40 protein-coding genes and 4 pseudogenes (1 of these 44 running past the window's edge) are annotated in these 57,671 nt (G+C 51.6%); 15 read left to right on the top strand and 29 right to left on the bottom strand.

Annotation, left to right across the window (positions count from 1 at the left end):
- Positions 1-1,005: the 3' portion of an extracellular solute-binding protein gene (locus FE784_RS26300; protein WP_139605235.1), read on the top strand. The gene continues 168 nt to the left of window position 1, outside the view; the window shows 1,005 of its 1,173 coding nt (coding positions 169-1,173); its start codon lies beyond the left edge, outside the window; its stop codon occupies positions 1,003-1,005.
- 162 nt (positions 1,006-1,167) lie between these two features.
- Here FE784_RS26300 and FE784_RS26295 read toward each other — a convergent pair whose 3' ends face one another.
- Together FE784_RS26295 and FE784_RS42955 are read right to left on the bottom strand one after the other, a co-directional pair.
- A complete protein-coding gene (locus FE784_RS26295; RefSeq protein ID WP_176706532.1) occupies positions 1,168-3,483 on the bottom strand; it encodes a glycoside hydrolase family 31 protein in 2,316 nt (771 codons plus the stop codon).
- A 372-nt stretch (positions 3,484-3,855) separates the two neighbouring features.
- Positions 3,856-4,039, bottom strand: a pseudogene (locus FE784_RS42955) (IS66 family transposase); the annotation flags it as partial.
- 276 nt (positions 4,040-4,315) lie between these two features.
- Here FE784_RS42955 and FE784_RS26285 point away from each other — a divergent pair.
- From FE784_RS26285 to FE784_RS26270, 4 genes are all read left to right on the top strand, one after another.
- A complete protein-coding gene (locus FE784_RS26285) occupies positions 4,316-5,308 on the top strand; it encodes a LacI family DNA-binding transcriptional regulator (protein WP_139605233.1) in 993 nt (330 codons plus the stop codon).
- Between the two features lie 301 nt (positions 5,309-5,609).
- Positions 5,610-7,343, top strand: coding sequence for a right-handed parallel beta-helix repeat-containing protein (locus tag FE784_RS26280; protein WP_176706531.1), 1,734 nt, complete (start codon positions 5,610-5,612; stop codon positions 7,341-7,343).
- A gap of 317 nt (positions 7,344-7,660) precedes the next feature.
- Entirely contained in the window at positions 7,661-8,839 is a 1,179-nt protein-coding gene (locus tag FE784_RS26275) for an ABC transporter substrate-binding protein (protein WP_176706530.1), read from the top strand.
- Between the two features lie 28 nt (positions 8,840-8,867).
- Positions 8,868-10,109 (top strand): Gfo/Idh/MocA family protein, encoded by a 1,242-nt coding sequence (locus FE784_RS26270; RefSeq protein WP_139605230.1) that lies wholly within the window; start codon positions 8,868-8,870, stop codon positions 10,107-10,109.
- A gap of 375 nt (positions 10,110-10,484) precedes the next feature.
- Here FE784_RS26270 and FE784_RS26265 read toward each other — a convergent pair whose 3' ends face one another.
- Positions 10,485-12,776 (bottom strand): alpha-L-rhamnosidase-related protein, encoded by a 2,292-nt coding sequence (locus tag FE784_RS26265; protein WP_139605229.1) that lies wholly within the window; start codon positions 12,774-12,776, stop codon positions 10,485-10,487.
- Positions 12,777-12,949: 173 nt separating this feature from the next.
- Here FE784_RS26265 and FE784_RS26260 point away from each other — a divergent pair, with 173 nt between their 5' ends.
- Positions 12,950-14,077 (top strand): substrate-binding domain-containing protein, encoded by a 1,128-nt coding sequence (locus FE784_RS26260; protein WP_139605228.1) that lies wholly within the window; start codon positions 12,950-12,952, stop codon positions 14,075-14,077.
- 84 nt (positions 14,078-14,161) lie between these two features.
- Here FE784_RS26260 and FE784_RS26255 read toward each other — a convergent pair whose 3' ends face one another.
- From FE784_RS26255 to FE784_RS26245, 3 genes are all read right to left on the bottom strand, one after another.
- Positions 14,162-15,958 (bottom strand): right-handed parallel beta-helix repeat-containing protein, encoded by a 1,797-nt coding sequence (locus FE784_RS26255; RefSeq protein ID WP_139605227.1) that lies wholly within the window; start codon positions 15,956-15,958, stop codon positions 14,162-14,164.
- Positions 15,959-16,102: 144 nt separating this feature from the next.
- The gene (locus tag FE784_RS26250) at positions 16,103-16,828 is read right to left on the bottom strand and encodes a ThuA domain-containing protein (RefSeq protein WP_139605226.1); all 726 of its coding nucleotides are present in this window, start codon (positions 16,826-16,828) and stop codon (positions 16,103-16,105) included.
- A gap of 200 nt (positions 16,829-17,028) precedes the next feature.
- Entirely contained in the window at positions 17,029-18,294 is a 1,266-nt protein-coding gene (locus FE784_RS26245; RefSeq protein ID WP_139605225.1) for an ABC transporter substrate-binding protein, read from the bottom strand.
- A 505-nt stretch (positions 18,295-18,799) separates the two neighbouring features.
- Here FE784_RS26245 and FE784_RS26240 point away from each other — a divergent pair.
- Entirely contained in the window at positions 18,800-20,125 is a 1,326-nt protein-coding gene (locus tag FE784_RS26240; RefSeq protein WP_139605224.1) for an SGNH/GDSL hydrolase family protein, read from the top strand.
- Positions 20,126-20,589: 464 nt separating this feature from the next.
- Here the strand turns inward: FE784_RS26240 and FE784_RS26235 are convergent, their stop codons facing one another.
- From FE784_RS26235 to FE784_RS26215, 5 genes are all read right to left on the bottom strand, one after another.
- Positions 20,590-21,921, bottom strand: a complete 1,332-nt coding sequence (locus FE784_RS26235) for an ABC transporter substrate-binding protein (RefSeq protein WP_176706529.1) — start codon at positions 21,919-21,921, stop codon at positions 20,590-20,592.
- Positions 21,922-22,499: 578 nt separating this feature from the next.
- Complete coding sequence (locus FE784_RS26230) at positions 22,500-23,879, bottom strand: ABC transporter substrate-binding protein (RefSeq protein ID WP_176706528.1); 1,380 nt, start codon at positions 23,877-23,879, stop codon at positions 22,500-22,502.
- Between the two features lie 13 nt (positions 23,880-23,892).
- On the bottom strand, positions 23,893-25,035 hold the full coding sequence (locus tag FE784_RS26225) for an efflux RND transporter periplasmic adaptor subunit (RefSeq protein ID WP_139605221.1): 1,143 nt from the start codon (positions 25,033-25,035) through the stop codon (positions 23,893-23,895).
- 19 nt (positions 25,036-25,054) lie between these two features.
- Positions 25,055-25,912, bottom strand: a complete 858-nt coding sequence (locus FE784_RS26220; protein ID WP_139605220.1) for a carbohydrate ABC transporter permease — start codon at positions 25,910-25,912, stop codon at positions 25,055-25,057.
- 22 nt (positions 25,913-25,934) lie between these two features.
- Complete coding sequence (locus tag FE784_RS26215) at positions 25,935-26,801, bottom strand: carbohydrate ABC transporter permease (protein WP_139605219.1); 867 nt, start codon at positions 26,799-26,801, stop codon at positions 25,935-25,937.
- A 178-nt stretch (positions 26,802-26,979) separates the two neighbouring features.
- Here FE784_RS26215 and FE784_RS26210 point away from each other — a divergent pair, with 178 nt between their 5' ends.
- Both FE784_RS26210 and FE784_RS26205 read left to right on the top strand, forming a co-directional pair.
- Positions 26,980-27,693, top strand: a complete 714-nt coding sequence (locus FE784_RS26210; RefSeq protein ID WP_139605218.1) for a response regulator transcription factor — start codon at positions 26,980-26,982, stop codon at positions 27,691-27,693.
- 1 nt (position 27,694) lies between these two features.
- Complete coding sequence (locus FE784_RS26205; protein WP_139605217.1) at positions 27,695-29,155, top strand: sensor histidine kinase; 1,461 nt, start codon at positions 27,695-27,697, stop codon at positions 29,153-29,155.
- Between the two features lie 446 nt (positions 29,156-29,601).
- Here FE784_RS26205 and FE784_RS26195 read toward each other — a convergent pair whose 3' ends face one another.
- Positions 29,602-32,733 (bottom strand): hybrid sensor histidine kinase/response regulator, encoded by a 3,132-nt coding sequence (locus FE784_RS26195; protein WP_139605216.1) that lies wholly within the window; start codon positions 32,731-32,733, stop codon positions 29,602-29,604.
- A gap of 137 nt (positions 32,734-32,870) precedes the next feature.
- Here FE784_RS26195 and FE784_RS26190 point away from each other — a divergent pair.
- Positions 32,871-33,086, top strand: a pseudogene (locus FE784_RS26190) (ATP-binding cassette domain-containing protein); the annotation flags it as partial.
- A 259-nt stretch (positions 33,087-33,345) separates the two neighbouring features.
- On the top strand, positions 33,346-33,885 hold the full coding sequence (locus FE784_RS26185; RefSeq protein WP_176706527.1) for a DinB family protein: 540 nt from the start codon (positions 33,346-33,348) through the stop codon (positions 33,883-33,885).
- Between the two features lie 123 nt (positions 33,886-34,008).
- Here FE784_RS26185 and FE784_RS26180 read toward each other — a convergent pair whose 3' ends face one another.
- The gene (locus FE784_RS26180) at positions 34,009-36,093 is read right to left on the bottom strand and encodes an FIMAH domain-containing protein (protein ID WP_139605214.1); all 2,085 of its coding nucleotides are present in this window, start codon (positions 36,091-36,093) and stop codon (positions 34,009-34,011) included.
- 178 nt (positions 36,094-36,271) lie between these two features.
- Positions 36,272-37,603 (bottom strand): ABC transporter substrate-binding protein, encoded by a 1,332-nt coding sequence (locus FE784_RS26175; RefSeq protein WP_139605213.1) that lies wholly within the window; start codon positions 37,601-37,603, stop codon positions 36,272-36,274.
- A 203-nt stretch (positions 37,604-37,806) separates the two neighbouring features.
- Here FE784_RS26175 and FE784_RS26170 point away from each other — a divergent pair, with 203 nt between their 5' ends.
- Positions 37,807-38,736: a helix-turn-helix domain-containing protein gene (locus FE784_RS26170; protein ID WP_139605212.1), complete on the top strand. Its 930-nt coding sequence runs from the start codon at positions 37,807-37,809 to the stop codon at positions 38,734-38,736.
- Between the two features lie 627 nt (positions 38,737-39,363).
- Here the strand turns inward: FE784_RS26170 and FE784_RS26165 are convergent.
- From FE784_RS26165 to FE784_RS26140, 6 genes and pseudogenes are all read right to left on the bottom strand, one after another.
- Positions 39,364-39,561, bottom strand: a complete 198-nt coding sequence (locus FE784_RS26165) for a hypothetical protein (RefSeq protein WP_176706524.1) — start codon at positions 39,559-39,561, stop codon at positions 39,364-39,366.
- Positions 39,562-39,617: 56 nt separating this feature from the next.
- On the bottom strand, positions 39,618-40,721 hold the full coding sequence (locus FE784_RS26160) for a Gfo/Idh/MocA family protein (protein ID WP_139605210.1): 1,104 nt from the start codon (positions 40,719-40,721) through the stop codon (positions 39,618-39,620).
- A gap of 63 nt (positions 40,722-40,784) precedes the next feature.
- Positions 40,785-41,795, bottom strand: coding sequence for a cupin domain-containing protein (locus FE784_RS26155; RefSeq protein WP_218103815.1), 1,011 nt, complete (start codon positions 41,793-41,795; stop codon positions 40,785-40,787).
- A 242-nt stretch (positions 41,796-42,037) separates the two neighbouring features.
- Positions 42,038-42,961 (bottom strand): sugar phosphate isomerase/epimerase family protein, encoded by a 924-nt coding sequence (locus FE784_RS26150; RefSeq protein WP_218103814.1) that lies wholly within the window; start codon positions 42,959-42,961, stop codon positions 42,038-42,040.
- A gap of 48 nt (positions 42,962-43,009) precedes the next feature.
- A pseudogene (locus FE784_RS26145) lies at positions 43,010-44,125 on the bottom strand (Gfo/Idh/MocA family protein).
- Between the two features lie 139 nt (positions 44,126-44,264).
- Complete coding sequence (locus tag FE784_RS26140; RefSeq protein ID WP_139605208.1) at positions 44,265-44,519, bottom strand: hypothetical protein; 255 nt, start codon at positions 44,517-44,519, stop codon at positions 44,265-44,267.
- 273 nt (positions 44,520-44,792) lie between these two features.
- Here FE784_RS26140 and FE784_RS26135 point away from each other — a divergent pair, with 273 nt between their 5' ends.
- Both FE784_RS26135 and FE784_RS26130 read left to right on the top strand, forming a co-directional pair.
- Entirely contained in the window at positions 44,793-45,362 is a 570-nt protein-coding gene (locus FE784_RS26135) for an extracellular solute-binding protein (protein WP_176706525.1), read from the top strand.
- 289 nt (positions 45,363-45,651) lie between these two features.
- The gene (locus FE784_RS26130) at positions 45,652-46,272 is read left to right on the top strand and encodes a DUF4304 domain-containing protein (RefSeq protein ID WP_139605206.1); all 621 of its coding nucleotides are present in this window, start codon (positions 45,652-45,654) and stop codon (positions 46,270-46,272) included.
- 112 nt (positions 46,273-46,384) lie between these two features.
- On the opposite strand, the gene FE784_RS26125 is transcribed toward FE784_RS26130, so the two are convergent.
- The 9 genes and pseudogenes from FE784_RS26125 to FE784_RS26090 form a co-directional block, all read right to left on the bottom strand.
- The gene (locus FE784_RS26125) at positions 46,385-47,158 is read right to left on the bottom strand and encodes an IucA/IucC family C-terminal-domain containing protein (RefSeq protein WP_139605205.1); all 774 of its coding nucleotides are present in this window, start codon (positions 47,156-47,158) and stop codon (positions 46,385-46,387) included.
- Between the two features lies 1 nt (position 47,159).
- Positions 47,160-49,127, bottom strand: a complete 1,968-nt coding sequence (locus tag FE784_RS26120) for an AraC family transcriptional regulator (protein ID WP_246132180.1) — start codon at positions 49,125-49,127, stop codon at positions 47,160-47,162.
- 328 nt (positions 49,128-49,455) lie between these two features.
- A complete protein-coding gene (locus tag FE784_RS26115) occupies positions 49,456-50,091 on the bottom strand; it encodes a GyrI-like domain-containing protein (protein WP_218103813.1) in 636 nt (211 codons plus the stop codon).
- 115 nt (positions 50,092-50,206) lie between these two features.
- Positions 50,207-52,801, bottom strand: a complete 2,595-nt coding sequence (gene ppsA / locus FE784_RS26110) for a phosphoenolpyruvate synthase (protein WP_139605203.1) — start codon at positions 52,799-52,801, stop codon at positions 50,207-50,209.
- Positions 52,802-53,663: 862 nt separating this feature from the next.
- Positions 53,664-54,047: a VOC family protein gene (locus tag FE784_RS26105; RefSeq protein ID WP_139605202.1), complete on the bottom strand. Its 384-nt coding sequence runs from the start codon at positions 54,045-54,047 to the stop codon at positions 53,664-53,666.
- A 102-nt stretch (positions 54,048-54,149) separates the two neighbouring features.
- Complete coding sequence (locus FE784_RS42070) at positions 54,150-54,428, bottom strand: ArsR/SmtB family transcription factor (protein ID WP_246132186.1); 279 nt, start codon at positions 54,426-54,428, stop codon at positions 54,150-54,152.
- Between the two features lie 282 nt (positions 54,429-54,710).
- Positions 54,711-54,956, bottom strand: a pseudogene (locus FE784_RS42065) (carbohydrate-binding protein); the annotation flags it as partial.
- Complete coding sequence (locus FE784_RS26095) at positions 54,890-55,726, bottom strand: hypothetical protein (protein WP_139605200.1); 837 nt, start codon at positions 55,724-55,726, stop codon at positions 54,890-54,892. The gene FE784_RS26095 and the pseudogene FE784_RS42065, both read right to left, overlap by 67 nt.
- 3 nt (positions 55,727-55,729) lie before the next feature.
- Complete coding sequence (locus FE784_RS26090) at positions 55,730-57,043, bottom strand: ABC transporter substrate-binding protein (RefSeq protein WP_139605199.1); 1,314 nt, start codon at positions 57,041-57,043, stop codon at positions 55,730-55,732.
- Between the two features lie 457 nt (positions 57,044-57,500).
- Between FE784_RS26090 and FE784_RS26085 the strand changes: the two genes are divergently transcribed.
- Positions 57,501-57,671, top strand: a 171-nt coding sequence (locus FE784_RS26085) for an ArsR family transcriptional regulator (protein WP_139605198.1), incomplete at its 3' end; no start/stop codon positions are given.

Raw genomic sequence — 57,671 nt, 5'->3', positions numbered from 1 at the left:
CTGTCGATTCAGGAATTCGGCCTGGATCAGGATTTGACCGAGCTGATCAATACGAGCAAATTCGATCTCACCCGCATCGCGCCTGCATACTTGGAAGCGATGAAATATTACACGAACGGCAAAGTGATCGGGTTACCGATAAACGGCCCGGCGTTCGCCCTGCATTACAACAAAACGCTGTTCGATAAATTCGGCGTCGCTTACCCGAAGGACGGCATGACGTGGGACGACGCTTACGAAATCGCCAAAAAGCTGACGAGAAACGAAGGCGGGATCCAATACCGCGGCTACAGCGAGCGCTGGCATCAAATCTTTATGGAATTCAACCAGTTCGGGCTGCCGTACCTGGATGCGAAGGAAGACAAAGCGGCGGTCAATACCCCGGAATGGAAAACGCTGGTCGAAGGGTTCGTCCGTTTCTACAAGCTGCCCGGCTTGAGGTTCGACAGCAAATCGGGCTATACGGAAGAGGATCGCAAATTGTTCGCCACCGGCACCTCCGGCATGCAGATTTTCGCCCAGCCGGAAACGTACACGTCGTTCGAGTGGGATATCGTTTCCGTGCCTACGTTCAAGGAAAGGCCGAACGGCGCGTTGTGGGGCAGCCCGCGCTACTTGTTCATTACGAATGCGAGCAAGCAGAAAGAAGCGGCGATGAACGTGGCGGCGTACCTTACATCGGATGAAGCGCAATTGAAGCTGAGCAAAAAAGGATTGGCGCCGGCGCTTGCCAAAATAAGCGACGAGATGAAAAAGTCGTTCAACCAAGACAGCCAGTACTATAAAGGAAAAAATGTCGGCGCGTTCCTGTACAACAAACCGGCTGCGGAGCCGCCGGCAAGAGCGACGGGACTGGTCAACTTCTCGAAAGCCCAAGGCATCATGATTGCCGAGGTTCAAAAAATGTTTACAGAAGGCATGGAGGTAGATGTCAACACGGCGCTGCGCAATGCCGAGGAATTGATCAACAAAGGCATCGCCGAGCAAAAGGCGTCGAAAAAGTAACCGTTTCAAGCCGATTGGCCAGGATGAAAGGTAGGGCTGTCCCGAAGGTCATAACCGTGACCCGGGACAGCCTCTTTTTTAACGATTCAGAATTTTCAAGTTCGATAAAGTGATAAATGCCGGGTCAGGCGTCGTGGAAAAGGCTTCGTTTAATAGCTTTTCTTATATCAGCTCGATCGTCGCGCTCGTTGCTCCGGAATCGTCCTCCGACACCGCCAAACGGACGGTCGCGCCCGCGGGATCAAACGACCACGTCTCCTCTGCCGCCGTCGCGGCGTCTCCGTGTCCGGCTTCCGTCCACCGTTTGCCGTTGACGGTCACTTGCTCCGGTTTTTCGGACACGTGCACATTCAGCTCGAACCGGCGACCCTCCGGCATGCCTTCATAGCGCCCGGCTCTCGGGGCGATTTCGATCGTGGTCTTGCCTGGATCGGCCTTGCTGCGAATACGCGTAACGGCGACGGCATGCTCCAAATATTGATAAGTATTGCCGTCGTCTTCATATAGGACGAACTCGCTTTCCCCGTCAGGATATACGTCCAGGCCGATCTCGTCCAACGGCTTGTCGCCGACAAAGTCCATCTCCGGCCAAGTCGGAATGATCGCGCCGCCACGAACGAACAGCGGGCCGCCCGCATACGAGGGTGGCGTATACTGCAACTGCTGAGGACCGCAGTACCGTTTCCCCGTCCAATAGTCGGTCCATTCGCCCTCCGGCAAATAGATCGTATCGGTAAAAGCGCCGACCAACAGCGAATCGCCGAACATATATTGCTGCACCAAATGGTCCGTGCCGGTGTCGTTCGGAAAAGCGAGCGGCATCGATCGCACGATCGGCAAGCCGGTACGGGCGGCCGTATGGGCGGCCGAATAAATGTACGGAAGCAGACGATAGCGCAGCTTCGCGTACAGCTTGAACAGGTTCAGCAGTTTTTTGTCGAGCAGCCATGGATGGCGCCAATACGCCCAACTGTTGACTTGCGACCAAGGCTGAAAAAATCCGAAATGAATACCGGGGGCGCTGAACACTTCCATATCGCAGCTCGTATTCACATGCCCGGTCATACCGTGGTTCAATATCGACACGAGCGGTTTCGGTCCGCCTCCCGTATCGCCCGCCCATGTGGCGGCATACTGTTGAATGCCGACGTAGCCGCCCGCCGAATAGATCATCGAGCGCTGGCCGGTTTGCTCCTTGAAGCCGGTATGCATCTGCTTGCCGAGCAGCAGCGGGTACAGGTTGTGCATTTCGTTGTCGGACAAGCCGTTGCCCCACAACCGGTCCGGATGCTCCAGCGTTTGGTTGGCCGCATCCATTTTGAACGCGGAAACGCCTTGATCGACAAACTTTTGCAAATGCATAAACCATGCCTCATTCGGCTTCGTCACTTTGTCAAGGTACGTAGGCTCTTGCAGTCTCGAATCCTGCTCGTAGTCGTCTTCATGGATGACGGGATCGCGATCCGCTACTTCCGCGACGTTGGCGGACTGGTCTGCGGCAAGCCGCTCCTCGTGATGGCTCAAGTCGTAGTCGCAGCACAGCCATAAGCTTAATTTGAAACCTTGTCTTTGCAGCGCCGCTATAAAGGTGCCCGGGCTTTTATCCGCCCAATCCGGCATATAAAACCGTCCTGGATGCCATTTTTTGTTCGTGGAGTAGTCGTACCGATGTTCCATCCAGCCCGGCTCCAGCCCGATCAAGTCGCACGGAATCCCTTCGCGGCGGAATTGCATGGCGTCGTCGAGCATCTCCCGGGCGTTCGCCTGCTGGTTGCATACGAACGTCAGCCCGTAAGCCCAAATCGGCAGCAGCTGCGGCTTGCCGGTCACATCCGTATACAGATCAAGCAGTCCCTCATAACTGTCGTCCGCGAATAAGTAGTAGTCCAGCTCGCTGCCCCGCCCCCAATACCGCAAACGATCGGAGACCGTCTTGCCGATATCGACCGAGTGGCGCGAGGTCGTATTCATGAACAGGCCCCAGCCTTTGCTGCTCATCAGGAACGGAATCGGCGCGTACGATTTGACGTTGAGCACCCACATATCGAAGCGATGTCCTCTTTTTTCGATCCGGTCCCGAGTCACGTCACCGAGTCCGTATAGTTTCTCGTCATCGGACAATGAAAATTCCGCTCCGAATCCTTTCGTTCGGTTAGACCATGGCGGAATCGGATTGCTTGTCAGCAGCTCGCCGTTTGGCTTGCGCAAGGCGACACTTCCGTCACGTTTATGGACGGTCAGCATGACCCGGGCGGTGGCGATCGACACAAACTCCCCGTCTTCGGATATGGCGAACTCGACAGCGTCCTCTCCCCCTTTCACGATTCCATACCGGACGAGCGGCGTTTCCGCGAATTGGCGCGATTCGCTCAGTCGAACGCGGAACGTACGCGAGGTGATCGGCACGATACGCATATAGGTGCCGTTGCTTAATTGAAGCTCGATGTGTCGAATTTGCGGTTCGGTAGCTGATGACATTCGGTTTCCCCTTTTCACTGTAGTTAGGCCCATTATAGAGCTAACGGAATAGAGAAAATAGGGAATTCGGTTGCAACATATAGTAATATGATGCATGTTTGTTGATAGGACAGTTCTACTCAAAACTCAATCTCATGGTAATGAAATTGGCCTCATCCGATCCTAAATGCGATGCCGAATTGGTCAGCTCCTTCTCACGACATTTACACTAGCTAACCTACGGATTAAGCACTCCGCGACAGATCAGCAAAATTTGAAATGGCTGAGCGATGCGCTTGGAGGCGCGCCGAAACAAAGGAAGCGTATGTGAGCAATGGAAAGGAACGACCAACAAGCAATGATCGAGTAGGCTTATGGGTGTGCGCATAGGCCTTTCGCGTTCCGCGGCGTGTTGGCAACAACCAATTCATTCACCCGATCACAAATGGCTTGATCGACCGACCGTTCGCTTCGGTTGTTGTCGATCTCCAGCCGTCCATCCTTCAGGAACAATGTCAGCTTTCCCATGGTTTAAGCTGTTGGCGATCACTTGTCCAAGCAAGCTCTTCGGCAAAAGTCCGAGACCTCTCTGCTCCCTCCTACTCGATTGCACACTTCAAGTAACGAGTGTTATACTAGCCGTAACCCTGCATTCTAGTCGGTAACATCATAGCGCCAAATATACCGACTAGTATAGCGCTGTTCGCCAAAATTGCGTTACATAACGGCGCATCACCGATCTGACGCCTCCCGCCCGCCCTACACGTTCGATGCGACGACAAAGCAAGAAAGCTAACAAAGAATACCTGCTACCGATCGAATTTCAAATTATGAAGCAAAGGATGCATCCCGCATGAGTGTAACAAAAAAACAAATCGCCGATCATCTCGGCATTTCCCGCACCGCCGTTTCGCTTGTTCTGAACAATTCTCCATCCAGCAGCATCTCGCATGAGACTCGAGACCGCATCCTGCAAGCCGCCAAAGAACTAGGCTACAAAGATACAACACCACGCCATCGTCTCTGCCTCTTGCTCATCAATATGGAGGTCGACGACCCGCGTTTCATGTCACGGCTCGATGTCATTACACGGGCTGCGGATCGGATGCAGTGCGATCTGATATTCAAATACATTCCGCAGACGAACGATTCCATAACACAACTAACGCACTTTTTGCATACGACCGATCTTGCAGGCATCATTGTACGGGGGCTTTACACCGCAGAGACGATTCAAGCTTTGGAGCAGGCGGCCGTACCGTACTTGCTGCAATCGTTCGAAGAACATGTGCCAGCCCCCTCCAGCAACATGCGGCAAATTATTTACGATCAATCCCAAGTGGCTTATACGGCGACGAAGAGATTGATCGACCTCGGTCATCGACAAATCGCACTTTTTCTCGGGAGTATTGACCTTCAAGTCCACGTAGTCACGTTGCGTGGCTACCGCCAGGCTCTGATTGATCACGGAATTACACCCAATATGGGTCTGGTGCAATCTTGCAAAGAAGAAGATGGCTATGAATTGTGCCGTCGGCTGCGTATTTATGAAGTGCCGTATACAGCGATTTTGTGCTGCAATACGATCGCCCAGTTCGCCGCACTGCAATGGCACAAAGATCATTCCGTAGCGGTACCCGAACAAGTCAGCTTGCTTGGATTCGGTGCCACGAGTTTAATTAATGCGAGTACACCGGTCTTGTCCAGCGTGCGGGTTGACTCTGATGAGATGATGCAAGCCATGATGAAACAGATCGAAGGGCTGCTCACGGAGGACCAGGCAACTACGCTGTACGTCGACAAAGTCGAATTTCTTGGAAAAGCCACCTTATATCAAACACGGTAATAAGGTTGATATAACTACAGTTATTTTTAAGTAACGTGCGACATTTTTTCATTGACAGCCCCCCTCTTCGTATTGTAATGTTACTCTTGAAAGCGATTACCAATCCTTGATGTCTACAGTAATCGATTTCACTTCATCCAATATGGAGGCGATCAAGATGCACAAGAGGAACATCAGTCCTGAGGGGGATTTGAGACACGATCGAAGCCGACCGGAGCAACACGAATTCCCTCAGTCCGCCACAACGGACGACTTCACTGCGAGCGAAGGACAGACTAAGACAGGAGTAAGCAGACGCAAAATGCTTACAATGCTTGGTGCGGCAGGAATGTCGCTCACCGCTGCCGGGCTGCTGCAGACCGGAGCACTAGGAGCGTCGACTGTATACGCCGATGTATATGCCGACAAAGGAGGTATTCCAAATCACGGTGCCGGCAACGGCAATGGAAACGGGAATACGACTGGCAGCGGCCCCAAGTGTGTTATCCTTATGACCCTAGCACAACTGCGCAGCTACACCTCCCCTCAAACCGACGAGCAATACTATCTCACCGATCCCGGTCACGAAGGACATTTCCATTACGATCCGACGGATTCGTCTTCTCTCGACAACACGGGTACGATTCTCGTCTCTTCAAGTGGCGCTCGCTTTAAACGTAACATCGACAAGAACACGTACAACGTCACCTGGTTTGGCGCCAAAGGTAACGGCGTTACCAACGATACACCAGCTTTGCAAGCAGCAATCGATGCTATCCCTCCGAACGGCGGGACATTGTACATTCCGCCGGCAACGGCCTTCTATGCTTTGGAAACTGGCGGTTTATGGCTAAGCGATCGAACTAACATCCACATCTTCTCTTCACATGCGATGTTGAAGATCAAAGACGGCGTACCCGATATTCCGAAGCAGCAAGACAGTATCTACACCACTTCCGTGGACAACTATACGCTGCTATACTTGCAAAATTGCACGAACATGACGATAGAAGGGCTGCAGCTTAACGGAAACATCTCGAATCGGACCGCTTTGGCAGGAGGTGAAAGCTTCCAGACCTGCCTAAAAATCAAAGGCTGCACGAATGTGATTGTACGAAACTGCATCATTACGGAAGCAATGACGGATGGCATCACCGTCACCGGTATCTATCAGTTCACTCCGACACGTCAAGTACAGGTGAGCAAGCATATCGTGATCGATTCCTGCACGGTAACCAAATGCAGGCGCAACAACGTATCGCTCATCGCGCAAGACGGTGTTACGATGACGAATTGTCTGGTTGATCAAGCCGGGACCATCCAAGGAACACAGCCGATGGTAGGTGTTGATGTGGAACCGAATCCGTCCTGGCCGCGCAGCAGCCAAAATGTCATTCTGCGAAATAACATAGTGACCGGAAGTGCGGGCAAATACGAAATTAGTTGCGGCGGAGCGGATCAGCATAATATTTTGATTGACGGCAACATCATTCACGATAGTATCGGAACGGGTCTGAACATCGAGACTGGGAAAAATCAGCCGCTCTACTCCAATGTCATCGTAGTCAATAATACGTTTACCAAAACCAAGTATGGCTTGCGAGTCGTAGGCCGAAACGTCGACTTGATCAGCAACAACTTATTCGTCGACAATGAACAGATCGGGTTATTCCTCTATAGCAGCGACGGTATGATGGTGACGGGAAACAAATTTATTCGCAACGGCGTAGCCGGCATATTCAACAGTACGTCCGACGCCAGCTTGAAAATCCGCTCCCTCTGCATCACGAACAATTGGTTTGAAGATAACGCTTCCGCCGCATTCGCTAGCCACAGCTGCTCGGTCAAACTGTCGATGTTCGACGCTTCGTCACTTGTTGTCTTCGATAACAACAAGCAAATCAACACACCAACCGCATCGCCGAAAATGAAGGGCGTCCTAATCGACATCGATTGCATCGCCATAGCAAATGGCAATGTTTCGCGTTACTTGCTGAACTCGGATCATCCGCACGATCGGTTTGACGGAGTAGGAAACATTTCACTCAGCGTATAATCGTATCAAACGGTCGTTCATACCTCCCCATCCTCATACTACCGATAAACGGTTGATTATCAAGTTTTGACATCCAGTGCATATGCAGATGCAATCGCGCGTGTAGATAGAAATCGATTAACATATACGAAATAAGGGGATGTTTAGTTATGGTCTGGAAACAAACATGTAGCACTATTGCAACACTGGGCATGTTAGGAGCCGTCTTGTCCGCTTGCGGCAACACCGCGACACCGGAAACAGGAGCAAATCATAACTCGTCCACTCCCCCTGTCTCCCAAAAACCGAGCGAACCGCCGGCACCGGTGAAACTGATTATGATGCAGGATGGCGCTACCATTACGAAGGATGAATTCGAAAATCTGATCGCTGCCCCTGTGAAAGCCAAATACCCGCACATCTCCATGGAATTGGTCATCAATAGCAAGGCAGATGCAGGCGTTCAAGATTTCATTGCCTCCGGCGAGTTTCCGGACCTAATCTTCAGCACGTATCCGCGCATTACGAACCACCGGGATTTGAAGACGGTCGAGGATTTGAATCCGTTAGTCGCCAAGAACAAGGTGGATCTGACGAAATACGATCCCGCCGCACTTCAAACCGCGCAAGTATACTCAGGTGACGGCAAGCTGTACGGACTTCCGTTTTCACTTAACTTTACTGCTACGTTTTACAACAAAGACATCTTTGATCGATTTGGTGTTCCTTATCCGAAAGACGGCATGACATGGGACGACGCACTGGATACGGCAAAAAAGATATCGCGTGTTATGGACGGCGTTGAGTATAAGGGCGCTTTCATACAAGGGATCGGCGATGTATCTACACAACTGAGTCTGCCTCTCGTCGATCCGAAAACAGGCAAAGCGAATTTGGTCGTCCAAGAGGGCTGGAAAAAGCTATTCGATCTGTACAAAGCGTTTACTGACATCCCAAATAACAAAGACGCCCTTGCGGGAGCGACGTTGAACAACGGGTTTCTAAAAGATCAGACGGTGGCAATGGCGATCAGTTACGACGCCCGTATTGCTGCGTTGGAGAAATTGTATGGAACGCCGCAAGACTTTAACTGGGACCTCACCCAATTCCCGAGCTTCAAGGAAAAACCGAATACAACGGTCGCCTCGTCGGGTCATTTCCTGCTGCTGTCTTCTCTCGGCAAACATAAAGAAGAAGCATTCAAGGTCATAGAATTGCTCGGTTCATCCGACGTACAGAAATTGATTACCGACCATGGCCGCTTCACCGCACTCCGCGACCAATCGATCAAAGAAATGTACGGAAACAATATGAAATCGCTGAAAGGCAAAAATATTAAAGCCGTATTTAAAAGCCAGTTTGCTGCACCGGTAGCTCCGCATACGAATACGGCCTATGTGTTCAAACATATCAACACTTCGCTTACTCGGGTAGTCAACGGTGAAATCGACGTCAACACGGCAATTCGCGAAGCTGAGGATGCAGCGAACAAAGAAATTGCGGAAAAATCGAGATGATTATAGCCTTGAAAGGAAAGAATTGTTCATGCAAACAGAATCAAAGGTTAAATTGGGAGTCATTGGACTTGGCGCTAGAGGAAAAGGCTTGCTCCATAATCTGCTGGTCATGGACGACGTGGAAATACCGGCCGTATGCGATCCTTACGAGGACCGTCTGCAGAAAGCGCTGGATATCGTAACGGAAGCGGGAAGGCCAAAGGCGGAAGGGTATTCGGACTACAAACAGCTGCTTGCTCGCGGCGACATACAAGGCGTTATTATCGCCACGACCTGGATTACACACGCCGAGATCGCTATTGCTGCTATGAAAGCCGGCAAGTACGCGGGAATCGAGGTGGGCGGAGCCGCTGCCCTCGAAGAGTGCTGGGAGCTGGTCCGGACTTCGGAGCAAACCGGTGTGCCATGTATGCTGCTGGAAAACTGCTGCTACGGACGGGAAGAACTTGCCGTCCTCCATATGGTCAAGCAAGGGCTGTTCGGCGAGCTGATTCATTGCCAGTGCGGCTACGAGCATGACCTGCGCAGCGAGGTGGCGCTCGGCGAACAGAACCGCCATAACCGCTTCAGCAACTATTTGCACCGCAACGGCGAGCTGTATCCGATCCACGGACTCGGCCCGGTGTCCAAAATGTTGAATATGAACCGCGGCAACCGGCTCGTGACATTAACCTCGATGTCTTCGAAAGCGCGCGGCATTCGCCAGTGGGCGACGGACAAGTTCGGGGAAAACGACCCGCTGGCCAAAAAGGAGTTCGCCCAAGGCGACATCGTCACGACGATGATCAAATGCGCCGGCGGCGAAACGATATCGATCGTTCACGATACGACGCTTCCGCGCCCTTATTCCCGGGCGGGCCGGGTGCAAGGAACGAAAGGGCTGTGGATGGAGGACAACAACTCGATTCATATCGAGGGAAGAAGCCCGCTTCACAAGTGGGAATCGTTCGACGGCTACCGCGAGGAATACGAGCATCCGATCTGGAAGCAATTTTTGCGCGACGGGGTCCAAGGCGGTCACGGCGGCATGGACCATCTGGTGCTCCGCGCCTTCGCCGAAAGCGTAAAAAACGGGACGGACACGCCGATCGACGTCTACGACACGGCGGTGTGGATGGCGATTACCGTGCTTTCCGAAGATTCGATTGCACTCGGCAGCGCCCCGGTCAGCATCCCCGACTTTACGAAGGGCCAATGGATTAACCGGGCTCCGGGTCCGGCGGGCCGATATATGCTGGACCGTGTAGACGAGTCTTTGATTAACGGTTAACCGCACTTTTCCCCATCTATATCGAAAGGCTGTACCCGAAGCCGCCGACGGCTTAAGGCACAGCCTTTTCTTTCCACTAATCAATCAAAATCTCCCGACCTGGCTTAAAGAAGCAAGGAATCGATGACGCGCTGATTCAACCATATTCAGGTGTTTAATTTTTTTGACTTAGCTTGGCGGTATGTTGCCATGTCTTCTGTAAGTTCGTAGGCTTCATTTATTTATTGATCGCTAATAGTCTTCCCGATTTTCCTCGATAAAAAGGACCTCAGCCTCCATTGTAGTCCCGAGCATCTTTCGGATGCCTTTTCCGGAAATTCTCTACGTATTCCCAAAATAATCGTTCATCCGAGAGCGGATACCGGCTTTCCCGCTTCACATCAACCGGACAACGCAGCCCGCCGGCACTACACCGTCCCACCTCAAGCCTTCCGGCAGCCAGAGGCGGTAATCGATGCGGCCTTCCGCGTTCCTGGTCCATTCCGCCTTCAGCATACCGAGCGCCGTCGGGACCTCCCCTTCGGCCCATTGCAGCGAACCCGGCGCAAGCGTCAAGCGAACCGTGTTCTCCCCAAGCTCGTCGATGCTCACGCCGAGAGCGTGCTTCGTCAGCAAATAAGTCGGTGACGCTCCCCAGCCGTGGCAAAGACTGACCGGCACGTGATCCATCAAATATGTCGGCGTGTTGCCCTGATAAGGGCTCGGCAACGTGCAGCCCGGCGAATGCGGATCGAATACTTCCCACCAGGTCGTAGCTCCGCGCTCCAGCATGCCTCCCCAATAGGCGGCGATTTCCTCGTAGGCCATTTCCTCCTGCCCCATGTCGAACAGCGTCTCCAGCACGATGTGGTAAAAAAAAGCACCCTTGATGTTCGGCAGCCTGCCCGTTCTCCAATTGTCGTCCAGAAACCGACCGGCCTCCGTTTCCGTCATGATGCCCGACCAGATCGCCGCAAAATTCGATTGCAGCGTTATGCTTGCGGATAGCCCATTCTCCGTCAAGCAATCCGCAAACGCCTTGGCATCGTCTAGCCATAACTGTGTGCGTACGGCTTCCCGCAACGCCCGGGCCCGTTCCTCCCAGAGCCGGGCCTGCTCCGGCTGACCCATCGCTTCGCCCAGCTCCACGGCATACCGCAGCGCTTTGTAATAAAAACAGGAGACGGCCGTCACCCGGTCGCGCCGGTCAATGTCGTCGGACCAATCGATGAAGCACCACCAGCCCGCACGGTCCGCTTTTGCAAACAAGCCCGTCTCGTCAAGCTGGGCATGAAACCATTCGAGCACAAGCCCGACCGCTTCCCATACGTCCGACAGGAATCGCTCGTCCTTCGTATACCGCCAGTAGTCGTATACCCCGAACAACCAATGGGCGCAAAAATCCGGAAGCAGGAACGTGTTTCGTTCCGGTCCCGTTCCGGGAATGGAACCGTCGGCATTTTGGATTCGCGCCGCCTGCAGCAAGCATTTGCGCACCAGTGCCCGATCTCCGAACGTGTAGGCAATGACTCTGCCCATCACGACGCCGTCGGCGATCCACAGCGCTTTCTCGCGCAGCGGGCAGTCTTCGAGATGATCCTGGCTGTTTATCATCGTCGTGTACCGGCCGATTTCCCAGATGCGGTTCAGCAGCGGATTGCTCGTTTCCAGACGGCCTTGCCGCTCAAACGGATAGCGGACTTGCCGCAGCATGCACCGGCGAAGCCGCACCGGCTCCGGCGCCGCCTGCAGCACGAACTTGACGTACCGGAACGCCCTTCTTCCGAAAGGGGACAGCACGTTTCGCCCCTTCTTCAGCACAAAAGTATCGAACAACGCCATGTCCAGCGTTTCCCCATACAGCAGTTGCAGCACGCCTCCTTCAGGCGCATCCGCGACGATCTCCACATAGCCGACCGCCTCGCGGGCGAAGTCGAACACGACGCCGGGCATCGCTCCCGGTCGCTCAGCCTCCAGTGTCATAGCTCTGTCGTGCTCGCCGGGGCCTAGTATGGACTCGCTTCCCGAAACCGCTCCATAGTTGGCATCGATCGTAACGACATCCTCGGGCCATCTGGGCTCTTGCAGCAAAAACGGGATTTCCCTCTCCAGCAGACGCGGCCACGGACTGTCCGCCTGAAGCGCGAGGGCGACGACGTCGGCCGGCCGCCAGCCGGAATCGTCGTACCCCGCCCGCTCCCAGCCGTCTTCCTTGTCGGCCAGGTACAATTCTTTGTAGCCGTTCCAGTGGTGCTGTCGGGAAACCTTCTGTACCCAGCGCGGAGAGCGGCGAAGCTTCCACGTCTCATCCGTAAAGATGCAGAGGCCCGCTTCCCCGATCCGGATGTCGAGTTGGGCAAACAGTCCGCCGGGGCCTTGAAACTGCTGGGTAGCGATTTCCTTCGTACCGAAATTGTAGGCCAGAATGGCGAGCGCATTTTCCCCCTCTACCAAAAAATCTCCAACCTCGTACGTGTCGTAGTACTGCCAACCGTTGTCCGCCGGAGACGGTCCTCGGCCGACCGTTTTGCCGTTCAGCATCGCGACGTATTCCTGATTGGCCGTAATGCGCAGGCTGGCCTTATCGGGAAGCGCAGATAGCGTAAAGCGGGTTCTTGCTTCGATATATACGTTCGGCTTCCCCTTCGCAGACTCGTCCCAAATCCAGCTCGCTTTCCAATGTTCCATTTCGTCGATCTCCTTTTCGTTCATCCATGATCATTATAACGTCAAAGCATAATTAAAGGTTATGAACATTTTGAAAAACATACTTTTCTCAGTGATTTTCTCGAACTTTGCTCCCGATTGCTTGTAATCGTCTCACTTTTAAGTATACTTTATATTCAAGGAGTGATTCGGGCATGTCAAAAGAAGAAAAATTTGTTCCTTTATACAAAACAATCTATACCGACCTGAGGCAACAAATATTGCGCGGTGAGCTAACGTCTCACACTCCTTTGCCGCTTCAAGGAGAGATTGCGAAACAGTACAATACGAGTGAGATCACCTCACGCCGCGCACTTACGGAGCTGGCCAAAGATCGATTGATCTATCGGGTGAAGGGCAAAGGCTCCTTCGTCATGGAGCAGGCCGGGAAAATCCGGGAGCACGCGGATGCCACGCCTATGGACAAAGTTTACTTTATCCATCCCCGAGCCAATTCCCATATCTTCAATCACCGATTCTTCAGCGACATGCTTGAGGGCATACATGACTGCTGCGAAAGGAACGACATCGCCTTCAGCATCAGCGAGGCGGATGACCACTTACGGCTGCCCGACGACAGAAACGCCGGCTTCATCGTGCTAACGCATGTCCCGAACGCCCGGGAATTCGGTCTCGAAACGTTGAGCCGCTGGATCGAGGAGCGCCACAAGCTGGTCACGGTCCACTTCTACTATCCTCACCTGCGTCTTCCTTACGTCATTTCGGACAATTTGACCGGGGGTTACTTGTCGACGCAGCATTTGCTTGCTTTGGGCCATGAACGAATCGGCATTATATTGACCGGCAAAACGCAGCTAGAGCTGAACCAGGAGTTTTCGCTGCGTCTTCAGGGGTACAAGCTGGCCCTCAACCAGCACCGCATCCCGCTCGATCCGGAACTGGTCGTTACGATGGACGGCCAGCAGGAAACGGAGGAGATGGGCCATGCCGGGTTTTCCCGCCTCATGGCACTGGAGCAGCCCCCCACCGCCGTTTTCGCCACCAGCGATATGAAAGCGATCGGCGTTCTCCGCGCCGCGCAGGATATGGGGATCGACGTGCCGGGGCAAATGAGCGTCGTCGGCTACGATAATTTGACCGTGTCGCCTTATTTGTCGCCCCCCTTGACGACCATCGATCAGAACGCCCGGCAGCTCGGCATTCGTGCGGTGGAACTATTGCTGCTCGAGCAGGCGGACGATCAAGGCAGCTTGGTCAAAGACGAGATTGTGCCCCGGCTCATCGTACGCGGAAGCACGGCGGCGCCGCAAACCAGGCGCTAAGCGGGCAAGCCGGACGATCAGCCAAAAGCAGAAAGGACCTTCCAAGGCGGAGGTCCTTCCTTCTTGCCTTCCTCACGAAACGGCTCAGGCGGGAGAGAGCGTGTCGGTTTTGTACCATACACCGCCGCAATTGATGTACAGCAGCTTGTTCGCTTCATCGACGACCAGTTCCGCCCCGGTTGTGCCTGACGGCAAACCGCTGCTCGAACGGAGAAAGATCGGGGCGTTGCCGCTCTTCAAATCGAGTGCGCCGATATAGGAGGAGCCGCTCGTTGTCCGGTCTTGGCCGTTGTTAGTGAAATATTGCTCTTGGGAAACAAACTGCATGTTTAAGGCATTGCTTAGCGCATAGTTGGAGACGACGATATTGTTTTTCGAATTGGCATCGAGCGCGGCGATGCCCGCCTTATGATTCGGACCGGTTACGATATTGCCGTCGATAATATTTCCCGTGCTGCCGTTTGCAAGCGCGATGCCGTAAAACGTATCGGCCGTCTGCAAACCGTTGTTGTTGACGCGGTTGCCGCGTATATTGACGTTTAACGCCTGTTCCATATAGATGCCGTGCTGCGTATTGTTGTGGATAATATTGCCCTCGACGATCGACTGGTCGATCCCCACCGATGTTGATCCGACGACAACCGGATTGCAGTACAGCGCCGTTCCCGTGCACGAGGCGATCGTGTTGCCTTTTACCGAATAATAGCGGGACGCCTGGATGAGGATGCCTCCCGAATTGCGGCTGCCGACGATCGTGTTGTCATGGACTTTGCAGTAGTAGGTGTTCTGCGCGACTTTTATGCCCCGTCCCCAGTTGTTGAAGCACTCGTTGTCGTAAATGCTGACATGGCTGACGCGGAAGTTCACCGAGCCGTAGACCGTAATCGCGCTCGCAAACACTCCCGGCTGACCGGTCAGGCCGCATTCCTCCAGCGTATTCCCCTGCACGAGCACATGCCCCGTTTTGTTGATGTCGATGCCGCCGTATGCGCACCGTTTCGCCGTGTTATTGACGATTTTCAGCCCTCTGGCCGCCGTGGTGCAGTCCGTTACGAGTCCGAACCGGCAATCTTCTACGACATTGTTGTCGAACGTATTGTCGTACGGCTCCAGCCCGTAATAGTTGTCCTCGTTGATCGCATTGCGGCAATGGGTCACCGTACACCGGACAACGCGGCAGTTTTTGCATCCGTAGGTCAGCCAGACGCCGGCTACCCCGTTGCGATCGGGCGTATTGCCGTCGCCGCCGCATCTCGTAATTTTGACATTCTCGATCAGACCGTCCGTTACTTTGGCAAAGACGATGCCGCTGCCCGAACCGGCAATGTTCGGAGTGCCGATCGTATTCGGCGGTTGCGTTCCGTAACCGCTTCCAGTAAGCCGGATATTCGAAATCGTCACATTCACCGTATCGATGCTTTCGATCAGGTTCAAATTCGGAACGTCCGTGTACAGCTCGCCGGTTCCGTCAATCTTCATATGGGACGGAACCGAAAGCGCGGTGCCGATCCGGAACCGCCCTTCGGGAATCCAAACCTTCTTTCCTTCGGCCTGTGCGGCATCAATCGCCGCCTGGATCGCGGCCGCATCGTCCGCCCCGTCGCCTTTGGCCCCATGACAAACAATATTGACGCAACAGCAGGCGCACCCGTCAGCGGGAGACGTTCCTTCCGATCCGCCGTATGCCGACTTCGTCACCGAATGGGCGCCTGCATGGACGGGCGGACCGAAAGCCGCCCCTCCCGCCGCCAAACCGATCCCGGCCGCCGCCAAAGCGGTCAACACCGTCCTGCGGCTAATCCGCGCCTCCCGATCCCGCTCCTCCAGCTGTGCCGCCTCTTCCCCCTGTCCGTACTTTTCTTCCGAAGGCACTCCTGTCATTGCACTCCATCCTCCCCGTATCGTTTTCGTTTGCCGGAGCCTCGACGGAATTACCGCCCCTGTTCGAAGAACGGAGCCGGCCTTGTTCGGCAAGCCCCGATCGTCAGAGGACGGGTCCGCATTTCCGTTGAAGCTCCTTGCCGGCTATCGGACGCTATTGAGCGCCTCGAGCGGCTTGACGTTGCCGTAGGTTTGCCGTACGCCGTGACGCGGCGCAGCCCAGCGGACCGCGTTGGAGATAACGCGCAAGACGTCTTTGTTGTGGTACGTCGGAAACGTTTCATGGCCCGGGCGGAAATAAAACACTTTGCCGTTGCCGCGATGGTACGTGCAGCCGCTTCGAAACACCTCGCCGCCCTCGAACCAGCTGATGAACACCAGCTCGTCCGGCGCGGGAATATCGAAATGCTCGCCGTACATTTCCTCGTGCCCGATCTCGAAATATTGACCGAGCCCTTCGGCGATCGGATGCGCGGGATCGACGACCCAAATCCGTTCCTTGTCGCCTTGCTCGCGCCATTTCAGGTCGCAAGTCGTACCCATCAGCTTTTTGAAAATTTTCGAAAAATGGCCGGAATGCAGGACGATGAGCCCCATTCCTTTCAGCACGCGCTCGTGCACGCGAGCGACAATCTCGTCGGATACTTCGCCGTGCGCCTTGTGTCCCCACCAGATCAGCACGTCCGTTTCGTTCAGCACGTCCCCGCCCAGCCCGTGCTCGGGCTCGTCGAGCGTGGCGGTGCTAATCCGCACCTCTTCCCCGGCGATACCCGCGGCAATGGCGCCGTGAATCCCTTGCGGGTAAATGGCGGCAATCTTTTCGTTCGTCTGTTCGTGGCGATACTCATTCCAGACCGTTACGCGAATCACAATCCGTCATCTCCTTCATTGTTGCATCCCTTTTGCCGCCTATAAGGCCTTGGTGTCCGCAAAGCGGATCGAAGGTCTACCCCGCTCCCGCCGCAAGGTCCGGCCGCCGACCGTCAAACGGCCAGCGTTGTCGGACTTTTTTCCGGCTATTACGCACCGGACCGCAGTAAAGCGTTTTCCCCCGCATCCTTTTGTTCGGACTATTTCCGCTTCTCCTGCTCGACCAGCTTCTCCGTTTCTTCCTTCCAGCCACGGAGCGTGGTGTTGATGTCCGTCCCTTTCTTCACCATATCGTTCAGCTTCTTGGACAGCTCCGTATTCCCGATCGTGTCGTAAGGGCTTGCTATGTACTTCAACGGCTTCATGGCTTGAATCGCTTTGTAGTTTTTGCTGCTCAAGAACACCGGGTTTTTCCACATCTTCCACGTTTCCTGCTGTACCTCGTCAGACAAGAAGGCCGTGATAACGCGAAGCGCTTCTTCTTTGTGCTTGCTCGTCTGGGTAATGCTGTACGCACCGGGATTGGACGGCCACACCAGCTCGCGGTTGGCGAATTTCGGAAATGTAACCAGATCCCAGTTGACTTGCCCCTCGTATTTGTCGGCATCGACGACCAAAATTTCCGCGTTGCCGGCATACATCGCCACGTTTTTCGTTTTCAGGAAGCTTTCCGTCAAATAGCCGCTGCCCGGCGACAAATACCCGTCCTGCTCGTCATACGCCCGCTTGTAAACCCGCAGCACCTCGGCCCAGCCCGGATTGGCAATATCGACCTTTCCTTCCTGATTGGTAAAGAAAATGCCGTAAGCAAACGGAAGATACCGGGGCGCGTTATGTATATCCAGCCCCTTGTATGCGATGCCCCCGTCCGTACGCGTCATTTTCCGGGCCAAGTCGATGACCTGGTCCCACGTCATGTTATCTTTCGGATAAGGGGTGGCGAACTTATCGAAAATGTCTTTGTTGTATACGAGAGCAAAGGGCGTAACGACCGCCTTCGGGTCCTCGGGAATCGCATTCGGCACGCCGTACAGCTCGCCCTTCGGGCCGTACTCGCGTATGGCGTTCAGCTCCTCCGCCACAAACCGGTTCATATTGACATTTTGCTGCTTCAGCAGCGCGTTCATGTCATACGTCAATCCCATTTCGCCGTACTTCCGCAACTGGGAAGCGTTTGTCTGGATAATATCGGGCGCGCTCCCCGCGACAATGCTTTGCTCCACCTCGGTAAAACCTGCCCCCATAAATTCAAAAGTGACATGCGCGAGGTTTTGCTTTACATACGGATGCTCCAGTATTTTATTGTATTGCTCCTTCGGCACTGACCAGGCAATTTTGATCGTTACCGGCTTCGGCGGCTCCTCCTTCGGCGGCTCCCCCGCGCTTCCCTCCTTTCCTGCACAAGCTGCGAGCAAGCCTGCAACATAAATCAGTGTCAGTCCGGTCAATCCTCTGCGTAGTCTCACAACCTTCAGCCCCCTTCTCAGATTCCATACCTTTCCTCTTTCAAGGCGAGTATAGCATGTAATTTAATAGAGTGTAAAGTATATTTTAATTTAAAATGTATATTTTTATTGATTGTTGATCGGCACGGCGGAGCTAGCGGCGAGCCCTTCCAGTCGGGAGCTCGCGCAGCTCGCCAACGGCGTCGGCCGCCAGAAACGACACTGCAACTATACACAACACAACGAGGTGATGAAGCGCCTGTTCATCGTTAATCGGATACCATTCTCGGCTTAAAGCGCAATACTTTATTTTCTTTGAACACCTGCCGCTTTTTTTCAAAATTTGTATGGCGCAAATCGATTTATTCCATGTTCAAAGCAACATCGGCTTATTATAATGAACTTACGTTGCACGGACATCCCGCCGGCCCTCAAATTGGCGAAGGACGGCATAAGACACGACGATCGGGAGCTGGGCGATCAACGGAAAAGACCCGTTTTACGGTGAAATCAGGAGGTGGAGGAGATGGCTTCAGACCAATCGGGCGGGCTTGATTACACGAAGGGCATCGACAGTTCGTCCGTGGGAGACGGCATCCGGGATTATGGCCTGATGCTGCCGGACTACGACAACGCCAAGGAACGAAAAGTGAGAGATGGCATTCCCAACGTTCTGGACAAGCTGGAACGCGGAGAACGGGTAACGGTCGGATATATCGGCGGAAGCATCACGAAGCAGAGAGGATGGCGTCCGCGTACGACGTTGTGGCTGAAATCCCGTTTTCCCGACGCGGCGATTACGGAGGTAGACGCCGCGATCAGCGGCACGGGCGCGGACCTGGGAGCGGCGCGGATCGACGGCGACTTGCTGGTCCATCGGCCGGACCTCGTTTTCGTCGAATTCGTCGTCAACGGGGCCGGGCTGCGGGATGTCGAAGGGCTGGTCCGGAAAGTGCGGAAAGCAGATCCGTTTACGGACATCTGTTTCGTCTATACGCTGAAAAGCGATTTGGTGGCCTCCTATGCGCCAGGCTCGACACCATCCTACCCTTCGAGCCTCGTCGCGTTTGAAACGGTTGCCGAGCACTACGGAATTCCAAGCATCTTTTTCGGCTATGTGCTGGGCGAGCTTTATACCCGCGGGCGGCTTGCGCCGAAGGCGGACGAGCCGGTCGATTCCTCGGGAAAAGTCGCTTTCACGAAAGACGGCGTCCATCCCCTCGGTACGGGCGACCAGTTGTACGCCGGCGCGGTGGCCCGAAGCATCCTCAGCATGCAGCGGTTGGGCGGCCATCCTGCCGCCCGCGACCTGAAAGCTCCGCTGGACCCGCATAACTGGGAGAAGGCGACAACGAGGGATGCCGCGGATTTTGCCGTCGGCCTAGAGCAATTGGACACGGATGCCGATGATTTCGGCCAGGCTTTGCCCTATGCCGGTCTTAAGGAGACGATCAGACAAATGTACCCGCGGCTTGTGAAAATGGCGACGCCCGGCGACAGTATGACCGTATCCTTCGAAGGGACCGCATTCGGAATCGCCGATGTCGGAGGTCCGTTCTCGGGAAGGCTCGGCGTCGTTGCGGACGGGCGGGCGCCGGTATCGGTCGAACGGTTCGTGAAATACAATTCTTATCTGAGGCATCAATATTTCTTTTTGCCCGAAATGGAAGACGGCCGGCATACCGTGACATTGACGCTGCTGCCGGGAATAGCGGATAAACGAGAAATCGTACAAAACAAAGCCGATTACGACCGGAATCCGGACGCCTACAAGCGCGGCGAAGTGTATATCGGCAAAGTGATCGTGGTGGGCACGTTCGTGGATGCCGACGAAAAGCCGGTGAACGAATAGGCTTTGAACCTCACAGACAGATGGGAGAAACAGGGATGCAAAACTACAGCTATCATTGCAGCACGAGCATCGAGATGGGTTCGGAAAATCGGCGCAGCTAGCCGGGAGCTGGACGAGCTGCGGGTCGGCTCGTCCGTCTTTCTGGTTAGCGACCCGGGGGGCGTGTCTTCATTTAGTTTTCGTTCTCGTTCCCGTTAGTTAGACGATTAAGGCTGCCATATTTCCAACAGATTCCCATCTATATAGTGATTCATCGAAAAGAAAAGTCACCACGGAGGACGGCGTCCCCATGCTTTGGACTGGCGGGATGCTAGACGCCGGCCTTCAGTAACTCCGGACGCGATCCCCGCTCTCCTTTATCAATCGCGCAAAAAAGGGCCCCTGTCTTCATAAAAGAAGACGAGAACCCATCCGTCGCCTTGCTGTTGCCGCAATATAACGCCATACCCAGCCGGCTTCGACGTCTACTGGACGCTCACGATTTCTTTATTGGCTTTCTCCTCGCCTTTCCGAAGGGCGGAGACGATATCCGTTCCATTCACCATAACATCCTTAACGACTTCATCGTTCAGCAATGAATTGATTTTGGCGTCGTACTTGGATGCCTCTGGCAGCGGGGCCGGGCTTACTTTAAAGATCGCCTTCAAGTTTTTGCCCTCGAACAAGCCGCTTTCCGCTCCGAAGGTGTTAAGTATCGCCTCGTTTTTCAACACGCTCATCCGCCCGGCTTTGCTTATATTCGTCTGCACTTCGTCCGAAATAATGCTGAGCAGTACTTGATAGGCAGCTTCCCGGTTTTTGCTCGACTTGTTGACGACCGCCATATGGAAGTCTATGGATCTCCCGTAGTTCGGTTTATCGCCAAAGGTCGGATGAGAGACGACATCCCACTTGAAGGAGTCTTTCGTTCCCGCTGTCGTGAACATGGAAATAAGCGAAGCGACCCAGCCCGGATACATCGCTACCCGCTGTTCTTTAAAAAACAAGTTCGGCGAATGGGCATACGTCGTTTTATCCATATAACCTGGTGTCGCAAAAAACTGCTTGAGCAGAGTCAATACTTTGACATGCTGGTCGGAAGTGAGTGTGGCGGACTTTTTCGTTTTGTCGAATACCGGAACGCCGTACTGCCAATACATCGAAGACAAGGCGCCTGGCAATATGCCGATATACTTGACATCGCCTTCTGTACGGGTCAAGCGGTTGGCTTTCTCGTAAAGCTCCTCCCAAGTGTTCACATCCTTCGGGTAAGGAACCCCGAATTTGTCGAAAATGTCTTTGTTATAAGTCAAAACGCCATAATTCATCGCAAACGGAATTCCATAAAAAGCCTTGTTGTCGCCCAGTTGATTCAGTTGGTCCACGATGGCGGGCTCAAACCGCTGTAAATTGACGCCGTACGTTTTGATCATTTGCGTCAAATCTTCGGGAACGTTGGCTTCCTGGACCGTGCCCAAAGAAGGATTGCTGACGAGTACGATGTCGGGCGGCGTTCCCGCGGTCAACAGCTTATCTAGCGAATCCCGGGTTTGCACCAGATTGATTTGCGGGTATTTGGCCTTGATCGGGTCCGCAAAAAACTTTTTGAATTGTTCGTCCGTTGTCCCCGTATTAATGTCCTGAACGAGCAGGTCCGCAGGTCCGCCTTTATATTCGGTAGTGTTCTTCGGCGCTTCCGCTTTGGATGCAGGTTCGTTTTGTCCCCCCGTCGGTTCGTTCTTGGCGCAAGCGGCCGTCAAAGAGGCTCCAATAAGCAAAATGGCGAGACTCTTTGCGGCAATCGGATACTTGTTCATGTTCGTTTCCTCCAACTGGCTGATTTCCATGGAACTTTCCCGTTCGATCCGTTTTCCTTTCTTCCCATGAAAGCGTTGACAAGGAAGTCCATTGCCAAAAACAATACCAAAATCATACCAACAGTGTAAACATGTTTCCCTACAATAGTCATTAAATTAAAATAAAATGTCATATTTTTCATACTGATCTCCTCCAAATCCGACTTGCTCGAGACAGGAGGATGCGAATATAGGCAGCAAAAAGACTCTCGTCTTGCAAGACGAAAGCCATGGTTTTTGAACATTTGCCCCTATTAATTTGAAAGAGAATTTTCATTATACCACTTCTTAGCAGGTTAATATGAGCCTGATCCGGTTCGAGTAAGCGACGGCTCGCCGATCCGCGAGCCTCTGTATCCACCATAGATTACCGTGAGGGTCGCGTACGCGCCCAATCGTTCGACGAAGGCAAGATTCGTCATTTGAGTGACTGCAGTCGCCCCAGCTTGTAAATCTTGCTCGAACACGGCATCGCCATCTTCCATATAAAGTCGAAGGAAGCCCGATGTATCCGGCTACTCTTCTGCTGCTCGCGTTCGTTACTCATTCAAGTATATCTTCACCCGATTCTGGATCAGATTGCTTACTTCTTCCGCGGACTTCTGCCCGCTCATGAAGCTTTTGAACTCCTCCATCGCGATCATCAACACTTTCATATCGCTGGATCTCCGGACATCCGCCTCCGTGATCATCTTCTTGATGTCCTCGATCCGTTTTTTGGCCGTTTCGCCGTCCGGCAGCATGTTTGGCGGTGTAGCCGCACTCACTCCTCCGTTTCTCGGCGTTTGCTCATTCAGCGTTCCGTTCTTGAATTTCTGCAAAACTTCATTGAATTTCTGATCGACAGCGCCTTTATTCATCGGAAATCCCATAAGATTCGGCGAAGCTTGCATGTCGGAGGAGAGCAAAAACTTGATAAATGCCCATGCTTCCTGTTGCACGTCGGATTTGCTGTTTATCCCCAAACTGTAATTGAACTTGAACGGTACGCCGCTCTTTTTCCCGCTTGCGCTCGGCTTCGGGAAATAATCCATGTTCGAGGGCATCTTAAGCGCCTCTTCGGGGCTGTAAATGCCCGCCAACAGAAATGCCGACTTGCCCGTACCGGACGTGGACGAAAACCCCGAAAGCCCTTCATTGAGCATGCCCTCGTCATACATCAGCTTGATTTCCTTCATCATGTTGCGGAACAAGTCCGAGTCGAAGCCCGGCTTGCCCTGCCCGACGAGCTGGCTGTAATTATCCTCTATATAATCCCAGAGCAGCTCCGTGGGAGACAGGTTGCCGAATCCGTCATACCCTTGCTGCTTCAATTTCTTGGCGATTTCCTTAAACTCCATCCAGCTCCATGATTTATTTTTGTCTACGGGAACATTCGCCTTTTTCAGAAGCTCGGTATCTCCCCGAACAAGATCGAGCGAATAAGAAAGCGGCATGACGTACAGACCGTCCCCGTCTTGGGACGCTTTCAAAATATTGGCGTATAACGCGTTTCGGTCGAACGAGTTGTCTTTGGCCATAAGGTCGTACATGTTCACCAGCAGTTTTTTGGCGACGAATTTATCCTGGGGCATTTCGTTCATGAGAATAATATCGGCCCCTTTGCCGGAAATGACCTGCGTCGTCACCGATTGAACATACTTTTCCACATCCGCCAGCGAGAGGGCCTCCATGCTCATGCCGCCTTCTGCGGCTGGCTTCGCCGCCTTGTATTCTTTCACTTCGATATGAACGTCCGGATGACTTTCCTCGAATTTCTGCACAGCGGACTCCAAGAAACGATCTTTCGTCATAACCGATACAACGACGGTTTTCTTGCCGCTCTTCGCCTCGCCTTTCGAATCGCCTCCGCTGTTGCCGGAACAGGCGGATACCAGCAGAACGGCGGACAGTGTCGCGAATACCCCTACTTTTTTCAAATGAATCATCCTCTCAATTTAATCGGACCCGATTGCCTTCCTGCAGCGGTGCGCTCGACTCCGTCACGATTTCTTCTCCCAGGTAAACGCCTCCGAGCACGACGATCTCCTCGTCATTCCCTTTTCCCGTCTTCACATAAGCCTTCTGGACAGTGTACGTGTTGCCGAGCGAGCTTCGATTCTCGCGAACGACGAACACGTAGCTTCCGTTGCCGTCTTTTTTGATCCACTTTTTGTTGAGGACGATCCCCTGCTCTTTGAGCGGTTTCTCCAAGTTAACGCTGGCTGACTCACCTCCCTGAAGACCGTCGCCCGACACGTGGACGACGATCGTTTTTTGACCCTTGGCACCTCCGTCCGTATTGCCATCCGCGTCCGGTTTGTTTGCAGACCCTCCTCCGCCGCTTCCCGCAGAAGCGTCCTTGATTTCGACGACTGTTCCTTCCATCTGCCGCGGCTCATCGCCGCTCACGGCTACAGGCACTTTCTCGTCCTTTCGCATCAAATCGGCCATAGCTTTACCGACCGTAAAGGTGAATTGGAACCCCTCGCCGACTTCCACCAGCGTCAATACCGGCTGCCCCTGGGCAACGTTCATGCCTTCCTTGGCTTGGAGATTCAACACTTTGCCGTCCGCTGGCGCTGTCAACATGCGTTTTCGCGCCAGATCATTGCGCATGGTTTCGATTCTCCGCATCGCTATGTCCCGATCCAATCGATCCAATTCCAAGCTGCGCTCCGCTTTGCGGATCACCTCCACGTCTCCTGCTCGCTGGGCGTCCACGAACTGTTCTTGCAGCTGCTCCCGATTCAAATTCTTTTTCTTCAGTTCGTCTTCCGCATCGAGAAGCTGCCGCTGCGCCTCCGTTTCGTCGAACGTAACGAGAACCTGCCCTTGCTTTACTTGTTCGTCATTGCGGACATGCACTTTCGCCACTTTCCAGCCGCTATCGCTGTTTAACTCGATTTGTTGACGCGGCTTGATCAGCCCGCTGCCTTCGATTCGATAGGTCAACGTTTTTTTTGCGGGCTTCTCTGTCGTCACTTTGGGCAGCAATACGGTTTGAAGCGTTTGGCTGAACAAGGTGAACCCTGCCAATACGAGGAGGAACACGACCAATGCAATGCCGGCAATCCTTTGTTTCTGAAGTACCATGCTGCCAATCTCCTTTCGCTCAGCCTTTCACGCCGGAAAGCTGAATTCCTTCGATAAAATACCGTTCGGCGCTTAAGAACAGGAGCATCATAGGCATCATATACACAACCGAGACGGCAAACGAGACGCCGAACTCCTCTTTCTGGATGCGGGACAGAAAGACCGAGAGCGGCTGCATCGCGGCATCCTGCAAAAAAATGAGCGGCTGTTCGACCATGTTCCAGTAGTCGACGAACAGGAGCACGACGAGTGCGGCGATGCCCGGCTTCACCATCGGCAACGCAACCGTAAAAAAGATGCGCAAGTACCCCGCTCCGTCCATTTTGGCCGCTTCGATATAAGCCGAATGGATATGGAGCATGAATTGCCTAAGCAGAAACACGCCGAAGGCGCCGAACACGCCGGGCAATATGATGGAGCCGGGATGATTCAGAAGACCCAACCGATCGGCCATCAAGTAGTTGGGTACGAGCGTCACCTGGAACGGCATCAGCATCGTCATCAAGTAGAGGAGGAACAATCCTTCCCTGCCCGGAAAATGCAGCTTTCCGAACGCGAATGCAGCGAGCGTTGCCACCAACGCCTGTCCGATGATGATGGGAATCACCATCGATACGGAATTCCAGAACAGGTATAGAAACTTCGGCGTCGCGATCAATACTTTGTCGTATTGCTGAAACGACACCCAGTCCGGAATCCATTTGAGATTGACGAACACGCTCGTGTCGGTTTTGCCTAGCATGCTGTAATTCGCCATAATTTCCCGCTCCGTCATGAAGGAACTGACGACGGTCAAGACGACGGGCATCAGCAGCAGGACGGCGATGGCGACCAGCAGCAACGAGCGCAACAGCGGTGTAACCCATTTCTTTAACACGTCATCCACCTCTTTCTTGCGCTTACTCCATATAAGATCGGAAAACCCTCTCCGTACGGAACAGCACGAACACGAGCGCCATAATGCAAAGCCCCATCAACACCGCCGCGGACGACACTTTCTGGATATCGAGGGACAGGAACATATTGTTCATATAATGCTGCATCATATAGATGCGGTCGTGCGGGTAAGCGCCGGCGACGAGATACGTCTCGCGGAACACTTTGAACGAATTCAGCACGGACATGAGCACGACCAGAAACGTCGTCGGCGTCAAATATGTAAGCGTAATGCCGAACAGTTTTCGAACGGGACCCGCCCCTTCCAGACCGGCGATTTCATAATAATGATCCGGAATGTTCTGCAAGCCGGCCAGGAACAGAATGACGTTGTACCCGATGTTCTTCCATACATAGACCAGCACGATCACAAAGCCGGCCCACTCGGATTTCATCCAGTCCTGGCGGCTAAAGCCGAAATGTTCCATAACGGCGTTTAGTGCGCCGTTCCAATCGAACAAGATTTGCCAGACCAGCACGATCGAAGCGACCGGTACAACAAGCGGCAGTACATAAGCCGTGCGAAGCCAGTTTCGGAAAAAGACCCGCTGGTTCAAGAGCAACGCCAGCAAGAGCGATACGACGACGAGGATCGGCACGCTGATCGCGGTGAACCAGAACGTGTTGGACGCCGCTTTCTGAAACGAGGAACTGAGGAGCAGTTCCTTGTAGTTGGACAATGTGAAGCCTCCTCCGAGCCGATCCTGGAACGAGTTCAGGACGCTCTGGCCGAACGGAACGAGATAGAAGACGGAAAATCCGGCCAGGCTCGGAGCCAGAAAACCGAGGGCAGCCAGAAGCTCTCTGCGGGACAGACGGTGCCATTTCAAGAAGAACCCTCCATTCGGGAGCCGGTGAACGATTTTTGCGGAACGGCTTTACGTCGATTAGTGTACAAATAAATCCGGGGAGTAAATATGAAAGCAATGTGGAAAAAGTGTGGAATCCGGCCTCAGCCGAAACTTTTATGATAAGATGTTTTCGATAAACGTTTGGGAGGTTGCCTGCATGAAGTCTTATCAAATCGCCGTAGTCGACGACGATGCCCAGATCCGGGAAATCGTGGAGGCTTATTTGCATAAAGAGGGATACCATACGATTACATTATCGACGGCGGAAGCCGCGTTGGAGCTGTGGAAGAACGATCCGCCGGACATGTGGATTCTTGACATCATGCTTCCGGGCATGAGCGGCTTCGAGTTATGCCGGCACATCCGCAAAGAGGCGGAAGTTCCGATCGTCATGATCTCGGCACGCGATGAAGAAGTCGATCGCATTCTCGGGATCGAGCTCGGCGGCGACGATTACTTGACCAAGCCGTTCAGTCCTAGGGAATTGGTCGCGCGCGTGAACCGCTTGTTCCACCGGGTCAGCTCGATTCGCCAAGCCCTGGAAATTCCCGCCCCTTCGCATCCCGAGTATGCGACGATCGAGATTGGCGAATTGCGGCTCGTCCTGGAGGAACGGCGCGTTTTCTGGCGTGCGGAAGAGGTCGAGATTACGCTGAAGGAATTTAAATTGTTGCAGACGTTGACCGAGCAGCCCAATCGGGCGTTTACCCGGGATGAACTGCTTACGTTGGTATGGGGAGATAATTATTACGGGAGCGACCGGGCCATCGACGATCTGGTGAAGCGGCTGCGCCGAAAAATTAAAGAGCTTCCGGTCGATACCGTATGGGGACACGGCTATCGGCTGCGAATAGAAAGGACGGGGCAATAAGATGAAAATGATGTATCGGCTTCATCTTTCTTTTGCATTGCTGCTGCTATGTATTTTGGCGATTACTGCGGTTCTGATTTATCCGCTGCTGCTCGATAATTTGGTGGACAACCAGCGGAAAGAGCTGCGGGCTCAAGCCAGCTTGCTGATGAATTTATCTCCAGTCATGCCGTTATTGGACGATGCGCAGAAACAAGTGCCAGGATCGCCAGCACAAAGTCCGGTGCAAGCATCGGATACGCAGTGGCTAGCAACGGACTCGCAGAGACAGGTGCAGCCAACGGGTACGCCGTCATTCATTCATGCATCGAGAGCAACTGCAGACACGAACGCAGTATTGATCGCTCCCGGGGGGGACGTGGTCTACAGCACTCTGCCCGGCGAAGCGACGTCACAGCTGATGGAATTATCGAATCTGGACATCCCCGGCTCAAAAGGATTCTGGCAAGGCACAGACGATCAGTATATCGTCGAAACGTTAACGACAACCCAAGGCATCGAATCGAGCGTGCAGGCCGTCAAGGCAGTGATGGCAACCCCGCTAAGCAAAATTAAAGAGATGCAGCTCGCCTTGTTTAAACGGTTGCTGCTCATCCTGTCCGTCGGCGGGATCGTCGCTTTCCTGCTGAGCATGGTCATTACGAGAAGACTCGTCAAACCGCTTGGGGATCTGAGGAAGGAATTGAACAAAGTGGAAATGCGCCGATTCTCCGAAGTTCGGTTAATTGAAACGGGTGGCGAGATCGGCGTCGTCGCGAAGGCCGTTTACGATCTCGCCGGCGAATTGGAGAAATACCAGCACACGCAGAAGCAGTTTTTCCAAAATGCCTCGCACGAGCTGAAGACGCCGCTGATGTCCATTCAGGGATACGCCGAGGGCATCAAGGACGGTATCTTTACGGGGGATCACGCCAATAAAGGTCTAAATGCCATCGTCAAGGAATGCGAACGTTTGAAAAAAATCGTGACGGAAATGGTTCTTCTCTCCAAACTGGAAAGCGAAGAAGGCATATTCCATATGGACCGCGTCCCGGTACGGGAATTAATCGCGGAGACATTGGAGCGCATCAATCCGTTACTCGTCAAGAACGGCTTACAGGTTGAGATAACCGGACCCGACAACGGCCAAGAGCTGTTGATCTATGCGGACCGCGAGAAACTGCTGCAAGCGCTCATCAACATCCTGGGCAACGCGGCTCGATATGCCAAGGAAACGATTCGCATCCAAACCTCTGCCGACGCGAAAGGAATCGACATCGGAATCTCCGACGACGGCGAAGGGATTCCCGAACCGTTATTATCCCAGCTATTCCAACGGTTTGCGAAGGGAAAGAACGGAGAGACGGGGCTCGGCCTCGCCATTTCCCGTGCCATCGTGGAGCGGTGCCGCGGCCGCATTTCGGCCCATAACGAGCCGGGCGGCGGCGCGGCGTTTGTTTTGCGGTTTCCAATTCTTTTCTAACGTAGGGCTTGCCGAGCGGAACATCACATGGCCATCCCTCTCCCAAGAGTGAAAGGCTGGGCAAAACCCAGCGCCTCCTCCCTCATACGGCTTTCCGATGTCCGTCTTTCATACGCATGCGATTTACAATAGTGTTTTGAGTCCATGTCGTTGGCCTCCGAATTTCACTTCGTATCCGGAATCGCGCCAGTGTCTTCACTGGCGTTTCTTTGGGTACCACTTGGTCATCCGCCCGGACATACCAGTTTAGCTTGGCCATCCACTTCATGCTGTATGGCGTCGCATAGTAGTTCTTCCTGCCCCGGGTTTTCGGATTATGCCACTTTACGTGTTCCTCAAACGAGACGTGCCGCATCTTAGGCGGCGCTCACTTCCCTATCACTCCACCCGCAATACCTGCTTACTCTGGTAATACTGCTGTGTCATTAGACAATTTGAATTAATTTTTATTTGTCTAAAATCAAGTTCACTTGCTCTAATTTTTTGTTTTTTTCGCGAATTACAAAAGATACCTTCGTTCCTGCTCCCGGTGCGCTTACAATGTTCAGGCCGTTTCCGTACAACCGATTTAGTCGAAGGTCAATATTGCGCAAAGCAACGCCTCGGCTTTCCCCAGATTTCAGCAACATTGCCACTCTTTCCTCCTCCATGCCTATACCGTTGTCGATAACGGATATTTCCGCACCGTCTTCACGTTTCGCGAGCTTAATGCGTACCGTGACGGATTGCCCGTGCTTCATCAGACCGTGACGGATCGCATTTTCCACAAGAGGCTGAATCGAATAAGGCGGAATCTGCAGCAGTTCCAAGCCGTTGTCCGTCTCCCATTCCACATGCAGCCAGTCGAATCTTGTCTGCTCAATGAACAAATAGGACCGCACAAGCGTCAGCTCATCCCTCAAGGAGACTAGCTCGCCAACATTCTGGAACTTGAATTTCTCCCGTAAAAAATCTGCAAAATGCTCAATCAGCAGAAGCATCTGTTCCGGATCAACCATATGTAAAGCAGCAATCGAGTTTAAGGTGTTAAGGAAAAAGTGAGGCTCAATCTGCGCTTGCAGCCACGCCGCCTCCATGCGAATGCGCTCGCGAGACGAACTTGTCAGCTGAGTCAATGCCTGTACTCTGGCACGCAGCTCTCTGGCCTCGACCGGCTTCGTGACGTAATCATTCGCACCGACGAGGAAGCCGTTCTCAATATCCTCTGGCCGGGTACGGGCAGTCAGCACCAAAACCGGTAGCTCCGACACTGTATATCGCGCGCGTATTTGCCGCGTAAGCTCATACCCAGACATTCTCGGCATCATAATGTCTGTAATCACAAGGTCCCATTCCTTTTCCTCAAGCACTCCCAAGGCGGCTTCGCCGCTTGTAACGGCAGTCAACGCATACTCTTCGCCGGAAAGAAGGGACGCGAGCACCTTCAAATTCAAGGCGTCGTCATCTACAGTCAGTATGCGAGGCTTGTCCTTCACGTAGCGCTTGACCGGATCCGTCTGGGCCGACGTGACCGCCATGTACGAGAAGTCGATCGATTGCGGTTGTTCCTTGTCTGCTTCTTCGATCGCTTCTTCTTTGGCATAAGCCGTTTGCTTTGCGGCCTCGTTCTCCTCAACGATGCGATCGAGCGCTAACGAAAAGACGAAATGCGAGCCTTGAGCGGGAGTCGATTGGACTTCGATTGTTCCTCCATGCAGTTCGACCAACTGCTTGCATATACTCAGCCCAAGACCGAAGCCTCCCTCATAGCCGTACCTCGCACCGGCTTGCTCGTACGGCTCAAAAACCCGGCGCAGCGTCTCCTTATCCATGCCCACTCCGGTATCCGATACGGTGATAAACGCCCTGTTTTTCTCGGTACGCGCTTCCACGACGATCTCGCCTTGATCGGTGAATTTTATCGCATTATGCAGCAAATTAAATAAAATCTGGATCAGACGGTTCTCATCGGCCAGCACGCTCGGGAATACCTCGGCCACCCGGTTCTTCAGCACAATCGGCTTGCCGTCCGCCATAAACCGGATCATGTCCATCACTCCGCTGACGACTGGCTGCAGAGCAACACCCGTTAACTGAAGCCTTAGACTGCTATCCTTCAAATGTACGATGTCGAGCAGATCATGAAGCATGAACGACATTCTCCGACCGACCTTCAGCATCGTCTCCATTTCACGGATGCTATTATCGCTGATCATGTCCCGCTCCCGCTCCAGCACGACCTGGGACATGCTGATCATCCCGTGCAGCGGGTTACGCAGCTCATGGGACGTATTGGCAAGAAACTCGTCTTTTTTCCGGTTGACCTCTTCGAGCTTCGCGGTAAGCTCCCTCTGCTCGGTATACATGAAATAATAGCGCCTGATCCAGATCGATGATAACAAAATCATAGCCAGAATCAGATCAAACGGGTAATAGATGATTTTGATTCCAGTGAAGATGAAGATAAACCACCATACCATATGATTGGCAAACGCCAGGAATGCCAGAAACTGCATCAAACTGCCGATAATGCCCCGCACCGCCATGCGCAGTACCGATACGACCAGCAGGATGATCACAGGCGCTGCACAAAAGAAGATGACATACTGCAAGGCTTCGCTGTTCTGGGGCGGCAACGCGATGCTCGCCGTGATCCCGATGACGTTCATTGCGCTGTACACACGCACGAAAGGGACTCGCCACGCCGCAGGCAACTGATTGCTGGTCATGCGCAGCAGCGAATACATTAAAACCGTAAGCGATAGACACAGAATTTTGTAGCCCCAAGCGTAGGAGATCTGCAGCCACTGGTGTAATAATTTGTCTTCGCTGCTATTCAACATGATGATGGTAAAGCTCAGTAAAGCAAGGGCAAAGTAAAGCCAAAAGCTCCTCCGCTCAATGACATAGAAGATGATCAGGTAGGCTACCTGAATGATAAGCGCAGCTGCGATTAGATACTGTGTCGCCATAGAGAGCTGCTTTTCGCGATATATCGCTTCATCTGTACCGAATTTAAGTGATCGTATCAGTCCCCCGCTCCGTGGATCGGAATAGTTGGCTGCCTGAATGACCAGCTCAATCGTACGTTGTTTGTCCGCCGTGAAGGTCGCAATGTACGGCAAATTTCCTGCCTGATACTTCTCCGCCGTGCTCGCCGGCCGACCGGAAGAGGCCATCCGCTTGCCGTTGATATACAACTCCGAGGAACTGCGTACACTTGGCACATAGATGCTGTACACCTCATCCTCGGAAGCCACATGAATGGTCAGGCGATAGCTGCCAAAACCATAAGGCGTCAATGTGCCGGGTTGCACCCGTTCATTCCAACTTGAGGGGACGTCAATTTTCACCGCGGTTTCGGATAGACGTCCAAGTTCCTGCTTTTGGGACATCAGAAGGACGTTAGGATAAAATTCCCACTCTCCGTCTAAGGTAATTGTCCCATTGGACGTTGCTTCCCAATTTTGCAAATCAAGCTTTCCGTTCGCGGCATAAGGCTGGCCCGAAGGCTTAAAGAGGTCGAGCCAGACGAGACGGCCGATCGTCAATAGTGAAATAAATGCGAAGATAGCTGTGGCAATATGAATTTTTTTCATAATAGTCGTAAATATTCTACATCATTCTCTACATTCCTTTTTCTAGGATAGGACTTCGACACCACTCCAAAGAAAGTGGCACATGCAGGTGACTGGGCCTATAGTAATTGTTGCGATTTTTTCATATGGGATTTTTCGTTATCGGAGCCAACGCCTGCGGGAAATCCACGCTTCTCAAAACATTGGCAAGGTTAATAAAGCCGGCATCCGGCCAAATCAAGCTTGACGGAAAGCCGATCGTCACCATTCCGTCCAAGCAGTTGGCCAGAGTCGTAGGACTGCTGCCGCGATCGCTCATCGTACCCGATGGCATTTCTGTCGCCGATTTGGTTGGACGAGGACGATTCCCGCATTTTCCGGGTTGCTTCCTTTATTCCTTTCGCCGAGTCCTCAAACCTATGATACAATGGAATAACATTAACCCGACAAAGTGGAGCCTCACTTCGGAGCCAATTCCAAATCCTTTGCGGGAAACCCCGAATATATACAATCTTGAATAGGTAACACCACTGTCATCGGAGGAGATAAGAGATGAAATGGCAGCAGCTATTTATCTCCGGTGGTGCAACGATTCGGGAAATTTGGGGGCGAATACGGGCGGGAGGAACAAGGATGAACAATTTAGTCGCATACACGCTGCAAATGATGGATGGAGATTTACAAAAGATAAGCGCTTCACTGCAGCGTTTATCGGATGAGCTTGTTTGGAAGCGTTTCCGTGAATCTACCAATAGTGTCGGCAACTTATGCTTGCATTTGGCGGGGGCGGAATACCAGCGCGTCTCGAGCGCGATCGGCGGCAAAGAGCTGGTCCGCGAGCGGACGCTGGAATTCACAGCCGAGGGCGGCTTAAGTGCGGCAGAGCTTTTGGAGAAGCTGAGGCTTGTAAGGACACAGTCCAAAGAAATATTGGAGGCAGTCACCGACCAAGAGCTGGATCAAGAAATTCCGATGTATTTCAAGCCGGACGATTGGCAACGTATGCTTCAGCACGGCGCGAACTATAGTTCCCATCCGGCCTACAAGCCGCAAAAAACGCTGCTCGTCCTGCTTGGTCTGGCGAACCATTACAGCTATCATACGGGACAGATCGTTATGCTGGCCAAACAGCTGCAAGAGAGCAATGAGCAAATTTTGCAGTTCAAGCACTGATCCGTTCCCCAAAAAGCAGAGCCGTCTAGCCAATTTATTAGTAGCCCGAAAAACCTCTGCCTCCCGCGAAAACGACGGGGAGCAGAGGCGCGCTTGCATGTTTTTCTTTTGCACCGAACCGTCCTACGCATTCAGTTGGCGCAACAACTCTCCGGCTTTCTCTTCCAACTGCCGAGTCGCCTTTGTTGTAATCAAGCCTTGGGCGGCGAGAGACGGGTCACGGATGTAGCGAATCAAATCCTCGATATAAGCGGTCGCTTGCACAGCCTCTCCCTGCTGCATCAGCAGTGCGATAATGCTTATGCGGTAGTGCAGGTGTCCCGCAAGGACAGAATTGATTTCGCCTGCTCCCTGCAGCAGCGCAATCGTGTCTGCCATAGAAAGCGATTCTTCCTCCTTTGGCACGATGCGGTAAACGATCGTCTGCAGCGGAGCCAGCGTCACTTCCGGTTCCGGCAGCAGCACTTCGTACGTTCCAGCCGTGCCGCCATAGATCTGTTCGACGACGCTTGCCGCCTGACCGAGGGGAAGCGTGGCTTGCCGCTGCTCGGAAGAGGTATTGATCACAATCGCGAATTGCTCGTCGGCCTTCGTCCAGATTCCCCACTGCACATGCTCGCCGATCGTTGTATGCGTCCGGTTCCCATAGAGAAGCAGTTCCCGCATCAAATCGATTTCTTCTTTAAAGGCAGTCAGCCCCGGCCACAGAACCGAATCTTTCAACGACCAATCCGGATCGGTAATCGAGTAGAAACCGATGCCCTTCGCCCCCGCCAGAAAAGACTGATGCCCCATATTCCTCACTTCTTCAATCGTCGGCAAATAACTCCATGTTCCGGTTCGAAACGTTTGCAGGATGTTCCAAACCGGCTTGTCTCCCCGAACCGCTTCAATCGCTTCCCGAATGTCGTCCCCGACGCGCCGGATCGGCAGCACTTCGTTCGGTCGAAACGGATACAAGTCGCTGACCAAAATATCCGTCGCCTGTCCGGTCGATTCAAATGCCGTCCTCTGGTTTTCCACCATATAGGTCGGATGATCCCGGTCCAGCGAACGGATAATTTCGTAGGCACCAAGCAATTCTTCCTGCCCGATCCCGTTATAGGTCGGCTCATCCATGATCATATACCCGAGCAAGGCCGGATGGTTCTTGATCGCGGGAACCGCCGTGCGGATGAAAGGATAATTTTCCGTAACCTTCATGTTGTTGTAAAAGGGAACCAGCACCTTCAAGCCATGCTGCTCAGCCGCGTTCAGTCGTTCCGTAATAGCGCTTACACTGGAAGTCGCATTGGCTTGCACGGTATTGACGCCGATCTCCTTCAAGTAAGAGAAGGTCGATACAGGCGCGTGGTAGGCAATGACCGGAAAGAAGGGTTGGCCGTCCACCTGAATGATGCCGTGCTCCGGGATCGTCGTCGGCCGTTCCCAACGATAAATCGTACGTACCTGCCGCTCGAGCTCCGCGCCAAGCGGATCTCTCAAAACAACGGTCGCCTCGTAAGGAGCCTGTATGTCCGTCATCACAAGTGCAGGGTTGAATGATGCTCCCACTTGAGCCGCCGCAGCCACATTCATCTCGCTCCATACCATCGTGTCCTGTTCATCGAACAGCTGGATGTCGACGCGATAATTGGCGTATCCTCCGCTCGGCGCAACGATCTCGGCCATAATCGTCGCCTCGGTCCGTTCCGGGTAGTAGAACACCTCGTCTGTATAAACCCGAATCCGTTGCCGATCCTGAATCTTCGTCACTGCGGTATCGTCAAAGTATACCTTCCCGGTACCGTTCAAACGCACATAAAACAACGCGTATTGCGCACCTTCCGGCGCAGCATGGACCGCTTCCATCTGATGCCACTGGCCATTCATTTTGGCCGATGATTCATTCCAGGCATAATCGCCTACAAAGCTTTGAAGGGAAGGAGTCGCATTGGCGTAATACTCCAGCTTGAATGCCGTCCTCCCCGTTGCACCTGCGGTCGAGCGAAACCATGCCCGCAGCCGATAGGTCGCGCCTTCCTCAACCGGGATCAGCTGGCTGACCCACGGATTATTGTTGACGCCGGTTTCGATGGAAACTCCGTAGTCTCCTGTTCGGGCCGCTTCCGTCGTTCTCTTCGTCAAACCGCCCCACGCCAGGCTGGCACGCCACGGATGTGCCCGAATCCCGTCTTCGCTTTCTTCAAAACCCGGATTGATCAACAAATTCCCTTCCGCCTCCGTCTCTGCGTTTGCCGGCAGACCAGCTCCATACAGAACAAACCACAACAGTCCACTGAACGCAATTGCCCTGAGCAATCGTTTACTTTTCAGCTGGAGGACCATACTCTCTGCTTCAACTCCTTCGTTGGATCGGATGGATACGGCTTGCCAAGTCTGCACGCTACTGTTTGCGCATGGCTTCAATCGTCTGGTTGGCTTTCTCCTGCAGATCGCGAACATACGTATTCAAATCCTTGCCTCCCAGTATAAATTCCACTTTGGTCGATTCAATCAACGATCTTAGCTTGGCGTCGTACGGCGATACCTCATGAGGGCGAATCGGCTTGGATTTGAAAATGCCGGCGATATTTTTCCCTTTGAACGCCTCGATGCCGGAAGCAAACTGCTGTTCAATCTCCTTGTGATTCAGCACGCCAGGACGTCCGTCCCGGGAGAACATGCTTTGCACATCCATCGACAGCATCATGTTCATCACTTCCATCGCCGCCTCCGGCTGCTTGCTCAGCTTGGACAGCATCATCAGATGGACGTCCGCCTCGCGGCCTTTTCCGACATGCCCCTTGAAATTCGGACTGGAAACCATGTCCCACTTCATGCCCGCATAGTTGCCTTGGCTTGCCGCTACCGCGACGCCCAGCACCCACGTATTTTGCATCGCCACCCTTCTTTCGGTCGCAAACAGGCTTGCATACTGGTATTCCTTGTTGGGTCCGATAAAGTTCGGCACCTCGTAAGCGCTTTTCAAAAAATCAAACACGGTGCGCCAGCCTTCGCTGTCAAATACGGCTTTATGAGTCTTCGGATCGGCAAAGGGCAAAGCAAGCAGCGTGGACATATTGTTCGGCACGTTGCCGGGGTCAAAGCCGATATAGTGCGTCCCGCCATCCATTCGGGTCAGCTTTTTGCCCACTTCCAGCACGTCGTCAAATGACATGCCGTCTGTCGGGTACGGTAAGCCGAATTTGTCGAATAGATCCAGATTGGAAACCAGGACGCCCAAATTTTGCCGGAAGGGCAGACCATACAATTCGCCCGTCGGGCTGTTCATCCGGATCGCTTCGATAAGCGCCGGGTCCACCGCATTCAAATCGATCTTCTGCTTGCGGACATACTCCGCAATGTCGGTTACGAGCGCCGCGTCCTTGAAGGTCGGAATGTGCGGATTGCTGGTCACGATCAAATCCGGGAAAGAACCGGTCGACAGTACGTCTTGGATCTGGTACCCCTTGCCGTCGCGAGTAACCTCCAGCATCACATGCGGTAGCTTTTCTTTGAGCGGCCCGATCACGTACTTGTTCAAATCGGCTTCATCCAAAATATTCGCATGGATGTACATACTCACCGTGACCGCTTTCTTTTCCTTCGATTCGTCTGCCGGCTCTGTACCGGCCTGCTCCGGGCCTTTCTCTGTCCCCTGGCCGCAAGCGGTCAAAGCCAACGCCGCAAGCAGCGTCCAGGCAGCCTTGCCGCCTCGCCTTGTCTGAATTCTCATTCCTGCGTTACCTCCCTTTCCTGTCTTTCGCAAAATTCGGCGATACGAACAAAAACAGCACAAAAATGCGCTTCTCCTTCTTGGCCTCTCCCTCGCCGTATGGTAGGATAGGTCTAATATAACCGACGAAATCGGCAATCTCAACGACTGCTTTCTGCTGAAAATAACACAAAATTGCTATTGAACGAAAGGTTGTGCGCGAGATGAAACCGTGGTCGCCTCCCTATTCGCTTACAGAACAGGAGCGTCAATACGCAGACAACAGTGCATTGCAATGCTTCGACTTTCGCTTTGTGCGCAATACGCCGGGAACCCTGGTACAGCTGAATTCCATCGGGATCGATGAACGCTTCACCACAGCTTACCGGCAGCACGGCCTGATGCGGCGCTTTCTGGAAGGCCACTTCATCTTCCAGTACACCTTGTCCGGATTCGGAGCGATCCGGATCGGGGAAGAGATTCACGAACTCCACCCGGGCGAGGCCTTCTTCGTCAAGCTTCCCAGCGATCACGCCTATTACTTGCCCGATCACAGCACATCATGGGCATTTGCATTCATGAACCTGTACGGCCCTTATGTCCAAGAATGCTGGCAACGGATTACTTCCCGTTTCGGCCAAGTGCTGACACTGGATATCGACAGCGCACCGATTCGCACGCTGCTGGAAGTGCACCGTCAGGCCAGTCAGTCACAGATCCGGGATGGCTACCGCGCTTCCGAGATGGCTTACCGCTTTCTCATGGAATGCTGCCGCCACTTCTTCGCCTCCCGTCCGGCGATGAAAAATTGGCCGCCTGCCATTGTCCAGGCCGTCCATTATTTCCATGATCATTACGCGCAAGTCGAAGGCATGGAGCAGTTGGCCGAGCAGTTGGGCCTGTCCAAGTATCATTTTTTGCGTCTGTTCCGCCAATGCACGGGGCTAACGACCGTACAATATTTGACCAAGATCCGCATGGATCATGCCGTTCACCTTTTGCGCTCCACCTCTTGGTCCGTCGAGCAAATCGCCCAAGAAATCGGCTATGCGCACAGCAGCTATTTTTGCAAAGTATTCCGCAGCTCGTTCGGCGCCACACCGCATCAATTCCGAGCCAACAAGGAGTGGGAGCACGACCATATCACCTTTTGATCGTTGCAAGGGCGTCTTTGCAAGGACTGGGCGCACTCCCTCACAACATAAGGTCAATTATGTTCAAATCCGTTACATACGCCGATGGACATGGACGTTCGATTGCCGAATAAAATCCAAGTACACCAAGCCTCTATTTGATACGTTGGGAGCAGAGCCATGCAGCTCATAGGGGAGGAGTCATTAAGATGGACAGACCGTTCTTGTCGCAGTGGAACAAGGAGCAATTGCAACGTTCCCCGCGCCGCATATATCCGTCCGACGTTAAAGCCGCAAACGGCAACCGTTCTATTTTTTATGAAGGTGCCGTCCGTCGTTCTCGTACACGGAGACGGGGGCACCGCCTATGAAGAATGGGGTCCATATATGGATGAAGCGGGGATACGCCGCAATTGCCACGGATCTGGAGGGAAACGTTCCCGACAAGTCGGAGGGGGAACGAAAAGGATCGGAATAACGGGGATTTCGTGGGGCGGCAGTGCGAATGGGCAATTGCCGATTGTACGCTCGATCTTGACTGCCTCCTGAATCTTTGGAACAAATGCCCCATTGATACCAGCTTTTTTTCACAACGATGTCTTGGACCGCTCTTCGGGTAGCAGTCCCCTAACGGGTCAGTCCAATCCTCTACAGAAGGTAGTCGCGCCGTTTCATCTCCGCGGATACGGCCGCGCCCGGCACGTCCCGATAGCGTGCGGCGCCTTTAAGCCCTGCCTGCCGGTGGGAAAGGGCGGCTGCGATTCCCGCAGGTCCGCCGCCGCAAACAACCACATCATACTCCCCGAAGAGGCTGATCGTACGCTCCGGTTCTAGCCCATGGCTCAATCTCCTATCCCGCTTCATGGTTTTTTCAGCTTGGCGTACTCCGCCTTAAACACTGACTATTCAAATTTCTTATAGGTTACCGACGTTAACATTTTCTTCAATTCTGCCAAAGCATCATACTCTAGCGGAAAAGTAACCGGCAAATCTATTCTCGTTCTCTCCAAAGCGCTCATATACATGGATTCCAAAATTTCGTATCCGTGATAAGCGGTATTGAGGTTGCTGGAATGCACTTTCGAATCTTCGTCCATCCAAAGCGCAAAATCACGCGTATATCTGGCTTGGGCAGGATGTTGCTCATCGGAGAAATTCTGACAATGACCCGAAACAACCTGACCGCCGGTACGCGGAGTAAAGGCGGCCCAACGGCCGTTGCATTCAGCCCAAGCGTATCCGGTCGTTCCATAAACGGTCAGCCGGTCATCGGTCCAATATTGAGATTCTGTCACTTTATAGGTGAAACCGACATTGTGTTTGGTTTTCGGCTTTGAAAAATAGCCGCAGTCGAAGTAGGACCGCACACCGTTCTCAAAAGCAATTTCACCCAATACAAAATCAGGCGACGGGTGGTGGTCCTTCAAGAAAAAGTCTCCGTGCACATGTCCTACGACACTCAATGCCTTATGATTGTTATTCGCCCATAAAATATAATCGATATAATGGGTTCCCAGCTGCGACGCATGTGCCTGGCAGGCCGCATCGATCTGATAAATTTCTCCAAGTTCACCCGAATCGATCATTTCACGAAGCTTTAGAAAGGAAGCAAGATATTTATGCTGATGACATACGACCGCCTTAATGCCGTTTTTATTGCATAAATCCGTAATATAGCGCGCATCCTCCAAAGTAGTGGCCATCGGCTTTTCAAACATCAGGCCTTTCACCCCATATTTGACAGCCAATTCAACCATTTCAATGCGTACATCCGGCATTGTGGCAAATGCCATGATATCCGGCCTCAACTCGCCTAGCATTGTTTCTGCATTCGTATACCGTCTAGATTCATCGATGGAAAATTGTTTGCCTGCTTTTTCGACACTTTCCGGAAAAATATCGCATATCCCTACAATCTCGAAATAATCGGGATTATCTAAAAATGCCATTAATTGGGTTTTGCCTCTAGCGCCTAATCCAATCTGCACCGTCGAATGCTTCGCCATGTTCTTCCCGCTTTCTACCTTATAGTTTTATTAAACAGTCGATCCATTGCTGCTTGAACTTCTTCAACATGAACCTTTCGTTCCCTTGCCCAATAATGTCAAGTCGCTGTTCTCGGAAAAATGCTTGAGAAGAACAATGGGATCGGTCTTCGAATGATTCGAGATGGTTACGCCGGCTTTTGCCGCAGGTGCGCTTACGAAATATTCATCGTTCGTTAATTGACCGTACCGGATCAAAGCAGGCGTTTCGATATCCCAAACACCGAGTTTGCCGTATCCTTGCAGCATGTATAAACCGTACGCTGCGCTGTCACGGATGATTACCGTCTCTCCGGGCAAGACCGTCAGACGTTTGGCAGATACCTGCTTGCATTTATAGCAAATCCATTCTTCCACATATCCTTGTGCTTGCATCGCTTCGATTGGACGCACTGGCTTGGGAGACATAAAGTACTTTTGGTAAAAATCAGGATGAATGTTGTTCTCCCAATCAAGAATGCCGATCAAATAATCGAAGTTCCCTATTTCTTCCGGAGGCGTGTCCTTCCAGAGCAATGGTTCCGGTACGTCATGCTCGCCATGCAATACGGACTGGTACATGGCGTAAACGTCCGAGGCGAATTGCGGCTCATAGGTACACAGGCTGCCTGGCGCATGAAGAATGCCCGGAGGCACATCAAAACCTGTATCCAATGTCAATCTATAAGAACGGGATAAGTTTGTGATTCGATTGTCGTCTTTTGTAAATTTCACTAGCGTTTCCTTCACTTGCTCCTTAGTAACGCCAGGGTTGAATCCGAAGAATGTATACGGAAACTCGCCGCCGTGGTTGTTCAGTTGTGAAGGATAGAAATACATTTCATGCTTTCCTTTTTGACCTACTCGCGCAGCCGCTTCGTCGTTATGATGGACGTGATGCGGCAACGGACCAAGGTTGTCGAACAATTTCGAATACATGGGCCATCCCCGGTGCTTTTCCCAAATATCATCGCCGATGACTTGCCCCTTCAGTTGTTCAACCATCTCCTTGAGCAGCACGCGTTTGCTTCCGTCAGCCGATACGACATAGCTCATCCCTTCATCTTCCGGCGTGTTCGGCCCGTTCTCGGCATGCGTCGTGGACGATAACCACCGTTCGTCGATTCCTCCCCGGGTTAACCCAAGGCTGTAGTAATCTTCCGGATGAAGCTTGATCCGTTTTCCCGGTCGGCAGAACGAACGCGGAACCCACGTCGGAGCAAGCCTTAATACGCCTTTCCCTTCTTCCAGCAATTCCTCATGAATGTTCATCTTTTTCTCTCCCTATCATGGGTGAATCAAGAATAAGAATAGAAGTTTACCCCGACATCTCTACCGACGCTTACTATATAATCTCTTCCTTGCGCATACTCCTCGGAAATATTCAGGTGTTCCAGCAAAAGCGGAATTTGACCCGGTAATTTATCAATCTCGGTTAAAAAAGTCCGGTAATCCAGAACGCCTTTCCCCGGGATCACTTCGTCCAAGTGCAACGCCAACTGGCTCCTCATATGAAGATCCTTTGCATGACAACTGACGATGTAGGGCCCGAGCAATTGAAAAGCATTCCTGATGAGAGCGCCATTGTCGAAATATTGCCTCGGAGTAAGGATGATATTGCACGGGTCCATATGGGCGGCAAATTGCGGTCTGTCTACCGCTCGAATCAATTCCAGACATGATTCGGCACTGTCGGGAAGCTGCCATTGCATAAATTCGAGGGCGAATTTGGTCCGTTTCGGTTTCACCGCGTCAATGATATTCCGTACCGTTTCTACTGTTAATTCAAAGCCCTCTTCTGACAAGTTGAACGGATGCGGATCGAAGGGAAGCATAGGAAGACCTTTATTTTCATTAGACAAGATGGAACCGATAAAATCGACGCAGCACTTCGCGCCGACTTCTTCGGCCGCTGCCAATTTATCACATACGAAATCCAGGTTCTGCTGCCTTCTTTGCAAATCCTGATCGATCAAATTCCGCCATGCCCCTACTTCGGCAATCATCACATCTTCTAGCTCGAATGCCTCGCGAATCTCCTTGATGCGGGCCATGTCGTTCATGGACACAGCCGGGCAAAAAGCTGCACTATACCCGAACTTCTTATGCGCTCTGGCAATCTCATAAGGATCCGACTCGGCGAACTGCTTCTGGTTTTTTCCGTTTTCATATGGGTTATCCGACGCCTTTTGAATCCCCATTCCTCCACCAAGTCTGATCATGGAAACCTCCTATTGGACTCTAAACTTCGCACACGCTGGATCATGTTTTTAATTCACAGATACCCACTGTCCGTTTAACACTGATTTCTCCACTGCATCCAATATTTTTTGGTTGCGGAGTCCATCTTCGAAATTTGGCGATGGACTTTTCCCCTGTGCAACCCCGTTCATCAAATCGATCAACAGGTTTACAAACAAGTCCTGATATCCGACCGATACCCAGTAGTTTTCCGCATAAGGGTGATTCTTTTCCCGAGTGGAGGTTATCGTGCGAAAACCCCATCGGGACTTTTCTTCATCCGCCAAAAACAACTCGAGCTCATTGAGCCGCATCATGTTCCAGCGGATCTACCCTCTGTCCCCGTTAATTTCGATGCGGTTCCCATCCAGCCCGTTTCCTCCGGCAATCCGCGTCGTTTCGAACACTCCTGTTGCCCCGTTTGCAAATTCGGCCAGCACTCCCGCACAATCATCCACTTGGACTGCTCCCATAGCGGGCACGTTTACACCTTCCGGTTGTTGAAGCAGGGAACGCTCCTCAATAAAGGTTCGAGCATATCCTGTTACCCGATCGACTTCACCGACGAGAAAACGGGCGAGGTCGAAGGAATGTGACATTAGATCTCCAAGCGCTCCGGAACCGCTTAATTGTTTATTGAACCTCCATTCCAGCGGGGCTGTCGGGTCGAGTGCCCAATCCTGCAGAAATGCTGCGCGTACGTGACGGATATTGCCCAACCGTCCTGAGACGATGAGTTGTTTGGCATATTGCAGGGCGGGTGTATACCTATAATTGAAGGAGACCATATGGACAATCCCCGACTTTTGCGCCTCCTGCAGTACTTGATGCGCTTCCTCCAAATTCATCGCAAGAGGTTTTTCGCACAAAATGTGCTTGCCTGCTTTTGCTGCGGCGATAGCAATCTCCGCATGCATATGGTTGGGAGTTCCGATATCGATGAGATCAATATCATCTCTTTCGATCAGACGGCGCCAATCCGTTTCATAATACGCCCACCCCATCTTCTCCGCCGCTTGCCGAACCCTTTTCTCATCCCGTCCGCATATGGCTTGAAGAACGGGTACGACTTCCGTGTGGGCATGAAGAGGCAGCGCGCGGTATGCTCTGCTGTGAACGAGCCCCATCATGCCATAACCGATCATCCCGACCCGCAGTTGTTTTTTTCCAGTCCCCATTAGAACACCTCCGACCACTAACTTGAAGATACAATGCAATAAAACGACAAGTATATGTCTCTAATCGATATTGTACTTTTCGTTAATCCGGCGATATATAGCGATTTCACATATCATTATGGTGAATCTCACGATTTTCCAAATCAACTGTCCCCTTATACGCGATCGGCTGCTCCTGCTCTTGGCCGTAACCGAAAGGGTCCTCGGTGAAAAATATGCCGGGCACGTCGGACAACCGGTTCGGCAATGCGCCGATTTGGCCCGACATAAATCGGTTATGGCTGAACAGGCGGGTGCGCGTATTCGTGTTAAAACCGGACTGTCTCAGATCGGTCAGCAAGGACGCGTCATACTCGATCATATAGGCCGGCGAACCGTCATACTGGTCCTGAAACGTGAAGTTAAATAAATTAGCCGTATAAGAGTAAAGAAACGGAATGACCGACCGCCGTCATGCAGCGAAACACCGCGCGCCTGCCGCCCGAATTATATTGATCATGATTATTCTACATAAGGGGGAGAAATACGATGAACGATCTTAGGGATTCGAGCCGCAAAATCGCGGGGCATGTTCTCCGGAACGGGGTAACCGCTTTAATGCTTGTTATGCTGCTGGCATCATGCAGCAAATCGGGTGTTTTACAATAAGGGGCTGTTTGATAAATTCGGCGTGCCTTATCCGAAAAACGGCATGACCTGGGAAGAAACGGCCGAGCTATCCAAAAAAATGACCCGCAGCGACGGCGGTCAAGCGATATTCGGCTTTGTCGCATCGCCGCTCCATGTGTTAAGCAGCAAGCAGCTTTCCAAGCCTTACTTGGATCAGAAAACGATGAAGCCGACATTTCTCGATAGCGAGTGGCAACAGCTGTACCAAGCCTACTTCTTGGCATTCGGCAGCGATCCCGCGCTGAAAAACCGGACGGTGCAGTTAAAACGGCTGCCTTACCGGCAGGAGTTTACGAATACGCAAGAAATCGCTATGCTCGCATTCAACTCGCAATTCCCGTTCGACAATCCGGAGGATATAGCTTTGATCGATTGGGACCTGGTCTCGTTACCGACAATAACGTCGATGCCGAATACCGGCTCGCAGTCGCTTCCGATTACGATAGCGATTACCTCAATGGCGCAAAACAAAGATGCGGCTATGGAAGTGATCAAAGCGATAACGTCCGAGGATATGCAGGTCTTCGGTCGGTGAAGCCAGAGAGGCTCACACTGATCCAGCTGATTCTCGGGGAGCTCATCACCCTGCTGGAACCGTAGGCAATCGCCGTGCTATAATTTGCCTGGCGACACTTCCAATTCAAGACCAGTCAGACCTTGGTTCCGATAGGCTTTGCAGTAGGTGCTGACGTCGAACCGCCATGTACCGCTCGTATAGTCGCGTGTTCGCTGTCTGACGCATCGCCTTCGGGTAAGCTCTCTTCGAAAGTCTTAGCAAATACGTATTGGAATAAAAAATCTATAGTAATCTTCTAGGAGGGATCCTGTTGCAGCGGCTCTTTAGCGATATGATTAAGCAGGACGTAAAGCCGTTCCTTTCCAAGCATGGTTTCGCAAAGAAGAGTTTGAATTTCTATAAGATAACAGAAAGCCTCATTTACATGTTCAATTTCCAAAAATCCTCCGGCAATTCAGCGGACAATGTAATGTTTTATGTGAACTGCGGTATTTATGCAGCGGAGTTGGCACAGATACAATCGAGAGAGATTCTGACAGCACCTCAAGAAGCGGAGTGTCACTTCAGAGCAAGAATTAAGGAAATTGTTGAGTCTGTTCCAGATCGATTTGCAATCACTCCTGATACGAATATGGAGGATTTAAGAAAAACGCTGCTAAGCGGATTAGAAGAGGTTACTCATTTCTTTGATACTATGACCAGTGCCAGATCCATTGTAGATTATTATACTTCAGGTCCATTTTTACATCTGGGCGAAGAGAGCTTTCATTTGCTATTACAATCCAAAGATGTAGCAGCGGCTAAACAATATTTGAAGGCTTTGCAGGAGAAGTATGGAACGGAACAGCGATGGACTATATTCGAAAATAAATACAAGGCCATCTTCAATAAATACGGAGTGGAGTTTGATAAGCTATTAGTCAGATAACCCGAGGTGTTCCTCTGGCAAAGTATCATCAAGTTTTTTGCCGCCACATCTATACAGCCCGACGGGGAGCCGGACGTGCCGTGCCGGGCAGCAGAGCGCTGCCGCGCTACGCTCATCCCGGCTCAATCGGACATGCCCGGCAGTATTCACCCGAGATTTCGACATACAGACAACAAGTGCGTCTGCGCCTCGGGGCCTGTCCGGCGCTTGCTTCCCCGTAACGGCTGCTCAGGGCGGCGAGCGGATTGCGCGCTTCGCCGAACCAGTCGCCGGGGGATGTGCGTACGACGGTGTCGAAGTCCTCTCGAATCCGGCAGGCGTCGGGTCCGTCGCCCGCTTGCTCCAGCAGATCTTCGAACAAGGGCACGATGCGCACCATGGCGTTTTCCCACAACAGAACGAGCGGAACCTTTGCAGTGGCAGACAAGGCGTGAAACAGCGGCGTCACATGGCCGGCGAACAGCGACCGCATAACCCGCTCGCGCCACCGGGAGCGCTGGTCGGCCGAAGCCTCCGCAATGCGCCAACCGGTCAGTCCCAAACTCGGAAGCCGCGTACCGTTCGGCTGCTGCGCCTGCTGCTCTGTTGTCTCCAGGATGCACTGGTCTGGCGTGAACTCCAGTACCTGATTCTCTGTTGTCATAGCTGCTAGGACAGGAGCCGCGACGAGAAAGGCGTATCGCTTGGCCAAGGTGGACGCCGTCACTCTGCGCGACGGCGAACCGATATAGTCTCCCAGCCAATCGAGATAAGCCTCGCATCGTTCTCGCCCAAGCAGGTCTGAGACACGCGTCGTACGCCGGTACAGGCGCATGGGATCATGCGCTCCCATGCAGTAAGGTGCGACCCGTTCCTGCCACTCTTTCGGAAGCGTCTCGCTGCTCATCTTACGACTTGCCCAGCAGCGCTTCCGCCACCTGATCCACGATCAGATTGATCGCCATTGGACCGTAATAGCCGATCCACATCGTGGTGTCCACCGTATAGACGCGCTTGTTTTTGACCGGTTCGAGCGATTGCCACGTCGTTGTGCTTTGGAATTGCTGCACCAATCCCTTGAACATCTCGTCGGTCAGCAGGAAATAATGGTTCGCACCGACGTCGGCCAGTGCCTCAAGCGAAATGTGGTAGGCGGTATCGTCTGCTTCGGTAACGGCTTTGGGTACCGGCAGCCCCAAATCTTGATACAAGACCGCGCCAGTACGATGCTCCGGGGTATGGACGCGAATCATATCGTCGCGCGGCCGGATGAGCGCTACCGTCTGACCGTTCAGCTTGGAGGCCAGATTGGCGGACAGCTTCGCCGTTTTTTCCTTATAGGCCTGGACGACCTGCTTCGCCTCCTGCTCCTTGCCCATCAGCTTCCCGATTGTAATCAGCGTGTCCCGCCAATCCTCGTTGCGCATGAGCATGACGGTCGGCGCAATTTTGGACAAGCTTCCATAGATCGCTTCATGCACTTCCGTGCAGATGATAAAGTCCGGATTGGACGCCAGAATCGCTTCCAGACTCGGTTCCTGGTAAGTCCCGAGCACCTTGACATTGGACAGTTTGTCATTCAAATATTCCGGAAAATCCGTCGCTCCGCCCGCGGCTTTGACGCTGGCCGATGGACGCTCGTCGAGCGTGACCAACTGGTCGATGTATTGGACGTCAAGCACGGCGATCCGCTGCGGCTTCTGCTCCAGCGTGAACTCTCCCCTGGCATGCTTGACGGTGACCGGGTAAGCTTTCTGCCGCGCGGACTGGGCCGGCGAGGTTGCGGAATTTTCGGACGGCTGTCCGGTCGGCGAACCGGCGTTGCTCGGAGCGCTTGTCCCGCCAGAGCAAGCCCCCAATATAAGCATTAGTACGAGCATAACATTTACAGCCAGCAATCTGCTTCTTGCGTACATGTGTGCGTCCCCTTCGCGGATATATTGATAATGATTTTCATCATCAATATAACTATACGAGAGATCGCTCCCTGAGCCAATGGAGGGATGCGACACAAAAGATGAACGAATGCGACGCTGGCGTCGGTAATGCATCGGCGATACGCCGTACTGTTTTTTGAACGCCCGGCTGAAATAGTAAAAGTCCACATACCCGACCGCTTCGGCAATTTCCTTGACAGTGGCCCCCGTGTCCGTCAGCAGCCGCTGCGCCTGCTCCAGCCGCACCTGAATCAAATATTCCATCGGGCCCATCTCCACCTGCTCCTTGAACAGCCTCTGCAGCTGTCTCGGACTGCAGGCGAGCAGCTCGGCAAGCTCGCGCAGATCGAAGTCTTCCGCGTAATGCGATTCTATGTAACGGATGGCTCGACTGATCGGATCGGTTTGGACGACAGGCGCGTTCTCCACCCGCCGCAGCTGGCTCATCACCTCATACACCCATTCGTGGAACATCGCACGGACATGGAACTTCTCCAGCGGGTCGTCGAGCTGCCAATGCCGGTCCATCTGTTCAAGCTGCTTGTACAGCTGCAGCGCATTGACCGGGGAAAAGCCGTATGGCTTCAGGAAAGGGCTGCTGCTGCTGCTGCGGTACAGCTCCAGCAGTTCCTGTCGGCAAGGCAGCGCCATGACCGCTTTGTAGTACACTATATAATAGTCGATCAGCTCCGTGACATGGTCGATTTCGAGCGATGCGCCTTTGCCCGCATGTCCGACGTAGCTGTTGTCCAGCGCATGGGACTCCCCGTCAAGCAGCAGCAGCCCTCGGCCGTTCGCCATAAACAGAAACATGCTGGCAGGCAAACGGAAAAACCGCGCGCTCTCGCCCGGCAGCACGACCGACCTTCGTATATCCAGCACTTTAATGTGCGCATGGTTCCATAGCGCCATCACGTCGTGCAGATTGTACAGTGACACGTCTCTCCCCTCCGCCTGAACGATCAATGCTGCTTTGGAATCGAACGATAATCCGAAGACAACAGCACTCTAACACTGTACCAGACGCAGCGGCGTTTTTCCATCCGTCATTAGCGGAGAAGCAGGGCTTCCGCCGTCATTTGCGGTCGGAAGATGGAATGGATAAACTGCTGCTGCCGCCTCCATTGTCGCTTCTTCCCATTACGGTGGAGTTCGGGGGGATATAGGCATGGAGTGGCAGGCCTCCTTTAGAGAGGCCTGTTTTTTGTGTCCCGAGGCGGCAATCTGAACTCTTATCGTATCCGTTTGTTTAGGGGGAAGTTGTATTTTACTTCCGGATATCGTTTCGCGTTACAGGGAATCGCAACACCGTTTTCAACTTTGACGGTTCAGTCTTACGGGGATCCGACAAATAAATTTCCCGATGAATTTTACTTGAACGAGTAAATCCCTGTTCTGTACAAAACTCTTCCATTCGAGCAAAACTTTTCGGTTCATCGTCAAAGCTTCCAATATGCATCATTTGACAACTCCATCCATCTTCGACATGTTCAAACCGAATTTTCTCAAGGAATCGATTTGCCCTTTTCCTTTTCGACTGTTCCAAAAATCGCTCGAAATGCTCTTCGGTCAAAAAATCGGGTTGGCGTATCATAATTGTGTATTTAAAATTGCTTTTGTCCGTCGCGGGCTTTGACCGATCAAGCAAGTCCCATTCGCCCTCAAGTGGAAAAACCGTATATTCATAGTATCCGGCCGGCACATCTTCACTTTTGTAAGACATTCTCACTGCATAACTCATACTGTACAAAGCTTCTGTTGCCATGGCGAATTCCTCGCCGTTAGGGTCCCCAGAACCACTAACCATAAAAAATGGCATTCTCGGCACTATTACAATTTCCGGCAACGTTTTTGGCATATAGAGTTGCTTATAATCTTTTTTGTAATCTACCTTTTTGCCCAAAGCCAATACCCCCTTTTGTATGATTATGAAAAATAACATAGCGAAGTTCCCGTTTCTTTTGCGGCAACTTCATGATGTCAAACAATCCGATCAACTTGAAACTCGGACGAACGCCTTACAATATTTCGATATACCCTTCCGTTCCATGCACGCGAATTCGTTGCCCATCCTTTATCAGCTTGGTGGCATTTTCCACCCCGACCACTGCCGGCAAGCCATATTCGCGTGCGATAACTGCTCCATGGGTCATCAGTCCACCAACTTCGGTGACCAGACCTTTTATGGAAACAAACAATGGTGTCCAGCCAGGGTCAGTAAAGGAGGTGACTAATATATCTCCATCTTCCAGATCAGCATCGTCCATGCTTAAGATGACACGTGCTCGTCCCTCTATCAACCCGGAAGAAACAGGCAGACCTACAATCGCTTTGGCTGGCACATTTTCTCGTTTGTACTCACCTGTAACGATTTCGCCGTCAGACGTAATTACACGTGGTGGAGTTAGTTTTTCAAAAAAATTGTAATCGTCCTTTCGTTTGCTGATGATCTGATAATCAAGTTTGTTTGTGCGCACGACTTCATGAAGTTCTTCAAAAGTGAGATAGTATACATCTTCTTTTTCATGAATAACGCCGGCTTTTACGAGTTGTTCGGCTTCTTTCAGTATAGCCTTCTTATATACGAAGTAGCGATTAATCATGCCGTATTTCGGATATTCCCGATAACCGATGAAATTCCGGATCAGGCTGATCATCCGTTTAGTTTCTTTGGCTTTTTGTTCACCATCCGGTAATTGCTTCAAACGATCCAATAACTCTTTTTCTTTTTCCAAAGCTTCCTGTCGCCCTTGCTCAAATTTCCGATTGCCCGCATTAGGCTCGAATTTTTTGATGTTACCCAGAATCATGGGGACGAGTGTAACTGGTTTTTCACTCCAGCGAGTTTTAGTAATATCGATTTCTCCGGTACATCGCATTCCGTATTTGCTGAGATAATCATAAATAGCGTCTCGAGTTTCCTGTCCACCATCAAACTTAACGAGTTCATCCAAAAAGTTGTCATCTCTTACATGCTGTAAATGATCAATTACTTCCGGATAAGGACGAATCACATCTGCGACATCCAATAGCGCCAGACCCATTTCCGAAGTAATGTTGTTTGGTACAGATTGAGAAAGCGTATCTGCTGCGTTTTTTTCACCTAGCCACTCGTACATTTTTTCATTGATCCATGACGAAGCATTCATAGCAGTCATAAAAACCATTGAACTTTTTGGGTCAAATAAGATCTTCTTTAATTCCTGGAGATCTTCCAGAATAAAATCAAATAAATCTGCTCCTGATTTCGTTTGGATCTTTTGTTTTAATTCTTCTATCGATGTTTGACTACGCTTAATCAAATCAGAAACGATTGTCGGATCGTTCTCGAATTGTGCCAGCATATCTGTATTACTTGTGTTGGGAATCGGTGCTGTTTGATCATTTGGTAACAATTTTATAAAATCTCGCTCTATTATGGTCATGAGTGCGCCTTTTATGAGCGGATCGGATCCCAGAGTATTTAATAAAGTTTCCCGGCCGACAGGTGTAGCCAGCCTAGGTGCAACATCAACAAACAACCTCCCACCGGCTTTACGCATAGGTGCAGGAGTAATTAACAGGTAAAAAGACAATCCCAATGGTTTTATGGGATCTGTCATCATTTGTTGATGGCCAACAGATAGATAGACGTGATTTTCTTGATCAACCGCTTCAGGGATCGGGTATAAAGTAGTGATCGGCCGACTCTGGACAATATAAAATGTATCATCAGCCAAACACCATTCGATATCTTGCGGGCTGCCAAAATAAGCTTCAATCTGTCTTCCGATGCGCGCCAGCTGTAAAATTTGTTGCTCAGTGAGTGTTTGAGACATCTGCTGATCAGGATCGATCTGCCGTGTCTCTGTTCCGCCTTCCTTCCGTCCGTAGATAGCCAATTTTTTGGTTGCTATCCTCTTGTCGACAATTACCCCTTCCTGTACTTGATAACAATCGGCGGATACCAAGCCTGAGACCAGTGCTTCTCCAAGTCCAAAGCTGGCATCGATTGATAGCAACTTCCGGTTGGAGGTCATTGGATCGGCGGTAAATAAAATCCCCGAAGCCTGCGGGAAAACCATCCTTTGAACGATAACGGCTAAATAAACTTGACTGTGGTCGAATCCATTTTGCATACGGTAAATTACCGCGCGATCCGTAAATAGGGAAGCCCAACATTTGCTGATATGCTGAAAAATTGATTCTTTGCCGATGATATTTAAATAGGTGTCTTGTTGACCGGCAAAAGAAGCATGCGGCAAATCTTCAGCAGTCGCACTGGAACGCACTGCATAAGCATGTTCCTCGCCAAATTGGGAGAGATAGCGAGTAACTGCTTTCACAACATCGGAAGGGATTTCTGTCTCGATAATGAGTTGTCGAATGTTCCTGCTGATTTCGCCAATCTGATCTCGATCTTCTGCTTTTAGCATGGTTAGTCGATCCAACAAAGCATGATACGTTTCGTTTTGCTCGATAGCTTTTTGATAACCCGCAGTTGTAACACAAAATCCTTCCGGTACTTGTATTCCATCCATTTTGGATAATTCCCCTAAATGTAGCCCTTTTCCGCCAACGAGCAAAAGCTGCGTTTTTTCCATTTCCTGAAAACCGAGAACCAAAGAACTCATTCAACATCTCTCCTAACCGTTAAATTGAGAAAAAACATTTGACAAGAGTTTACCGGCATGGTACGATAAAAGTGTATGATGCATTAACTATGACTATTCAATTCGAAACAGTCGTGATCTGATTATATCATCGTGTCTGTTTATGTGCAATAAAAAAGAACTTGGTAAAGCTATCCAGGTTCTTTTCTTTTTTGATCGCTTCAGAATGGCTAAGCCGACTCCGTCACTGCATAGTTCCTATGTCATTTTCTTCGTTTCCATTACGGCCAAGCCGGCAGGTCGCCACTGTAGCCGCAACCTTTCTTTCCATCCTCGCCTGTTGTTCGCGGACTCGCCTGTCTCTGAATCACTTGACCAAAATGGCGATGCTCCTTCATATGGTTATCCTCTCTCTTCAATTCATGCTTTTCGATACGTCGGTCCACCTCATATTCCCAACTTACCCGCTGAAACTCATTCAGTGAATCGTATAATAGGACGAGCTGTTAAACATCACCGAAGATTTGGTTCCGAAATAAATATCGGTATACGGCAATGACCGGTAGCTGCAATCGGACAGAAATATCGTTCCGACAGCGCCGTTTTTACACTTAATGGAACTGAACATCATGTCTTCAACCTCGAATCCCCTTACCTTTAATAGCTCAATGGACTGGGAGACGGACGATGATGACATGGCGAAAACAAAAAGCCCGTACCATCAAGATACGGACAACAATTAAGTTCTAACTCAACGACTTTTTTCTTTTATAACAACAATTTCATTTATGTTTAGACCTTATAAAGGTAACCCCATCCTAAAAATTGGACAGGGTTAACTTGCCAATAAAGTCGTTTAGCACAAAGATAATTCGACGTAAAGTTACTTCTGCACAATCTGAATAAGGTTGCCGCATGTATCGTCGAAGACAGCTATTGTGAGTTCGCCCATTTTTGTGGGCTCCATAGTAAACTTCACGCCGTTTTCCAATAATCGTTTATACACTTCATTAATATCTGCAACGCCAAACATTGTTGCTGGGATGCCCTCGGCAGATATTTTCTTTTGATATTCTTTGGCGGCAGGATGGTCATTCGGTTCGAGTAAAAGTTCGGTACCGTCTTGCTCGTCGGGAGAAACAAGCGTTATCCACCTAAATTTACCGACTGGAACGTCATGCTTTTTTATAAAGCCTAGCGTTTCTGTATAAAACTCCAATGCCTTGTCTTGATCTTGAACGAATATACTGGTAACAATGATTTTCATAATGTTTTTGCCTCCTTTGATATTTTGCGACGTTGGCGCTCTGCTACCAATCTGGCTCCAATCAGAAAAACCCATACAGTCGTCAGAAGTTTTTAATTAAAATTACTCTATCCATCCTTTCAGCAAATTTTTAAGTGGTTCGTTGTTGAATATAACTACTCGATATTTTCCCTTTTTTTCTGATTTTACGAGTCCTGCATCTTCCAATGCAGAAAGATGTTTAGCAATCGCCTGTCGCGAAATGGAAAGGTCGTGCTTCATAATGAGACGTACCGTAAGTTCATACAACGTAATCTCGTTGCGTTCGGATAGCTCGTCTAATATAAGCCGACGATTCGAGTCGCCTAGCGCTTTGAATATAGCGTCTCTGTCCCTATTCATATATCGAGTATAAGCAACTCTACGGTTGCTTGTCAAGTATAAGCAACTGTATGATTGCATGATAAAGAAACCGTTCAGGAGTCGATGCGATGATACGGCTGCACTCGTAACGCCGTTTGCGATCGGATTCCATTTACCATGCCTCGTTACTTTAGATAGATCGCGAAGAGCATCGACCATTTGCACCTTCTCATCCGATGCCTCAAAGAGCTCCATTGATCTAAACGTTATACCGCCCTTGACCAGCTTGATTTTCAACTGATGGAAGCCCTGAGTGAGCTGCATGTTCCCGATCGTTTGCTTGATCCAAGCTTCTTTCATGTCTGCTGCGTGAGCAGGAATTTCGAATGTTCCAACCGACTTTCCGTCCAAAAATAGTTCAACAGCCGCTTCTTTAGCCAGCTTTCCCATTGTTAAATCCAATCCGTAAAGTCCGCTACTCTTCACATTAACCTTATAGCTCAGCCAGTTCCCGGACTGCTTAAGCTCAGCAGCATAACCTCCGTCTCCGCTCTCCCGTATATGCACCCTTTCGCCTTTTCTATATGGATTATCCCCTTCTGCTGCACCTTGTGCAAATACCCGCGATTTTCCTCTTTCATAAAATGAACCGCTTGGATCGTCCCAGGCACTGTCTTGAACACTTCAAAATCGCTGCTCCCGTTCACGTCATTGCTAAATGCGGTATACGAAAAAGCAGGCTCCATTCCCTCATAGACATACCCGATCGCACCGCCGCCAAGCGCCAGCTCGCCTTGCGCCTTTTTCATCCCGTCAAAATAGATGCGAACCTCATTGTCGTTCTTCTCTACGCGAATCGTGTGCAGCTTAGTAAAATCAGTGTCCGCTGAAAGCTTGACCGGCTCTCCGATCTGGCTTGCAGCTCCGCCTCTCATGTGCACCAGGCTGACAGTTTTGGCTGCAGGATCAATCGAGATGCAGGCGTAATTGTTCTTGTCCTTGTACGAGAACATCATGCCCAGCCACGCACCGATTCCCATCTCAGAAACAGTCTGCCCCTTGAAATTGTACTCCGCTACAAAATTTTCTTTCGACGCTTCTTTTGAAATCATCATAAACCCTTTGCCGAATGCTTCCTTTTGAAAATGCTGCTGCCCCTCCATATCATCCAACCAGGTGGACTCAGTGGCGGCGTTTCCATTTCCTCCGGGGATTGGCATCCGGACAAGCCTATTACTATTGCAGCGCCCGCCATACAGCCTGAAACAATAGTGCGGAGCTTCGTATTCATCAGTTGCCTCCTCGTAAAATGTTTCACGGAAAAACCAGAGAATCATCAGTCACTTCAGCGATTGCAGGGCAGTTTGTTCTTTGATATACTGGTTCAGTTTTTCCTGTGCATTCCGCAAGGCGGTATTGACATCGGTCCCTTTCAGGATCATCTCGTTGGCCGCTTCTACAATTAAGCTTCTGCCTTTCTGGTCATATTTCGTATGTTCATGCATGCCCGGCAGGAGAGCGAAGAACGCATTCGTATTTTTCCCCTTCAGGAATGCCAAGTCCCCGCCGTAATCTCTCTTCGTTTCTTCCGTTTTCTTCAATATCGTTATTCCGCCGCTCTTATTGATTAACTTCTGCACCTCTTCGCCGGCGACATGAGACACCACTTGAAAAGCTTGATCCTTATGTTTGCTTGTTGTGGTCACAAGCATGTTATGCGCTTCCGCCTGCCATGCGCTGCCCTTGCCCTTCTCAAACGTGGGGAGTGTTGCCATGTCCCATTGAAACTCCTGACCGGCCTTGACCAGTTTATCGATTTCGCCGATGACATCCGCCCCCCAATAGCCGGCCATAGCGAGCTTTTGATCTTTCACAAACACGCCGATCGAGTTGCCTGAAATTTTGCCATCCTTCACATACCCCGGAATGTCATGCAACGTTTTATTCAAGCTCAGTACCTTCACCCAACTGTCCGTTGTCAACGCGGCTTCGTTCGTCTGCTTGTTCACATAAGGCAAAGTAAGCCCCATTGCAAAGCGGTCCGCTCCTCCCGTGTAGAGGCCCAAATATTGAACGCCTCCGTCACTGCGAGTCAGCCTGCGCGCCAAATCGAAAGTTTCCTCATAAGTCATACCGTCTTTAGGATAAGCGATTCCGAATTTATCAAATAGGTCTTTGTTATAGAAGAGAGCGGGGATGTTCATTCGAAATGGCAGCGCAATCATTTCGCCTTTTTGGCCAAATTTCTTGATGGCTTCAATCGTGACCGGATCGTATTTGGACAGGTCCATTCCGAACTTTTTGATATACGGGTTCAGATCCTCAATGATTTGCAATTCCTGTATACCAGGAATCCCAGGCAAACCGGCCATCAAAATATCCGGCACGTCACCCGCTGTTATCAAATCCTGCAGCTTGCCGCTAACCCATTCCAAGGTAATATGCGGATATTTTTTTTTGATCGGCTCAATAAAGTAAGTCTCAAACTCTTCTTTGGGGAAAGCACCATAGGCAACATAAAACTTTAATGTAACAGGTTCCGTACTAACCTCGGCCAGATTCGTGCTTTTTTTGCCGGACTGATTTTGACTTTGGCAGCCGATATTCAGGAGCAACGCTAAGACTGTAGCGGTAAGTACCAACTTCCTTTTCAATTAGATCTCCCCCATGTTAAATTTTATAAATTAATTTTTGACACTGTGCCGGTGAAGCACTCGTTACCTCGGATCAGGAAACCGCTTTCGCAATTCCACACAGTTTGTTTGGTTTGTGCAAGAACCTCCATTCGTTTAGTTAGGAATTGTATCAAACTGGTTAAAGGCTTTCCCCGCCGCACCCCCTTCCATATGATTAATATATATATTATCTTAATCGCTTACTAGTTAATATGATAGATATTATTTACTTTTTTGTCAATATTTAATGTATATGTTGACTAATCAGGCTCCACGCATCAAATTACCAGTGACGTGTTGGTTCAGCACAATTCGTGCGGCGGAACCATCACTTTTGTTTTCTGCTTTCATCCGCTTCAGAATGATTCGAGCGGGTGGAGTCTGTTGACTAATTAACAATTTGGTTATACAATTGGATGAGTTAGGAGCGTGCCGTATGATCATAGACGTGACACCGAGAAATATGAATGTGCTGGAGTGCTTTTCTTCCGAAACGCGAGTTCGGATCATTGGATTGTTGAATGAGAAGCCTTATAACATTGGTGAGCTCGCTGAGGCATTAGGCATGTCATCAGCCATCATTACCAAGCATATCCAGAAGCTGGAG

Source organism: Paenibacillus hemerocallicola, assembly GCF_006265175.1.
GTDB lineage: Bacteria > Bacillota > Bacilli > Paenibacillales > NBRC-103111 > Paenibacillus_AB > Paenibacillus_AB hemerocallicola.
This window is presented reverse-complemented; position numbering and strand designations above follow the sequence as displayed.

Bases quoted from the DNA above. Each gene is read 5' to 3' on its own strand.
- FE784_RS26170 (WP_139605212.1), top strand. From the start codon at position 37,807: ATGAAACCGTGGTCGCCTCCCTATTCGCTTACAGAACAGGAGCGTCAA.
- FE784_RS26295 (WP_176706532.1), bottom strand. From the start codon at position 3,483: ATGTCATCAGCTACCGAACCGCAAATTCGACACATCGAGCTTCAATTA.
- FE784_RS26150 (WP_218103814.1), bottom strand. From the start codon at position 42,961: ATGATCAGACTTGGTGGAGGAATGGGGATTCAAAAGGCGTCGGATAAC.
- FE784_RS26210 (WP_139605218.1), top strand. From the start codon at position 26,980: ATGAAGTCTTATCAAATCGCCGTAGTCGACGACGATGCCCAGATCCGG.
- ppsA (WP_139605203.1), bottom strand. From the start codon at position 52,801: ATGAGTTCTTTGGTTCTCGGTTTTCAGGAAATGGAAAAAACGCAGCTT.
- FE784_RS26240 (WP_139605224.1), top strand. From the start codon at position 18,800: ATGGCTTCAGACCAATCGGGCGGGCTTGATTACACGAAGGGCATCGAC.
- FE784_RS26205 (WP_139605217.1), top strand. From the start codon at position 27,695: ATGAAAATGATGTATCGGCTTCATCTTTCTTTTGCATTGCTGCTGCTA.
- FE784_RS26185 (WP_176706527.1), top strand. From the start codon at position 33,346: ATGAACAATTTAGTCGCATACACGCTGCAAATGATGGATGGAGATTTA.
- FE784_RS26160 (WP_139605210.1), bottom strand. From the start codon at position 40,721: ATGGCGAAGCATTCGACGGTGCAGATTGGATTAGGCGCTAGAGGCAAA.
- FE784_RS26175 (WP_139605213.1), bottom strand. From the start codon at position 37,603: ATGAGAATTCAGACAAGGCGAGGCGGCAAGGCTGCCTGGACGCTGCTT.
- FE784_RS26195 (WP_139605216.1), bottom strand. From the start codon at position 32,733: ATGAAAAAAATTCATATTGCCACAGCTATCTTCGCATTTATTTCACTA.
- FE784_RS26155 (WP_218103815.1), bottom strand. From the start codon at position 41,795: ATGAGCTATGTCGTATCGGCTGACGGAAGCAAACGCGTGCTGCTCAAG.
- FE784_RS26270 (WP_139605230.1), top strand. From the start codon at position 8,868: ATGCAAACAGAATCAAAGGTTAAATTGGGAGTCATTGGACTTGGCGCT.
- FE784_RS42070 (WP_246132186.1), bottom strand. From the start codon at position 54,428: ATGAATAGGGACAGAGACGCTATATTCAAAGCGCTAGGCGACTCGAAT.
- FE784_RS26260 (WP_139605228.1), top strand. From the start codon at position 12,950: ATGTCAAAAGAAGAAAAATTTGTTCCTTTATACAAAACAATCTATACC.
- FE784_RS26125 (WP_139605205.1), bottom strand. From the start codon at position 47,158: ATGAGCAGCGAGACGCTTCCGAAAGAGTGGCAGGAACGGGTCGCACCT.
- FE784_RS26265 (WP_139605229.1), bottom strand. From the start codon at position 12,776: ATGGAACATTGGAAAGCGAGCTGGATTTGGGACGAGTCTGCGAAGGGG.
- FE784_RS26275 (WP_176706530.1), top strand. From the start codon at position 7,661: ATGATGCAGGATGGCGCTACCATTACGAAGGATGAATTCGAAAATCTG.
- FE784_RS26095 (WP_139605200.1), bottom strand. From the start codon at position 55,726: ATGATTCTCTGGTTTTTCCGTGAAACATTTTACGAGGAGGCAACTGAT.
- FE784_RS26255 (WP_139605227.1), bottom strand. From the start codon at position 15,958: ATGACAGGAGTGCCTTCGGAAGAAAAGTACGGACAGGGGGAAGAGGCG.
- FE784_RS26280 (WP_176706531.1), top strand. From the start codon at position 5,610: ATGCTTACAATGCTTGGTGCGGCAGGAATGTCGCTCACCGCTGCCGGG.
- FE784_RS26225 (WP_139605221.1), bottom strand. From the start codon at position 25,035: ATGGTACTTCAGAAACAAAGGATTGCCGGCATTGCATTGGTCGTGTTC.
- FE784_RS26235 (WP_176706529.1), bottom strand. From the start codon at position 21,921: ATGAACAAGTATCCGATTGCCGCAAAGAGTCTCGCCATTTTGCTTATT.
- FE784_RS26140 (WP_139605208.1), bottom strand. From the start codon at position 44,519: ATGATCGAGTATGACGCGTCCTTGCTGACCGATCTGAGACAGTCCGGT.
- FE784_RS26105 (WP_139605202.1), bottom strand. From the start codon at position 54,047: ATGAAAATCATTGTTACCAGTATATTCGTTCAAGATCAAGACAAGGCA.
- FE784_RS26285 (WP_139605233.1), top strand. From the start codon at position 4,316: ATGAGTGTAACAAAAAAACAAATCGCCGATCATCTCGGCATTTCCCGC.